This window comes from Lentimicrobiaceae bacterium (assembly GCA_020636745.1).
Lineage (GTDB): Bacteria > Bacteroidota > Bacteroidia > Bacteroidales > Lentimicrobiaceae > Lentimicrobium.
Genome location: JACJXH010000009.1, coordinates 1 through 57,671, shown reverse-complemented (window position 1 = coordinate 57,671; position 57,671 = coordinate 1). Strand labels below are relative to the sequence as shown.

The 57,671-nt window shown below is 39.1% G+C and carries 42 protein-coding genes, 4 tRNA genes and 3 rRNA genes (1 of these 49 running past the window's edge); 29 read left to right on the top strand and 20 right to left on the bottom strand.

All coding sequences use genetic code 11. The features are described from left to right. A protein-coding gene (locus H6541_12925; protein ID MCB9016685.1) for a VOC family protein crosses the window boundary here: on the bottom strand, positions 1–422 show its 5' end (the start). The gene continues 643 nt to the left of window position 1, outside the view; the window shows 422 of its 1,065 coding nt (coding positions 1–422); the start codon lies at positions 420–422; the stop codon falls past the left edge of the window. 56 nt (positions 423–478) lie between these two features. Continuing rightward, a complete protein-coding gene (locus H6541_12920) occupies positions 479–1,273 on the bottom strand; it encodes an SDR family NAD(P)-dependent oxidoreductase (protein MCB9016684.1) in 795 nt (264 codons plus the stop codon). 290 nt (positions 1,274–1,563) lie between these two features. On the opposite strand from H6541_12920, the gene H6541_12915 reads away from it, so the two are divergent. Next, positions 1,564–3,756, top strand: coding sequence for a carboxypeptidase regulatory-like domain-containing protein (locus H6541_12915; protein ID MCB9016683.1), 2,193 nt, complete (start codon positions 1,564–1,566; stop codon positions 3,754–3,756). A 136-nt stretch (positions 3,757–3,892) separates the two neighbouring features. Then, complete coding sequence (locus H6541_12910) at positions 3,893–4,627, top strand: SH3-like domain-containing protein (protein MCB9016682.1); 735 nt, start codon at positions 3,893–3,895, stop codon at positions 4,625–4,627. A gap of 72 nt (positions 4,628–4,699) precedes the next feature. On the opposite strand, the gene H6541_12905 is transcribed toward H6541_12910, so the two are convergent. The 3 genes from H6541_12905 to H6541_12895 all read right to left on the bottom strand — a co-directional run bounded on the left by H6541_12905 (position 4,700) and on the right by H6541_12895 (position 8,954). Then, the gene (locus H6541_12905; GenBank protein MCB9016681.1) at positions 4,700–5,905 is read right to left on the bottom strand and encodes a TIGR03862 family flavoprotein; all 1,206 of its coding nucleotides are present in this window, start codon (positions 5,903–5,905) and stop codon (positions 4,700–4,702) included. Beyond that, on the bottom strand, positions 5,902–6,126 hold the full coding sequence (locus H6541_12900) for a DUF2132 domain-containing protein (GenBank protein ID MCB9016680.1): 225 nt from the start codon (positions 6,124–6,126) through the stop codon (positions 5,902–5,904). Before H6541_12900 ends, H6541_12905 begins: the two co-directional genes overlap by 4 nt. 119 nt (positions 6,127–6,245) lie before the next feature. Next, positions 6,246–8,954, bottom strand: coding sequence for a carboxypeptidase-like regulatory domain-containing protein (locus H6541_12895; protein ID MCB9016679.1), 2,709 nt, complete (start codon positions 8,952–8,954; stop codon positions 6,246–6,248). A gap of 129 nt (positions 8,955–9,083) precedes the next feature. Between H6541_12895 and H6541_12890 the strand changes: the two genes are divergently transcribed. The 3 genes from H6541_12890 (at position 9,084) to H6541_12880 (ending at position 11,783) form a co-directional block, all read left to right on the top strand. Beyond that, positions 9,084–9,725 carry a VWA domain-containing protein gene (locus tag H6541_12890; GenBank protein ID MCB9016678.1) on the top strand — a complete coding sequence of 214 codons (642 nt, stop codon included), beginning with the start codon at positions 9,084–9,086 and terminating at the stop codon, positions 9,723–9,725. A gap of 157 nt (positions 9,726–9,882) precedes the next feature. Then, entirely contained in the window at positions 9,883–10,593 is a 711-nt protein-coding gene (locus tag H6541_12885; protein ID MCB9016677.1) for a hypothetical protein, read from the top strand. 74 nt (positions 10,594–10,667) lie between these two features. Continuing rightward, the gene (locus H6541_12880) at positions 10,668–11,783 is read left to right on the top strand and encodes a beta-lactamase family protein (GenBank protein ID MCB9016676.1); all 1,116 of its coding nucleotides are present in this window, start codon (positions 10,668–10,670) and stop codon (positions 11,781–11,783) included. Positions 11,784–11,947: 164 nt separating this feature from the next. On the opposite strand, the gene H6541_12875 is transcribed toward H6541_12880, so the two are convergent. Both H6541_12875 and H6541_12870 read right to left on the bottom strand, forming a co-directional pair. Further along, a complete protein-coding gene (locus H6541_12875) occupies positions 11,948–12,148 on the bottom strand; it encodes a hypothetical protein (GenBank protein MCB9016675.1) in 201 nt (66 codons plus the stop codon). 157 nt (positions 12,149–12,305) lie between these two features. Beyond that, a complete protein-coding gene (locus tag H6541_12870; GenBank protein MCB9016674.1) occupies positions 12,306–12,893 on the bottom strand; it encodes a sigma-70 family RNA polymerase sigma factor in 588 nt (195 codons plus the stop codon). A gap of 209 nt (positions 12,894–13,102) precedes the next feature. On the opposite strand from H6541_12870, the gene uvrA reads away from it, so the two are divergent. The 3 genes from uvrA (at position 13,103) to H6541_12855 (ending at position 18,734) form a co-directional block, all read left to right on the top strand. Continuing rightward, positions 13,103–15,931 carry an excinuclease ABC subunit UvrA gene (uvrA, locus tag H6541_12865; GenBank protein MCB9016673.1) on the top strand — a complete coding sequence of 943 codons (2,829 nt, stop codon included), beginning with the start codon at positions 13,103–13,105 and terminating at the stop codon, positions 15,929–15,931. A gap of 89 nt (positions 15,932–16,020) precedes the next feature. Beyond that, positions 16,021–16,713 carry a gamma-glutamyl-gamma-aminobutyrate hydrolase family protein gene (locus tag H6541_12860; protein ID MCB9016672.1) on the top strand — a complete coding sequence of 231 codons (693 nt, stop codon included), beginning with the start codon at positions 16,021–16,023 and terminating at the stop codon, positions 16,711–16,713. 311 nt (positions 16,714–17,024) lie between these two features. Further along, entirely contained in the window at positions 17,025–18,734 is a 1,710-nt protein-coding gene (locus tag H6541_12855; protein ID MCB9016671.1) for a response regulator, read from the top strand. Between the two features lie 126 nt (positions 18,735–18,860). On the opposite strand, the gene H6541_12850 is transcribed toward H6541_12855, so the two are convergent. Further along, entirely contained in the window at positions 18,861–20,132 is a 1,272-nt protein-coding gene (locus H6541_12850) for a cation:proton antiporter (GenBank protein MCB9016670.1), read from the bottom strand. A gap of 111 nt (positions 20,133–20,243) precedes the next feature. On the opposite strand from H6541_12850, the gene H6541_12845 reads away from it, so the two are divergent. Next, positions 20,244–25,349, top strand: coding sequence for an amino acid permease (locus H6541_12845; GenBank protein MCB9016669.1), 5,106 nt, complete (start codon positions 20,244–20,246; stop codon positions 25,347–25,349). Between the two features lie 32 nt (positions 25,350–25,381). Beyond that, positions 25,382–26,104 carry a mechanosensitive ion channel gene (locus H6541_12840; GenBank protein MCB9016668.1) on the top strand — a complete coding sequence of 241 codons (723 nt, stop codon included), beginning with the start codon at positions 25,382–25,384 and terminating at the stop codon, positions 26,102–26,104. 40 nt (positions 26,105–26,144) lie between these two features. On the opposite strand, the gene H6541_12835 is transcribed toward H6541_12840, so the two are convergent. From H6541_12835 to H6541_12815, 5 genes are all read right to left on the bottom strand, one after another. Next, complete coding sequence (locus tag H6541_12835; protein ID MCB9016667.1) at positions 26,145–27,782, bottom strand: M28 family peptidase; 1,638 nt, start codon at positions 27,780–27,782, stop codon at positions 26,145–26,147. A 191-nt stretch (positions 27,783–27,973) separates the two neighbouring features. Further along, on the bottom strand, positions 27,974–28,279 hold the full coding sequence (locus tag H6541_12830) for a GIY-YIG nuclease family protein (protein MCB9016666.1): 306 nt from the start codon (positions 28,277–28,279) through the stop codon (positions 27,974–27,976). 211 nt (positions 28,280–28,490) lie between these two features. Next, positions 28,491–28,796: a GIY-YIG nuclease family protein gene (locus H6541_12825; protein MCB9016665.1), complete on the bottom strand. Its 306-nt coding sequence runs from the start codon at positions 28,794–28,796 to the stop codon at positions 28,491–28,493. A 211-nt stretch (positions 28,797–29,007) separates the two neighbouring features. Then, positions 29,008–29,313 (bottom strand): GIY-YIG nuclease family protein, encoded by a 306-nt coding sequence (locus H6541_12820; GenBank protein ID MCB9016664.1) that lies wholly within the window; start codon positions 29,311–29,313, stop codon positions 29,008–29,010. 179 nt (positions 29,314–29,492) lie between these two features. Then, a tRNA-Met gene (locus H6541_12815) sits at positions 29,493–29,566 on the bottom strand. 326 nt (positions 29,567–29,892) lie between these two features. On the opposite strand from H6541_12815, the gene H6541_12810 reads away from it, so the two are divergent. After that, positions 29,893–31,035: a DEAD/DEAH box helicase gene (locus H6541_12810; protein MCB9016663.1), complete on the top strand. Its 1,143-nt coding sequence runs from the start codon at positions 29,893–29,895 to the stop codon at positions 31,033–31,035. 64 nt (positions 31,036–31,099) lie between these two features. On the opposite strand, the gene H6541_12805 is transcribed toward H6541_12810, so the two are convergent. From H6541_12805 to H6541_12795, 3 genes are all read right to left on the bottom strand, one after another. Further along, complete coding sequence (locus H6541_12805) at positions 31,100–32,239, bottom strand: saccharopine dehydrogenase NADP-binding domain-containing protein (GenBank protein MCB9016662.1); 1,140 nt, start codon at positions 32,237–32,239, stop codon at positions 31,100–31,102. 144 nt (positions 32,240–32,383) lie between these two features. Beyond that, the gene (locus tag H6541_12800; protein ID MCB9016661.1) at positions 32,384–33,319 is read right to left on the bottom strand and encodes a DMT family transporter; all 936 of its coding nucleotides are present in this window, start codon (positions 33,317–33,319) and stop codon (positions 32,384–32,386) included. A 56-nt stretch (positions 33,320–33,375) separates the two neighbouring features. After that, entirely contained in the window at positions 33,376–33,591 is a 216-nt protein-coding gene (locus H6541_12795; protein MCB9016660.1) for a hypothetical protein, read from the bottom strand. 143 nt (positions 33,592–33,734) lie between these two features. On the opposite strand from H6541_12795, the gene H6541_12790 reads away from it, so the two are divergent. From H6541_12790 to H6541_12775, 4 genes are read left to right on the top strand one after another with little or no spacing between them, the layout of a single operon-like run. Continuing rightward, positions 33,735–34,304, top strand: coding sequence for a sigma-70 family RNA polymerase sigma factor (locus H6541_12790; GenBank protein ID MCB9016659.1), 570 nt, complete (start codon positions 33,735–33,737; stop codon positions 34,302–34,304). A 1-nt stretch (position 34,305) separates the two neighbouring features. Beyond that, complete coding sequence (locus H6541_12785) at positions 34,306–34,920, top strand: hypothetical protein (GenBank protein MCB9016658.1); 615 nt, start codon at positions 34,306–34,308, stop codon at positions 34,918–34,920. Continuing rightward, entirely contained in the window at positions 34,901–35,953 is a 1,053-nt protein-coding gene (locus tag H6541_12780; GenBank protein ID MCB9016657.1) for a hypothetical protein, read from the top strand. Before H6541_12785 ends, H6541_12780 begins: the two co-directional genes overlap by 20 nt. 45 nt (positions 35,954–35,998) lie before the next feature. Then, positions 35,999–36,709 (top strand): DUF2807 domain-containing protein, encoded by a 711-nt coding sequence (locus tag H6541_12775; protein MCB9016656.1) that lies wholly within the window; start codon positions 35,999–36,001, stop codon positions 36,707–36,709. A 137-nt stretch (positions 36,710–36,846) separates the two neighbouring features. Here the strand turns inward: H6541_12775 and ligA are convergent, their stop codons facing one another. From ligA to H6541_12760, 3 genes are all read right to left on the bottom strand, one after another. After that, positions 36,847–38,910, bottom strand: coding sequence for an NAD-dependent DNA ligase LigA (gene ligA / locus H6541_12770; protein ID MCB9016655.1), 2,064 nt, complete (start codon positions 38,908–38,910; stop codon positions 36,847–36,849). A 36-nt stretch (positions 38,911–38,946) separates the two neighbouring features. Continuing rightward, positions 38,947–39,519 (bottom strand): HD domain-containing protein, encoded by a 573-nt coding sequence (locus H6541_12765; protein MCB9016654.1) that lies wholly within the window; start codon positions 39,517–39,519, stop codon positions 38,947–38,949. A 141-nt stretch (positions 39,520–39,660) separates the two neighbouring features. Continuing rightward, entirely contained in the window at positions 39,661–40,503 is an 843-nt protein-coding gene (locus tag H6541_12760; protein ID MCB9016653.1) for a universal stress protein, read from the bottom strand. Positions 40,504–41,066: 563 nt separating this feature from the next. On the opposite strand from H6541_12760, the gene H6541_12755 reads away from it, so the two are divergent. The 12 genes from H6541_12755 to H6541_12700 all read left to right on the top strand — a co-directional run bounded on the left by H6541_12755 (position 41,067) and on the right by H6541_12700 (position 56,215). Continuing rightward, positions 41,067–42,650 (top strand): T9SS type A sorting domain-containing protein, encoded by a 1,584-nt coding sequence (locus tag H6541_12755; protein ID MCB9016652.1) that lies wholly within the window; start codon positions 41,067–41,069, stop codon positions 42,648–42,650. Positions 42,651–42,662: 12 nt separating this feature from the next. Further along, positions 42,663–43,106 (top strand): hypothetical protein, encoded by a 444-nt coding sequence (locus H6541_12750; GenBank protein ID MCB9016651.1) that lies wholly within the window; start codon positions 42,663–42,665, stop codon positions 43,104–43,106. Positions 43,107–43,128: 22 nt separating this feature from the next. Further along, on the top strand, positions 43,129–44,016 hold the full coding sequence (locus H6541_12745) for a T9SS type A sorting domain-containing protein (GenBank protein ID MCB9016650.1): 888 nt from the start codon (positions 43,129–43,131) through the stop codon (positions 44,014–44,016). Positions 44,017–44,625: 609 nt separating this feature from the next. Beyond that, on the top strand, positions 44,626–47,445 hold the full coding sequence (locus H6541_12740) for a T9SS type A sorting domain-containing protein (GenBank protein MCB9016649.1): 2,820 nt from the start codon (positions 44,626–44,628) through the stop codon (positions 47,443–47,445). 575 nt (positions 47,446–48,020) lie between these two features. After that, positions 48,021–49,550, top strand: a 16S ribosomal RNA gene (locus tag H6541_12735). Between the two features lie 142 nt (positions 49,551–49,692). Further along, a tRNA-Ile gene (locus H6541_12730) sits at positions 49,693–49,766 on the top strand. 25 nt (positions 49,767–49,791) lie between these two features. Then, a tRNA-Ala gene (locus H6541_12725) sits at positions 49,792–49,868 on the top strand. A gap of 204 nt (positions 49,869–50,072) precedes the next feature. Next, positions 50,073–50,146: transfer RNA gene (locus H6541_12720), tRNA-Ser, on the top strand. 152 nt (positions 50,147–50,298) lie between these two features. Then, a 23S ribosomal RNA gene (locus H6541_12715) occupies positions 50,299–53,199 on the top strand. 103 nt (positions 53,200–53,302) lie between these two features. Beyond that, positions 53,303–53,414, top strand: a 5S ribosomal RNA gene (gene rrf, locus H6541_12710). The 16S, 23S and 5S rRNA genes sit together here with 3 tRNA genes alongside, the layout of an rRNA operon. A gap of 384 nt (positions 53,415–53,798) precedes the next feature. Next, the gene (locus tag H6541_12705; protein MCB9016648.1) at positions 53,799–54,656 is read left to right on the top strand and encodes a hypothetical protein; all 858 of its coding nucleotides are present in this window, start codon (positions 53,799–53,801) and stop codon (positions 54,654–54,656) included. Positions 54,657–54,661: 5 nt separating this feature from the next. Then, entirely contained in the window at positions 54,662–56,215 is a 1,554-nt protein-coding gene (locus H6541_12700; protein ID MCB9016647.1) for a serine hydrolase, read from the top strand. Here the strand turns inward: H6541_12700 and msrB are convergent. Next, complete coding sequence (gene msrB / locus H6541_12695) at positions 56,187–56,663, bottom strand: peptide-methionine (R)-S-oxide reductase MsrB (GenBank protein MCB9016646.1); 477 nt, start codon at positions 56,661–56,663, stop codon at positions 56,187–56,189. The genes H6541_12700 and msrB overlap by 29 nt on opposite strands. Positions 56,664–56,940: 277 nt before the next feature. Between msrB and H6541_12690 the strand changes: the two genes are divergently transcribed. Beyond that, the gene (locus tag H6541_12690) at positions 56,941–57,408 is read left to right on the top strand and encodes a hypothetical protein (GenBank protein MCB9016645.1); all 468 of its coding nucleotides are present in this window, start codon (positions 56,941–56,943) and stop codon (positions 57,406–57,408) included. A gap of 5 nt (positions 57,409–57,413) precedes the next feature. Beyond that, positions 57,414–57,671, top strand: a 258-nt coding sequence (locus H6541_12685; GenBank protein ID MCB9016644.1) for a DUF456 domain-containing protein, incomplete at its 3' end; no start/stop codon positions are given.

Genomic DNA, 57,671 nt, shown 5'->3' with positions numbered 1-57,671 from the left:
ATATTATCGTATAAATCCTTGAGATAAAAATGTTTATTACCAGATGGATCGGATACAATTTTGGTTAATATTTGCAGTCCCCAGGCTTTAAACCGGGCATAGGTTTGTTCAATATCTGAAGACTTGAGTTTCCCGATAAAAATACCCAAATCGCCCAATTGTGCATCAAACAAAGGTTTTTCCGGTTTTTTACCGGTGTGTTGCCATATTTCAAAACCGCCACCACCTTGCAGGTTTAATGCCAAAATAGCATGTCTTTCCTGCGGTTGACCATTGGTATGAGGCAACATTAACTCGGCCATCGCAGCTTCCTCAAACATCTTGATATCCATTCCGAAATATTTTCGATACCAGCTGAATGCTTCCTTTATATCCGTAACGCCAACTCCTAATTGCTGAATGCCGTTGATTTGTTTTGCCATTGAGTCCTTAAAATTATATACTTAAATCAGTTAATTGCGAAGAGTAACACTCCCATTTATACTGGCTTTATTTTCGTGGCCAGTTTGTAATAAACCGAAGGGAAAAATCGGCGGATTTGCAGCATCAATAATTCATTTCCTCCAACTTTCACCTCTTTCCGGTTTCTTTGCAAACCACGTTTAATCTGCCGTGCCGCTTTTTCAGCCGTAATACCATTGGCCTGCCCAGGATCCATTTTACCATATTCATTGCCATGACTATCCAGTGCAAATTTTGAAATATTGGTTTGAATCCTTCCAGGAATCAGAATGCTGACTTTAATGTTATGTTTACTATTTTCAGCCAATAAGCTCTCAAAAAAACCATGAAGGGCATGTTTTGAGGCTGAATAAGCTGAGCGATAAGGAAATCCGAACTTACCCACCAGGCTTGAAGTAACTGCCAGCTGCCCACCTCCATTTTCAATCATTGAAGGCAGCAGTGCTTTTGTAAGTGCCACTACTCCAAAAAAATTGATTTCCATAATTTTACGATCAATGTCAAGTGAAGTTTCAGCAACCAGCGAACGCTGACTTATGCCGGCAAACTGGTATAAACCATCTATCTTTATCCCTTCCGACAAAATATCTCTGGCTGTATTTGCAATGGCATTCATATCAGCCATATCAAGTACAACAGCCCTGACATTGGTACCCAGTTGGCTTACTTCAAATGCTGTTTTATCGAGGCCTGTTTTATCCCTGTCAGAAATGATAAGGGCTGAAGCATCACCGGCCAAAGCAAGTGCCAGCGCTTTTCCCATGCCCGATGCGGCTCCCGTTATCCAAAAAGTTTTGCCTGAAAAATTCATTCTTCTCTCAACTTGAAAGTGCGAATATAGCGAAATAATCAGCGACAGGCACTTTTGAATCCGATACATTTTACCATAGAACAAAATGCAGGCCTGATTAAAAAAAATAGTTAAAAAGCTATATACATAACAACACTATAATTCTAAATTGCGTATCTTGTACCATGTTTTCGGTTATCAACAACTACCATTGCGAACATCACTCTTCCCAACTCAATTGATTGCATTTTCTTGCTTTTCAAGCCGGGAAACAGGCTTTTTACACTATTCTCCAACAAATTTGTAACAAAATGAAAAGACTCTTTACCTTATTTGTGTTGTTGACAATTGGTATAGTCAACACTTTTGCCCAGTGGAGTAACAATGCTGCCATCAACAATGCCATTTGCACAATAGCGGGCGAACAGGCAATCCCTAAAATTGCCACTTGTCCGAATGGCGATACATATATCGGATATTTCTCTAATGAATCGGGCAACTACAGCATCAGACTTCAAAGGCTTGACAGCCAAGGAAATGAATTATGGACGAATAATGGAATTCTGATAAGCAATAACCCTTCAATGACATGGTTAACAGACTGGGATATGACAGCTGACGTTCATAATCACTGTATAATGACCTGGCAGGACATTAGAAATGGCAACAACAACACCTATGCGTATCGTATTTCACCAGATGGAGATTTTGTATGGGGAGCCAATGGCATTGCATTGTCCAATAACTCAGCTTTTAATGCCGCTCCGAAAGTTATCAGTACTGCGGCAGGCAACGCTGTTTTTGCCTGGATGTCAGACAATGTTATTATTATGCAAAAAATCAGCCCTGAAGGCGTAAGGCAGTGGGGACTAAACGGCATCACGTTAAGTTCTTCCAACACTTTTAGCTGGCCTCAGCTCATGCCGGTCGGTGACGATGATTTTATTATGAAATTTTTTGAAGATAGCGGACCACCCAATGCACCTACCCGCCATGTATTTGCTCAGCGATACAATAATGCAGGAAGTCCGGTATGGGCTTCACCGGTGGTTATTTCAAACGCCGGCGGAATTTCTGCATGGACACAAATTCTCCCTTTGATTAACGACGGATACGACGGGTTTTATATTGCCTGGCATGATGATCGCGACTTTAACCAAATGGCATCTGTTTGGGTTCAGCATGTCAATTCATCCGGCGAAATCAAATATGCAGTAAATGGAGTTGAGGCATCATCCAATGCTTCATACAATCATTTCTATCCGCAATTGGCCAGCCCAGCTGGTTCCGACAACTTGTTTGTTTACTGGAACGAAATGAATGATTTGCAAACCCTGAGAGGTATTTACGGACAAAAGTTCTCGCCAACAGGAACCCGGATGTGGGAAAACAGCGGCAAAATTTTTATTCCAATATCATCAACAGATGTTTTACCTCTGGCTGCCAGGTCTACTCCAACTGACATGGTGTTATTCTACGAACAATATATCAATGCCATAAGCGGCCATTTAAAAGCCATGCGGATTGCAACAGATGGCAGCTATGTTTGGCCTCAAGAAACTGTAACTATCAGCTCAGTTTCCTCTTCAAAAGTACATACTGATATCAATGAATTACAAAACAACCAGTGGATTCTCAGTTGGGAGGACAATCGCTCAGGCAGCTCTGACATCTATGCCCAGAATATTTTACTTGACGGCACACTTGGTATCTGGAACCCTCAGTTTGGAAGCATTTCCGGGCAGGTAACCCTTACAGGGGAAAATGCAGATGTAACCCTTGCCACAGTAACTGCAGGCACAGTGTCAGTTCATCCTGATAATGAAGGACTTTATGTAATTGATGAGATTGAAGCAGGTGTTTACAATGTTTCTGCTTCACACCCATACACCGACACCCAAACAATTGAAAATGTTACCGTTACGACTGGTGAAACCACTACTGATATTAACTTTGAACTGAATGTTAACCGTGCAGACCTGATTTGTAAAGCCGTTGATCAATATAACAATCCGGTTTATGATGTCGAAATTATTGTAAATGGGCCCGAAGGAAATTACACCGGCACAATTTCTGGTGATTCGCTCATATTTGCAAATGTTCCTTATGGATTTTATGAAGGTACCGCTACATTATCCGGTTCAGAACCAGTACTCTCCGACACCACTATAAACGCTGATAATCACTACCTTAATTTTGAATTCATTATAGGTAACACGCTAAACCCGCAAACACGAAACAACTTTTCGATTTCACCTAACCCTGTTACAAAGGAGAGCTTTGCCAGGCTGATTTGCGAAAATACTGATGAATATAGTTTCTCAATAATTAACCCGAATGGCATTAATATTTCACAATTCAACACCGGAGTTTTATCAAAAGGAGCTCATGAATGGCCTGTTCAGAAATTATTTGGCCATAACTGGCCAGCTCAGGGAATTTACCTGGTGAAAATTGAAAACAAACACTTCATCCAGACAAGTAAAATCATTGTTCTGGAATGATTCAGGTTGAATTTAACACTTTAAAATAAACAGTGTTAATAAAATGTAAAGCCACATCAATGAAACCCATCTATCTATCAGGATAAATGAATACCTTTGACGGGTAAAACAATTAATAACTACAATTTTCTCTGAAATGAAAAATATTGTGACGAGCCTGAAGGCTTTTTTACTGTTATCAGTACTTGTATTTAGTATATCTGCCTGTAACCGGGGCAAAAACAATGCTATTGCAGAAGACTTACCTCCCGGAACTCATGCTGTTAGTGTAGTTGATGTTATTCAAACATCTAATTACAGTTATCTTCAGGTGATGGAGAATGATGAAAAATTCTGGATAGCAGTAGCAAAGCGCGAAGCAAAATCAGGAGACATTCTTTACTATACCGATGCTATGGAAATGACTGACTTTAAGAGTAAAGAATTAAACCGCACGTTTTCTTCCATCTTTTTTGTGAATGACCCCAGTGAAACACCCGTTAAAGCAGAATTAAGGCCATCGGGCAAAGTACCAGCCCAAAAAATGGGTGGCATTACGGTTGAAACAGCTGAAGGAGGAATTAACCTTGCAACTCTTTTTAAAAATAAGGCTTTGTATGCCGGTAAAACTGTAAAAATCAGCGGAGTTGTTGTAAAATCAAACCAGAATATTATGAAAAAGAACTGGGCTCACATCCAGGATGGTTCAGAGTTTGAAGGAAATTTCGACCTGACGGTTACAACCCTTGATACAGTTGAAGAAGGCAGTGTAGTAACTTTTGAGGGAGTCATCAATCTTGACAAAGATTTTGGAGCCGGCTATGCTTATGACATCATCATGGAAGATGCCAAAGCTGTTCATATCAAAAATGCAGCTGATGCTCATTTATAATCAGCCGGACCACATCTATTTAAAGAGGCGCTTGGCGCCTCTTTTTTTTAATATTAAAATCTCAGTCTTTTATCAGCTCGTTTCCCCCAGATTTTCCAAAATCTTTTGCCCGGCATAATATGCCATTGAAAAGCAAGCCTGCAGTAAGAATCCACCTGTTGGCGCATCCCAGTCAAGCATTTCGCCAATGGCAAATATTCGGGGAAATTTCTTAAGTGAGAAATCAGGATTCATTTCATTTAATGGCACACCTCCAACTGACGAAATAGCTTCTTCAACAGGCCGGAGTGAATGCACTAAAATTTTCAATGATTTTATTTCGCTGATAAAATCAAAAGGTTGCATATAAGCTTCGCGGCTTGTATAAGCCTTGATGAGTGCCATGGCGGCTGTATCGAGCTTTAAAACATCGCCATAATTAAACCGACGGGCATCTTTGCCAGCAAATTTCAAGGCCAATTGCGCCTTTGTATTGGCTGGCTTAAAGTCAATACAAATATGGGACAACAAACCTTGTGACAATGTTTTTCTGATTTCAGGAATCAGCGGATAAACAGCATTCCCTTCAAGACCATATTCAGTTATTAGCGCCTCTCCCCTGCTAACAGCATTATTTGCGCTTATTGCGATGTTTTTTAACGGCTTTCCCGTATGAAATTGCGTTACTGTGTCAGGCCATGCAATATTTAGCCCGCAGTTTGATGGCTGAAACGGAATTGTATTTACGCCTTGCTTTTGCATCAGATCAAGCCATTTTCCGTCTGAGCCGGTGGATGGCCATGAGGCACCACCTAAAGCCAAAATAGCAACATCAGCCTTCCATGTTATTTCAGCACCAGAAGATTCAAAAACAAAATCCATTTGTTGATTGAATGATATCAATCGGTGTTTCATTAAAAAGAACACACCCTTCGTTTTGAGAGAAGAAGTAATTTTTGCAAGAACCTGTGCGGGTTTTATCCCTTTTTCAGGAAAAACCCTGCCACTGCTTCCTTCAAATGTTGGGATGCCAAGATCTAACAGCCATTGCCTGAACGCCTTACTGTCAAATGCGTTCAAAGGTTCATCAAGGTAGCCGGCAGGAGAATATCTGGCAGATAATTCTTTTCCGGTTTTTTTATTGGTCAGGTTAAACCCTCCTTTTCCTGCAAGCAGAAATTTCTGACCAGGCATTTTTTCTTTATCGAAAAGATATACTTCAAACTTATCGGCAAGCATCCAGGCTGCCATTAGTCCCGAAGGCCCTCCTCCAATCACCAAAGCTTTTTTTCGTTTCATTTCTTTGAAGCCAAAACCCTGATGTACAAATCCTCTACCTGCTTTCTGGCCCAGGGCGTTTTTCGCAAGAACTTAAGGCTTGATTGAATGCTCGGATTCTCATTAAAACAACGAATTTGAATATTATACCCCAGTTGTTCCCATCCATAAAATGCAACAAGCTCGTTTAATATAGTTTCAAGAGATTTACCATGTAATGGGTTGTTGGGCTGAACTTCCATAAAATATAATTTAGGTCATCAAAAACTGGAAAAGAAAACAAAATTAGTGCTTTTTAAAATAAGCCCGATTTTATCATAAACGCTCACAGGATGATAAAATGAAACACCTGAATCACAAGCTACATCCCAATCGTAACTTCCTGCTTCCCAAACATTGACAGGGATATTCTAAGCCCTGCAATGCGATATTTACCTCTTTCAAATCCGGCAAAAACGCCGATACTATAAAATGAATTTCCAACACCATAGCCTAATTCAACACAATTTTTGTATTCAGGCACATAAATGTAATTAAGCGTAAAATTCTCCGTCCACATCCGGTTACGGATTAAAGGCAAACGGGTAAGTAAAAAGAATGGGGTCCGGTAAATAAAGTGGGCTTCAGCAAAATAAGTATCGGTGCTATAACGGTAATAATCGCCCATTTGCAGTACAGGAAAAAAATCTCTCACCCCAATAACCAAAGGTTGTAATGCAAAATGCCTGAAATCATCAAAATAAACTACCTTGTTGCTAATAAAGTAACCAGCTTCAAACAGATACTCAATATTAGATTGTTTCCCAGTAGCATACTTTTGTGCAATACCCATTGTAAGCAAATCAAAGTCTGAATCAAATCCTTTGGCCGGAATGGCTTTTCTGTAACCCAAAGAAAATTCAGGAGTTTGGTTCATCCCTTTGCGGGGAATTTTTATTCCGTTTTGAATTGTATAATAGGGAATTGGCTTGTAAGAAAGCTGGAAATTTATCATCAGATCCTGATGTGCCTGCATTCTGAAATTCATATTCTCAGGTATATTAGGCATATAATCCCTGCTTTTATTGAAGAAAAAAGAAAAATCACTATAATTCCTGAGCAGCGTATTATCCGAAATGTAGGCTCCGGATTTCAGATTTAGCCCCTTTGCGAGTAAAATCTCATGATTCAATTCGATATAATCTTTGTTATAAAGTCGTTTCAGGTTTCGCCTGAAAAATAATGATGCCAATGTATTTTCAATTAATGCTGCGCCTTTATCAATATTGTAATCGAAACTTCCTGACCCGGCATGCAGGGCAAATGCATTTTTATGTCTTCCGTCACTCTTGACAGCCACAACAGCATCCCAGATAAAAGCCTTACGGCTGAATGCATATCCGGGTTTAAATCCTAAAGATAAAGTCTTGCCCCCTTTCAGCTTATCTTCATATCGCAAACCTGTTTTATAAACAAAACCGTCAACAGTATTAAAACTCACACCCATCAGATTGATTAAACCATCTGTTTGAAAAAAGCATGAAGTATCAATGTCATGCCTGCCACCAAAAATCAGTTTTGAATAAAATCTGCCTTTCTTTGACTTTTCAGGATTCGTGGTATCATTCAACGCCAGATTTCTGATATTCTGAATGGAATCAAATGACTTTACACTGGAAAGTTCGTTCAGCGCCAAAGGAATAGGCCTGACCCTGTTCCAATAGATGGAATCGTATTTTCTGGCATTACTGTCAAAAACTGCTTTATATGCCTCTACATATTCATGGTTTCTTCTCAATGAATCCTTAAGCTTTAATTCAGCATTTTTGCTGATAATCTTTGCCAGTTTATTCGCTTCACTGGTAGTTGGGAGCTCAATTGCCATAAGCTCTTTGGCTTTTTCATTCAGTTTTTCGCTTCTGTGTTGTTTCCTTTTTGCTGAAAAGCCATCACTGGCTCCCTTTTTGGGGACCGAAGGCTTTAAATATGGAGGATTCACAACCAGATTGTTATATCTGATAGAAGTGTTATAAAGAAAACCGCCCTGGTTGCCCATTAAATCCATATCCATTTTCAAACGGTTGGTTACAGGTAGCCACGCACCTTCACGCACTTCTCCGAATAATTGATGAAGCTGCAGTGTTAATCCAAGTTGTTCATCAATACTGACATCAACTGCATAAATACACCACAAACCTTCTATTACATACAAATATCCTCTGAGATATTGTGGCCCGTCACCTTTTGGAATCACTTTAATTCTGTCAACATTCACCTCCCCTATGGTACTGACACCTTCATATTGAAATCTGTAAAACTTAAATGCGCCCGGAGCCAAGGGCGACCATGCATTACCAAAAGCATCCGGTTTATAAATATTACCTGAAATAAAACCCATAGCACCTGAGGAGCGGCCTTCATTTCCTCCTGGAAAAGTACTATGAATAGATTTAACACGCTGGCGGGTAAGATTGGGAGCTGCAAAGTCAATTTCATTCACTGATTCTTCCAAAAATGTATCCCCTTCTTTGATATCAGATTCTTTTAAATCGTCACGTGCCATCCATTTTACCATTGCTGAAATTTTTCGGATAGTCAAACTTCCTCTAATATAAACTTCTGCATTAAATGATTTTACCATCTGAGCATAAAGCGGTGCTTTTCGGATAACTTTTCTCATTATCCTGTAGGCAGGATCTTCGCCGCCATCATTTACCTCAACCTCCTGCAGTGAATAAACCATACCCTGAAGTACAATTCTTAATGCAGGATTACTTCTTTCGATGGGAACTACTCTTGTAACAGACTCATATCCCATACTTTGAAAAGTACAGGTATAATTTCCTTCTTTGAGTTTTAACTCAAACAAACCTTCCTCGTTTGCAGCTGTACCAAGAGAAACTTCCTTTACATACACGGTTGAATAAGGGATTGGCTTGTTATGAATATCAACTATAACCCCGCTTAAAACCTGCGAATAAGCTGCTACAGAGGCCAATATAAAGAAAAGTAAAACTGCAAAAAACCTATTGAGCATAGTAACGATTTGTGGCACAAAGGTACACGGACCTGAGTTAATATTCGCTTTCATCAGGGACATTTAACGATTTTTAACCGCAGCTATTTTAAATCATCAAAAAATTAAAAAACACTTGACAAATGACATTTCAGGTTTATATTAATCCAAATAGAATTTTACATTTAACCATAATCCTTTTATATGAAACCTCAACATAAGGTATTTAACCTGATTATTCTGGATGAAAGCGGATCCATGCAATCCATAAAGCATGATATTATTCAGGGGTTTAATGAAGTAGTTCAAACCATCAAAGGTGTTGAAAAACAGTATCCGGAACAGCAGCACATTATTTCTCTGCTCACATTTAATGGATTAGGCAGAAAATATTTACTCGAAAACATGCCCGTAAGCGAGCTGTCTGAAATCAATGAAAACCAGTTTATGCCTGATGCTTCAACACCCTTATATGACGCAATCGGATTCAGCATAGGTAAACTACGGGCTTATTTGGCAAATGAGTCAGATTACAATGTTTTGGTTACCATACTTACCGATGGAGAAGAAAACAGTTCAAAAGAATATAAAGGCCGTGATATTAAGCAACTGGTTGAAGAACTTGAATTACAAAACTGGACATTTACCTACATTGGAGCCGATCATGATGTCAAAAAATTTGCATTATCCATCTCCATTACCAACTCAATTATCTTTGAAAAAGAACCAGAAAAGATGAATCAAATGTTTCATCAGGAGAAGGAAGCCAGGTTACGATTCAGTCAAAAGATTAGAAATCATGAAAAACTAACGGATAATTTTTATGATAATGATGAAAACACATAAACCTTCTTGTATTCAAACACCTGTTTCTTCAAAAACCACCTTATTGATAAGCTTTTTTTGATGATTCCTTTAAGTATCTGACTGCAACTTTTATGTATCTTTCAGGCCTGAAATTAACGCATAGGCTCATGTTGGACGAACTAAAGCAGAATAAACGATGAAGAAAGTAGCGGTTTGTTTTTTAATGATGCTGCCCTTTATTGCTTATGCGCAGCCTTGGAAATCAAAGCCCTTCTCAGTTAGTATTTTCAACAATGCCACTTTATTGCCTCCAGCTTCACTTACAGCGGTTTTCAATCAGCCTATTCATCCCGGTCTGGCATTTTCTTATGAATTTGGATGGAAAGAAACCATTAAAAGCCCTATCTTCAGAAAAATCAACACGTTTGACTTGGGCGGACGAAAAGTTTTTACCGGGAAGTGGTTTCAAAACATTGGGCTTAGCTACTTTTACCACCGTTATGTCAATCATGCCGCCCTGCTCACAACACAGGCAGGTTACCGTAGATATATTAAGAAGTTTTCTGCCGAAGCTTCACTACATGCCGGTTACATGCATGCCTTTTTATTAACCGGGCAATTTGTTAAAATGGCTGATGGCTCATGGAGCAAATCCAAAGGAGCCGGCCGTTCGCAATTGATAGCAGGAGCTGGTGTTGGTATCGGATATGATGCAGGCTATCATTATAATATCCGGCGTATTTTCATCAACTATGACTTCAGGCTGCAAATGCCCTTTGTTCGCCATTATGTGCCACTTCTGCCCAACGGATTATTATCTGTTGGTTTACAGTTCAGCCTATTTAAAAACTCAGGTAATCAAAAAATGCCTGTTCAAGACAGACTTGAATGTCCAGATCCTTATTAATTTTTTGTATCTGCATAGTCCATGCATTTCTTTTTCAATCATGTAAAAATGATGAGATTCACAAGCCCGCGTCCATGGATTGCGCGCTTGAAAATGCTGATATTTACCAAACAAATCCCAAAAGCACCCAATATCAATCACTTATAGACACTTACGTTACCAAAGGACTGCCAGGCGTGTCACTTCTGGTGAAAGACAACAGCGGGATTTATATAGGTTCATCCGGAATGGCTGACATAGCCAACCATATACCCATGCAGGCATGCCATGTTTCAAAAATTGCAAGTATCACAAAAATGATGCTTGGTGTAACCATCATGCGCATGCAGGAACGGGGAATTCTTTCAATTGACGACCCCATAAGCAAATACATTCCTGATGATAAGCTTAGAAAGATAAGTAATGGTAACAAGCCTGTTACAATTAAAAACCTGCTTAACCATACATCTGGCTTTTACGAAGTAATTGAAGACAAAAAGTTTTACCTTCAGGTACTCAACAATCCCTCAAAACATTGGACAGCTGATGATTTACTGGCATTTGTCTATAACAAACCTCCCATGTTTTCATTCGGCCAAACCGATACTGCTGCGTATTGCAATACCAATTATTTGCTTCTGAGCATGATTATTGAATCGGCAACAGGTTTGCCCCATGCAGTTGTATTGCGAAATGAGATTATGGACAACCTTTCACTTAATGACACCTATTATTATTGGCATGAGCCATTACCTGAGCAGGGTATCGCGCAGGGATATTTTGATTTATATAACAATGGCAATCTGGAAAATTTAACACAATGGAATACTGGCAGTGGAAATGGGTATGGAGGTGTTTACTCTACGGTATGGGATATGTACAAATTTGCTGACGCGCTTTTTGAACAAAAAACACTGATATCTCAAGCCTCCCTTGATCAGATGCTCGTTTTTCATCATGTTATTGAATCGCGCAAGCTACTTGGCGTCGCTTGCTTTAAAGATTTTATTGATATAGGCAATCAAGAAACTGACTTTGCCTGGGGACATCGCGGGCGGGATTTGGCGTATAGTGCCGATCTTTTTTATTTCCCATATCATCATGCCACCATGGCTCTGATAGTCAATTACGGCACCGATGGCGACAGCCGGCTCCGTCCTGTTTTTAATGAAATGAGGGATAAAATTGCCGAAATAATCGTGAGTGAATAAGATACATTTAATCAAAATGCAACCTTAAATAACCTGAAACACTTACGTCCCTGAATTGTGTAATACTTTTTATTTAGCAGAGCAAAAACATTCAAAATCAGCTACAAAAAAAACTGCTCCATGACCATTGGAGCAGTTTTTCAATTAACCAACTAAAAAAAATACTAATTAAGCAGTATTAAGGTAAAATTACCCGTCAGCCTGTCAGGGATGGCAGATAAGGCTTTTGAATAATTGAGCAAATTCCTGATGGTTGCCTCACTTGGCGAAACATTTACCGGACTTGTCCTTATCTTTTTCAGGTTATATCCGGTTGATTTTGTTTGAATTTGCATTGAGTCTTTTTGCGTAAAGTTTTTGGCCATAGGCTTGTTTAATCTGTGAATAAATCCCGATTTTAGGAATAAACGTTAGCGGAGCCTGATTATTATATCTACTTAAAAAAAAATCAGAAATGCAAGAAAACAAAAACTGCGGAAAGTACACAGACTTTCCGCAGCAAACATGAAAACAGAAATAAAGTTATACGCTTAATGAAATATCTTTTTGCTCAATTAGCTTACGAAGATTGATAAGAGCATAGCGCATACGGCCCAAAGCTGTATTGATGCTGACATCTGTCTGTTCAGCAATATCTTTAAAGCTCATATCTGAATAATGTCTCATAATCAGCACTTCGCGCTGCTCATCAGGCAGAAAGTTGATTAAAGTTCTGACGTCCTGGTGAATCTGTTCACTTATAATGCGATCTTCCGCAGACTCATCATAAATTCTCAGATTATCAAAAATATTGAACGAATCATTCGGGCTTTCAACCGAAGGAAATCTTCTGGATTTTCTGAAATGGTCAATCACCAGATTATGCGCAATGCGCATTACCCATTGAATAAACTTCCCTTCTTCCTTATAAGTACCTGATCTCAGGGTGTGAATTACCTTAATAAAGGTATCCTGAAAAATATCATCAGCTTGCTGCTTATCCTTTACAACCATAAGGATGTAAGAGAATACTTTGTTCTTGTGGCGATGGATCAACTGTTCCAGGCTAACTTCGTTACCGGCTAAATACCTGTTGATTAGCTCCTGATCGCTAACTGGCTGGGCATGCATATTGCCTCCTTTTTGTTAGTAATTAAAAGCGTAGATATTTATCCGATAAGTGCCTCCTATGGGTTGGTTAAAAAAAATATGAACAGTTTCATTGAAAATAAAGGGTTTTAAACCTTCATAAGGGACAAATATACGTTAATAAAACTTACAAAAGCAAGTGCTGCCGGAAAAAAAATTAATTTTGCCGCTTGCGAATAGCATTATCATTTATGGACTACACTGAAAAAGCAGCATTGGATCCCGCTAAATACATCCTTATTAAGGGCGCACGGGTACACAATCTTAAAAATATATCATTGGCCATACCGCGAAACCAGTTCGTGGTTATCACAGGTCTTTCCGGGTCCGGAAAATCGTCACTGGCATTCGACACCCTTTATGCCGAAGGGCAAAGAAGGTATGTTGAAAGTCTGAGCGCCTATGCACGACAGTTTTTAGGCAGAATGAGTAAACCCGAAGTAGAATACATCAAGGGAATTTCGCCCGCTATTGCCATTGAACAAAAGGTTAATACACGAAATCCCCGCTCAACTGTTGGCACTTCAACTGAAATATACGAGTATATAAAGCTGCTCTTTGCAAGAATTGGCAAGACTTACTCACCGGTATCAAACAGTATTGTGAAGCGCGATTCAGTTTCAGATGTTTGCGATTTTCTGCTCAAGCTTCAACCTGACACGAAAGCGATAATACTCTGCCGGCTTTTATTAAAACATCACCGCAATTTAGAAACCCAACTCTCCATTCTGATGCAGCAAGGATTTAGCCGTATTATGAAAAACGGGAACATCCTGCGCATTGATGAACTGCTCAAACAACCTGTTGATGAAACAGCAGACTATATGCTTGTCATTGACAGGGTTTCTATAAGACCTGATGACGAAGATTTACATTCGCGATTGGCCGATTCAGTGCAAACAGCATTTTATGAAGGCGAGGGCGAATGCATTTGCGATATTGAGTCCGATACATTAACCAAGCGGCATTTTTTCTCTAATCGTTTTGAAGCTGATGGCATTGCTTTTGAAGAACCTTCTGTCAACCTTTTTAGCTTCAATAATCCTTTTGGCGCCTGCAAAACATGCGAGGGCTTTGGCAGCATCATTGGAATTGATGAAGATTTGGTTATTCCTAACAAAAGCCTGTCAGTTTACGAGGATGCCATCGCCTGTTGGAAAGGTGAAAAATTAAGTGAATGGAGAGATGAACTGATAAATAGTGCCTACAAATTTGGATTCCCGGTACACAAACCATGGTACGAACTTAGTGATGAGCAGCGGCAACTTGTCTGGAGCGGAAACAAGTATTTCGGAGGGCTAAATGCCTTTTTCAAATTTGTCGAAGAACAAACTTACAAAATTCAATACAGAGTAATGCTATCGCGATACAGAGGTAAAACCATTTGCCCTGACTGTAAAGGCACCCGATTGCGAAATGATGCAAACTATGTGAAAATTGACGGTTATTCAATCAGTGAATTAGTTTTAATGCCTGTGAGCGATTCTCTTGATTTTTTCAAAAACCTGAAACTCAGCGATCATGATCAGGCTGTTGCCAAAAGGCTTTTGGTTGAAATCACCAACCGCCTTGGATTCTTGTGTGATGTCGGGCTAGGCTACTTGACACTCAACCGGCTTTCATCCTCATTGTCGGGTGGAGAATCTCAGCGTATAAACCTGGCTACTTCTCTCGGCAGCAGTCTGGTGGGTTCAATGTATATTCTGGATGAACCAAGTATTGGATTACACCCCCGCGACACACACCGGTTGATTAAAGTACTGGAAAAGTTAAAAAAACTTGGAAACTCAGTTATTGTAGTAGAGCATGACGAAGAAATAATGCATGCAGCTGACCATCTTATAGATATAGGCCCGCTTGCCGGTGAAAATGGCGGAGAAATCATGTTTGAAGGCCATTTCGACGAATTAAAAGACGAGCAAAATAGCCTGACGGCACAGTATCTTACAAACAGGATGCAAATCAACACGCCTCTTAAAAGACGAAAATGGAGAGACTACATTGAACTTTCGGGAGTGAGAGAAAATAATCTCCGGGGAATTGATGTAAAATTCCCCCTGAATGTACTTGTGGCAGTTACAGGAGTAAGTGGCTCGGGTAAAACATCTCTGGTCAAAAGAGTTCTTTACCCAACGCTCAAGAAAATTTATGGTGGATATGGTGAACGTACAGGCAAATATGACAAACTATCAGGAGACTACATCAGACTTTCTGATGTCGAGATGGTTGATCAAAATCCAATTGGACGCTCCACCCGATCAAACCCTGCTACTTACGTGAAAGCGTATGATGAAATAAGAGGATTATTTGCCGACCAGGCGCTTTCAAAAACCAGAGGATATAAACCCGGCTATTTTTCCTTCAATATTGAAGGAGGACGTTGTGAGGAATGCGAAGGCGAAGGGGTTGTTCAAATTGGCATGCAATTTATGGCCGATATTCATCTAACTTGCGAAAGCTGCAAAGGCAAACGTTTCAAGGAAGAGGTTCTTGATGTAACCTATAACAACAAAAACATTTCTGACATCCTTGCACTTACCATTGATCAGGCCATCAAATTTTTCAGCGAGAATGCCAAATCAAACAACGCCGAAAGCCGGATTGTAGCCAGATTGCAGCCTTTGGCCGATACTGGGCTCGGATACCTGCGCATGGGGCAATCATCCGACACGCTGAGCGGCGGAGAAGCCCAACGCATTAAGCTTGCCAGCTTTCTTGTAAAAGGCGGAGCTGAGAAACCAACCCTTTTTATTTTTGACGAACCAACAACTGGGCTTCATTTTCACGACATCAACAAGTTGCTTGCATCATTTAACGCCCTTATCTCTAAAGGCCATAGCATTATTGTTATTGAACACAATATGGATGTGATTAAGTGTGCCGATTGGATTATTGACCTTGGCCCGGAAGGAGGCAATGAGGGTGGAAAACTTATTTTTGAAGGAACACCTGAAGATTTAATCGCGGTGGAATCATCTTTTACCGGAAAATATTTAAAAGAGAAACTGCCTCCCAAATAAATTCATGAGTCCTTTTTGAGCCGGTTACATTGCTGAAATTTTCAGAAAAACTGAGAATTAACCATTGTAAAAATCAATCAATTATTTGTATGAATATCCTTATCTTCAAGCATATAACAGACGAACCTGCAGGTTTCGCCGAGCAATGGGCAATTGAAAAAGGCCATCAAGTTACTCACCATTATTGGAGCAGCGACAATATCCTAAGTATGATGCCCGACTTTGATCTCTTAATTATTATGGGAGGAATGATGGGCGCTTATGAAGAGGAAACATATCCGTGGCTGATTCAGGAAAAAAAAATAATCAGGGAAGCAGTTAAATCAAATCGTAAAGTACTGGGCATATGCCTGGGAGCTCAGCTTATTGCTTCGGCGATGGGGGCTCATGTATACAAAAATGTTCATAGTGAAATCGGGTTTCACTCCATTCAACCAACTACTCATCAACTTAGCCGGGAATGGTTTTCAGGAATATCCCAGGGAGCTGAAATGTTTCAATGGCACGGCGACACATTCGACTTACCTGAAAATGCTCACCTTCTGGCATCTTCTGAGCACGTAAAACACCAGGCCTTTGTTATTGGCAACAATACCATAGCGCTGCAATTCCATCCTGAAATGAATGAACACATTGTGGAAGGCTTGATTCACAGCGCTTATAATCAGGAAAGCCCATCGCCGTGGAAGCAAAGCACTGAAATAATCAAACAAAAAATGCAATGTGTACAGTTTGGCAAACAGTTTCTGTATCAGCTACTTGACAAGCTAACTGAGCTATAAATCCCTTCCAATCCCTACACCTTAACATACCGGTTTTAATTCACAACCAAAACAGTGTACTTCGTTAATAATCATGCTTTTAACAAATTACACCAACATGCCACAAAAGGCAAGTTCCAATGAACGTAAAATTATTTTCACCTTTGATAATTACATTTTCTAAAAACGGCTATTAACATCTGATACAACACTATTTTCAACTCTTACAAAGAAAATTTTGCCGTATAAAAATAAAAATTACTATTTTAGTACTTTCCCAAACAGCTTAACTCCGGCTTAGCAGTTAAAAAGGAACTTCACATTATACACCTATGGAAAACAAGGCGTTACACAACGAATCTGGAAAATCAGTTGAGCAACTTATCCAGGAAAATCAGAAACTTCAGGACATTGTTAAACGGCTTGAATACCTGAAACAACAGGAAGAAGATCTGATTAGTGCCAAAGAGGAAGCTGAAAGGGAAAATAAGATGAAATCTGATTTTTTGGCCATGATGAGCCATGAAATCAGAACACCAATGAATGGGGTAATCGGAATGACCAGCCTATTGCTGGACACCAGCCTCACTGTTGAACAAAAAAACTACGTTGAAACCCTCAGAATAAGTGCTGATAATCTGATGACTATCATCAATGACATCCTTGACTTCTCAAAAATTGAGTCAGGAAAAATGACATTGGAAGAGGCTCCATTTGAACTGAGGAATTGCGTTGAGGATGCCCTTGACATATTCGCCCAAAAAGCCATTGAAAAAGGTTTGGATTTGCTATACCTGATTCAACCCGATGTATCCCCTTTCCTGGTTGGTGATATTACCCGTTTAAGGCAGGTTCTTATCAACCTGATTAACAATGCCATCAAATTTACCGAAGAGGGAGAAGTCTTTATCTCTATTGAAAAAGTCAAAGAAACCGACAGTTATCAGGAACTCAAATTTTCTATCAGAGACAGTGGTATTGGAATAGCCAAAGAGAAAATTGAAATGCTCTTTGAAGCATTTACTCAGGCTGACTCATCTACCACTCGCCGCTATGGTGGCACCGGATTAGGCCTTGCCATAGCCAAGCATCTGGTAAATCTTATGGGTGGTCGCATATGGGTTGAAAGCGAGATAGGAAAAGGCTCTACCTTCTTTTTCACCATCCAATTGCGCACTTCAGGAATTGGCAAAACAAAGCTTTATGTACGTGGCCAAATTCCTGAACTTAAAAGCAGCAGGGTTTTAATTGTTGATGACAATGAAACCAATCGCCATATCTTTACGCTTCAGTTTGAATCATGGGGAATGATTCCGGTAACTGCAAAATCAGGACCCGAAGCACTGGTTATCATTGAAGAAGACGATGAACCGTTCGATTTGGCTGTGATTGACATGCAAATGCCATCTATGGATGGACTCGAGTTGGGTAAAGCAATCAAAGCACTGCCTTTTAAAGGCGACATCCCTTTAATTATGCTTACTTCTCTCGGGAAAATAAGCAAACTGCCGGGTGAAGTATTTGATGCGCAACTTTCAAAGCCCATTAAACTGGCCGAATTATTTGAAGAAGTGCTGAGAGTTATTGCAGAAGCCAGAAATCGCAGAAGCAATCTTGCTGACCATAATATTGATAAAAATCTTTCGGCCAAATTACCTATGCGTATCTTACTTGCCGAAGATAATATCACAAATCAGGACCTTGTAATTACGCTTCTCAGCAAAATGGGATACAAAATTGACGCTGTTGAAAACGGGAAAAAGGTGCTTGAAATGATGGAGCGAAAAAAATACGATATCATTCTGATGGATATTCAAATGCCTGTGATGAATGGCATGGAAGCAACAAAAATTATTTGCGAAAAATATCCTGAAAACGAAAGGCCTAAAATTATTGCCATTACAGCCAATGCCATGCCCGGCGATCGTGAGCGGTATTTAAATGCAGGTATGGTCGACTATTTGCCCAAACCTATAAAATTTAAAGATGTTCAGTCGGTTCTGATTAAATGGGGCAAGAAGAAATCAGCAAATCCAGTTTAAAGAAAAAGTCCGGTAACCCGGACTTTTTCTTTTAAAACTGATGGCTGCACATTTTATTATATAAGCAACTGTTTTCTTAAAAGGACATGCAAAATTGCCGAACAGATTACTGATTGTGCAATCAAATTATGTCCCTTTCCCCTTGGTAAGTATGTCTATTTCTTTGTCCAGTTGCTCCCAATCACCAAAGTTTAGTCTTTCTGCGAATACCCTTTCCTTCCCTCTTACCATAAGCGCAACGGCCATAATTGCACTGCTTATCAAAATAACATACAAAAGAATTCCTTCGTTAAAATAGTGACTCTGCCATTTTTCAGGAATACTGAAAAACAGCAAAATCGTAATCAGGCCTCTGGGCGACACAAACAATTCGGGCCTAACACTTTTTACAGCAAATATTTTAAGGCTAAGTAACCGAATCAGATAAATACCTGCAATAATGATTATGCTTATAATAACCGTTGATTCATCAACCATATGATTTAGCTCGAGCGTCATTCCAAAAATCACAAAGAAAAAAGTCCTGACAATAAAGGCTGATTCCATGGTGAGGATATGAAAATACTCCTGAACTTTTTTCAGTGCTTCAGGATTGATTAACTTTTTCAGCTTTCCCTGAAAAAACAACTTATTGTTGTTCAGAATTACGCCAAAAACCAGAATCATAATCAAAGAAGAAAAGTGGAATAATTTTCCAACTGCATAAAGCAATACAAGCACCGCAATTAGCAAAAACAGTTTAACCTGCGATTGAAGTCTGTCAAGCAGCATAACCATCAAATAGCCAATTACAAATGAGAGAATAATTGTGATACCCACATTGAATGTGATTCCAAAAATTACATCTTTTACCGAAGGTTGATCTACGCTTCCCAGTAAATAGAAAAAAATCATAATACCCAGAATGTCAGAAAAAGTACTTTCGTAAATCAGAAACTCTTTTCGTTTTTTAAGAAGTCCGCCAACACTTGGAATCACTATTGCACTGCTTACAACCGACAATGCCACTGCATAAAGCATTGCCGAAAAAATACTTTCCATCAAGAAACTATGTAAAATCCATGTAATAAAAGCAATACATGCAGCTAAAGAAAACATTGCCAGAAAAAAAGACTTCAGAATCAAAGGGAGTTTTTCCCTCTTCAGTTCAAGCTCCAGCGCAGCCTCAAGCACAATCATAATGAGCCCGACAATACCAACAACTTCAAGAATATTCATCAACCTTGCCCCAGTGGCAATTCCCAATTCATTCAACCCATAATGAATTCCTATCCCCATAATTATGAGCAACAAAACACTTGGAATACTGAACAGCTTTGACACCCAGTTAAAAAAATGTGATAAAATAAGAATAAGGCACACTGCAATTACTTCGACATAAGGATTGAGTAAGTCCATGCTTTAAATTGTATTATTTTTGTTAAAAGTATAATATTTTTTATAATATTGTATAATGTCGGCAGGCTTTATCAGCATTTTCAACAGAATAGCGCCTTAAAACAATACAAAATGGCTAAATCGAAAAAGTTCGGAACTTTCGGAGGTGTTTTTACCCCTTCAATTCTTACAATACTCGGGGTGATTATGTACATGCGCCTGCCAATGATTGCTGGTGAAGCCGGGCTGTTTGGCACCCTGGGAATTATATTTATAGCCCATTTAATCTCTATAACTACAGGATTAAGTGTTTCATCAATAGCAACCGATAAAAAGGTTAAAGAAGGTGGAACCTATTACATTATTTCGCGAAGTTTAGGACTGCCCATAGGCGGAACACTGGGACTTGCCCTTTTTGTTGGATTATCGTTCAGTGTCAGTCTTTATTTAATAGGATTTTCCGAAAGTTTTCTCGGATACCTGAATCTCCCGATGGATATTTACCACATAAGAATCACTGGAACTATCATACTGGTGGTTGTCACCATAATTACATTTATAAGCACATCGCTGGCTATAAAAGCGCAATACCTGATAATGGCGGCCATTGCCCTCTCTTTATTATCCATTCTATTCGGGAATCATGATATGGCGCCTGCAACGCCTAATTTGTTCGGCAACGGCAGCGGGGTGCCCCTCATGGTTCTGTTTGGTATCTTTTTTCCGGCAGTTACAGGTTTTGAAGCGGGTGTTTCAATGTCAGGCGATTTAAAGGATGCCAAAAAATCAATTCCATTGGGAACCATTTCTGCCATTGCCATTGGGTTGGTTGTATATATTATCCTGGCTTTCTTCTTTGCTTATACTGTTGATGGGAATATGCTGGCTACTGACAGCAAAGCTTTATTCAAAATTGCACTTATTCCTGAGTTAGTCATTGCTGGAATATGGGGCGCAACCTTAAGTTCTGCATTGGGAAGTATTTTAGCCGCTCCCCGCATACTGCAATCAACAGCCATTGATAAAATCACACCACGCATTTTTTCAATTGGCACCGGCGCTGCCAAAGAACCCCGCAATGCATTGCTCCTCACTTTTGCTATCGCAGAAATGGGCATTCTAATAGGCGAATTGAATGTTATTGCCCGGATAGTATCCATATTTTTTATAACAACTTATGGATTTTTGAACCTGAGCGCGGCTTTTGAATCTATTACCAGTGCCGATTTCAGACCATCCTTTAAAACACCCGCCTGGGTTAGTATCATTGGGTCACTCGCCTGTATACTGGTCATGATTCAACTCGATTTCCCGGCTATGATAGGAGCCGTTGTTATATTAAGCCTTTTGTTTTTAACCATTAAAAGACGACAACTTGTACTTGAAACAGGTGACACCTGGAGCAGTGTTTGGCTTACGGTTGTTAAAGCCGGCATATTACGGCTCAATAAATCATCCATTCATCATCGAAACTGGAGACCCAATATTATCCTGTTCAGCGGCGCCGAAGAAAACAGACCATATCTTTTAGAACTTGTGAAAGCTTTTAGTGGCCGTTTGGGGATGTTTACCGCCTTTGAAATGATTAAAACGGACAAAGACAATCTTAGAAAAGATGTTCGCCTGCTATCCAGTGCAAATCATCAGGATGGATTTCAGATTCATCAGCACACGTGCCTTGACATTTATGATGGAATGAATGAAATCTCAAGAATGTACGGATTTTCAGGCATTGAACCCAACACCATTCTTATGGGATGGAGCAAAGACCTTAAAAACAAATCAAATTTTCTGCAGCTTATCAACAATTATAGAAAAAGCAACTTCAACACCATTTATTTAAACTACAACCATTTAAAAAAAACAGGCAATAAAAAGACTATCGATGTTTGGTGGAATGGAAAAGGAAGCAACCTCACTTTTACCATTTTCCTGCTCAGACATTTCACCTCAAGCGGAGAATGGAAAGACGCTCATATTCGTCTTTTAATTATTAACAATCAGCACATTACAACCGAATACATTTACAAAAACATCCAGGAAATACTAAATAAATACCGGATTAGTGCCGAAATTAAAGTCATTAACAACAGCATTGATACTTTGCCCGACAATGAAATTATTTGCCGCGAATCAATCAGCACTGATATCACTTTTATTTCTCTTTCTGAAGACCAATACCTGCATATAAACCAGACTTACGATGATGTAAATCTGATAGCTCAAACGTTGGGGACCTTCTTTCTGATTCACAGTTCGGATAGTTTTGAAGAATTTGATATTTACCGCGAAGCCACAATAATTCCCGGTGAAAATAATATTCAAACATATAAAACCGACAAAGAACTTCCGAATCTGATTCCGTCGAAATATAGCATCATCAATGAAAACATTGAAAAAACAGACATAAACGGCCAGAAAGTACTCACTCTTTTTTATGAAAAAACCTTTGCGCCCGTTTATGCAGAAATTTTGAAGCTGGCAGAAGAACTACAATCAGCCTCATTAACTGTATTTGCACAGCTGAACAAACCAGCTTTAACTGAAAACTCCTACAAAAAAAACAAAACAATAATCAGGCTTAAAAACGACTATTTCTATAAAACCAACAGAATAATTACTGAATTGGCCTCTATAAGGCTTGACATTCTTCAACAAAAACTCGGGCAAGGTATTGAATGGTACATCGATCGCCTTGAACATGACATTCAAAAATACCCGCTTTACCTGGAAATCCCTTACAACAAACAGGAACTAAAAATTAAAACAAACGATTCCGTCAGGATGAGATGGTTTAAATTAAGAAAACGCATTATGCACCCGTTTTCTGGTAAAACCATTCCCGGAAACATCAGATATTATGAAATAGCAAATTACTATTTAAGAAACAACCGCCATTATTTCCTTTCGGCTTTTCTCGACAAGTTTAAGAAAGATTTGTTTACTCAGCTTTCTGCCGGAAAGACATACATTATTACAATTGACCATATGCTTGAATCTCTTCTAGCCAAACCTTTTTCAACTGAAGAAATTGCAAACATCATAAAAACAAGTGAAAAAGAAAATGCACTTAAAGCAGAACAATTGAAATCGGCCATTATGGAACGCGGTGAATTAACACGAAACCGACTGATGTTCGAATTTCGTAAGAATCTCCAGCTTATGTGCAACGACATGAGTAAAGCTGACATCAATTACAGAATTAGAAGAAAACATAGAAACAGAAAATATTATGAAAAACTAAAAATCGGAAATGCTCAATTTGCCTCCGAATGGCACACAGATACACTTCATCAGCTTAACAGGATTTACATGGATATTCTGCTTCAATCACTTAAAAGCAGAATCAAGGACAAACTCAATGATTTAAGCCTGAACATAAGTCTGCAGCTCGACAACAACCTCAGAAATGACTTACAAACAATCAGGCTCAATCTTGAGAAATCAGGTTCAAACCCTGAATTAGTTCCACCATTATCTCTTGGTATTTCATCTTTCGATGAAAATGTAACATTTATGGTTGACTTTGACAGGCTGGGTGAAGAAATTGTGAAACTATCAGAATCGTTGCCCGAAAATCTTACAATTCCGTATTATGACCATTTACAGGAAACCAAAAACAGTGAACTAAACACCATAGATGTACCATTGCGGAAAATATCGCGCTTTTATATTGAATCAAGATTCATCGGCAATACGCACGATCGGTTGGAAAAAGAAGCCACCAAATTAAAAAGCGCCATTTTTGTTATTCAGGATCTGCTAAACCTGACCCGTTTCAATCTGGATAATATTCAAATTGACAGCGAAGACAGGGCCAGCCTGATGGCTCCTGTTATTTCTGACGCCATAAAAAACATTCAAAAAGAGGAGCAGGCTATTATTCAAATAAAAAACTCGATATCTGAAATCATTCACCATTCACTGGATGAAGTTTTTGAGCACCTTTCCGTTTATAAAATGCCGGTGACCGTTTCGGAATATTCCCGGTTTATCAGGGCTCATCAAAGCAAAATTGTGAGAAAAACTTTCAGTAACTACCTGCATTTTATGGGCAAATCGATGACGCATCTTATTGCCTGGGGTTTTTATTCAAGAAGCGAAGGTATATTGCTCACAAAGAAAATCATTGAAAACGAAAATGTAAGTTCAGTCAATCAAAAAATCCTGGCATTTGTTGAAAATGTCAGCCCTGAACAAAAAATACTCAACAAGCTTCCTCAGTATTACCGTAATTTATTCAGTTGCCAGTCAAGTATCAATGAAGATTTCTGGATTAAACGCGAAAAAGATGAAGCACTTTTTAAAACCGCACTAAGACGATATCAAACCGGTAATTATGGCGGAATTATCATCATTGGAGAACAAAACTCAGGAAAAACTGCTTTCTGCAGAAACATAACCGGCAAATTATTCAGAAAAGAAAAAGCATTCCATCTGTTTCCGCTTCAGGAAGGGTCAAGCATAATCAACGATTTCCTGAATGAACTGCAAAAAGTGACTAATATACAGGGTAGTTTATCAGAAATTATAGAAAACCTGCCGGCTGAAAGCACTATAATCATTCACGACCTCGAGCTCTGGTGGAATCGGTCAGAGTCAGGTTGGGAAACAGTTGAATTTATTGCAAAAACAATTAACCAATACAGCAGCAAAGTTCTGTTTGTTGTGAATACGAACCCGCACGCATTCAACCTGATGAATAAAGTTATCAATCTGCAGAATGAATTTATTCAGGTAATTCCTCTCATGCCGTTTGACTCAAGAGATCTACAGGAAATGATTATGCGCCGGCACCGATCAAGCGGACTAAGATTCAAAATTGGCAGCCATGAAGAAGAACAACTATCAGAAATAAGGGCTGCCCGCTTGTTTAATAAATACTTCGACTATTCAGAAGGAAATCCGGGTACTGCTTTATTGGGCTGGATGAGTAACATTCAAAAAATCAACGATCAGACTATTCTGATTCAACAACCTCATATCCCTGAAATACGGGTACTTTCAGAAATGAACGATGATTGGAAGACACTTCTTGTTCAAATTATTATACATAAAAGATTAACCAGAAACAGAATTGCTGGTATCTTTCATTCTGATGAAGCAAAGTCAGATGAAATAATCAATTCATTATGGCGAACCGGACTGATTGAGCAAAGACAAAAGGATATTTTTGTCATTAATCATTATATTGAGCCACACCTTTTAAAGGTATTCAAAGCTGAGCATTTATTGTAATTGCCTCTGTAATAACCCAAAAATCATTATTTATGAAAATTTTAATCGCTTTTGCAGTTGCAGTTATCATACTTTTGTTCCTGAAAGCTTTTCAGTGGGGGCTTAAACGTTTGTCAAATTATTATTCAGGTTGGTATTTCAAGCTCAATTATTTCACAGCTATCGAATTCATAACCTGGATTATTTTCATTTTCTGGTCAGCAGGCTTTCTTTTTGAACAAAAATCATATTATCCGGCATTGACCTATGTATTTGTTTTTCTGATAACCGGTTTCCTTTCCTGGTATTTGCTCAATGATATTTTTGCCGGAGTAATATTCAAAATAAAGCACAACCTTAAAGAGGGAAATCATATTAAAGCCGGAGATTATCAGGGCACAATCCATTCTTTACATACGACCTTTATTAAAATCAGAACAGAGAATGGTCAACTTTTACGAATTCCGTACTCAAAAATAAGCCATGTTGTCATTACAGAAATTTCGAAAAGTGAATCAGCTGTCAAACCTATATTTAAATTAAGCATTCCTGCCAGTACAAGCAAATCTGACGCAGAAAATCTGATCAGAACTTGCATTCTCAGCAGCCCGTGGAGCAATGTTAATGAAGAGCCTGCTATCCGGTTTTTAAGCCAAAATGATCAAAACTACATGTATGAGGTTGTATTGTTTTCGCTCAACAGAAATCACCTTAAGTATATAGAAACTTCGCTTGAGAGTAATCCTGATATAAAAATTGTATCATCAGGCCAATAAATTACAGTTTGCACAAAATTATAAGAGTACTAATCTGAAATTATCGTTGCACATTCCTGAATTCCGAACCCACCTTCCAGCCGGGAAATGACTGCTCATTAGCCAGTTTCAGACCAACCCTGAAAAGCAGTTTGGCATCCTCTTCCACGCCCGAAAGATCCCAGCTCGTATTGTATTCATCTGTTGGTTTATGATAATTATTTGCCAGCCACTCCTTTTCCTTTAAATACATCCATTCCTTGCCATGCTTGCGACTATCACAATTTCCCCTTGCATATAATCCGGGAACACCAACTTTAGCAAAGCTAAACTGATCACCCCTGAAATACATCCCTGTCTCAGGATTTGGATCTGGCAGAATATATCTGTCCTGTTCCTTTGCAAACTCAATAAGGTATTCATCAAGTTCTGACTGCCCGTAACCAGTTATCATCACATCCTTCATCTGCCCATAAAAGAGCATTAAATCATTGTTAATATTAGCCACGGTTTTTGCCAATGCAAACGAGGGATGTTGAACATACCAGGCAGAGCCAAGTAAACCTTGCTCTTCGCAGGTGGGTGCAAAAAAGGCAATGCTGCGTTCAGGCTTTTGTTCTAAACGTGAAAATGCTTCAGCTATTTCCAGCATCCATGCCATTGTTGTTCCATTGTCAACGGCTCCGTTATATATTGAATCGCCATTATGCGCAGTGCCAATTCCCAAATGATCCCAATGCCCTGAATAAATGACACACTCATCCGGGCGTTTACTCCCGGGAAGAACAGCCATGATATTGTGAGAAATTTTATTTACAAAATCAGATTTCATAGAAACATTTATACGGGCATTCATTTCAAAAGCTTTGAAACCTCTTTTCATCGCCGCGCTCAAGAGTGTGTCCAGGTTCAGATTTTCACTTTGAAAGAGTCTGGCAGCGGCATCCTGCGTCATCCAACCTTCAATTTCGCAACAATCCTCATTTCCATTCAGCGATTGAAGATAAAACTTTGAAGTAGTTGCTCCGCTTACCACAACCGACCAGGGATAACCTGCTTTAGGTGTTTCATGAATTATAAGGACACCCTTTGCACCTTGTCGGGCTGCTTCTTCATATTTGTAGGTCCATCTGCCATAATAGGTCATAACATTGCCTTTAAAGAAGGACGAATCGCCACTATTAAACCCGGGATCGTTGACCAAAACAACCACTACTTTGTTTTTTACGTCTATTCCTGCGTAATCATTCCAAGTATATTCCGGTGCATTGATTCCGTAGCCTGCAAATACTAAAGGTATTTCGTTCAACTCTGTTTTTTCCTTAATACGCTTTGAAAACACCACAAAATCGTTGATGTATTTCATATTTACGCATTGATTACCAATATTAAAAGTCATTTGGTCAGAGGGCGTACACCTGACTTCAACCAAAGGCACCTCCTGAAAGTAGCTGTTACCAAAGCCAGGCTTCAACCCCAATCGCAAAAACTCTCGTTCGAAGTATTGCATTGTCTTGGCCTCTCCTTCAGTACAAGGTTTTCTGCCGGCAAATTCGTCAGAACCAAGCGATTTAACATGCCTTACAAGGTCTGCCTGGTTAATACTGTCTTCTGCCTTTTTAATATCATTATCAGCGCATCCGGCAAAAATGATAAGCAGGATGAAAAAACAAAAAATTACCGGTGAATGCTTCATCATAAAGGAAAATAATAACAAATGAAAATAACAGCTTATCACACACTTAAGGTGCGAGTAAGTGATTGTATGATTCTGAACAGGGAACGAAAATACTGAGATTTCAGGCAGGAATCACCAGGCAAAAAAAATCCTCACATTTCTGTAAGGATTTTCTGGCTGTAGCGGGGACGAGAATTGAACTCGTGTCCGCCTCAGGCGGATATGAATCCGACTTCAGGATAAATATTATGAATCTTTTGAATGATGTCTTTTCTGGCTTTCGCCCCTTTGAGATCATGCTCCCTTTTCAGGGCTGATTGTTTGTCAGCAAACACTTCAACATAAACAACTTTCCAAGGGCGAAATCTGGTAGTCCAACCTTTTATTCCCTTAAAATTATGAGATTTATACCGTTCAATAAGGTTAGAAGTGTATCCAATATAGAATTTATTATATCTACTTGAATACAAGATATATACAACATACTCTGTATGTTTATGGCCGCTTAATGAAACCATTTACTGATGTTACACCAATAGGTTGGGTTGGGGTTAATTGATAAACGTAAAAATAATAATAATAAAGATTTCCTTGATTTAACAACCCGATTTCCGTTAGAATGAAAAATAAGCTCGTGTCTTATCCGGAGTTAAGCACAAAGAAAAAGGTTGCCATATTATGACAACCTTTGATATTGTAGCGGGGACGAGAATTGAACTCGTGTCCGCCTCAGGCGGATATGAATCCGACTTCAGGATAAATATTATGAATCTTTTGAATGATGTCTTTTCTGGCTTTCGCCCCTTTGAGATCATGCTCCCTTTTCAGGGCTGATTGTTTGTCAGCAAACACTTCAACATAAACAACTTTCCAAGGGCGAAATCTGGTAGTCCAACCTTTTATTCCCTTAAAATTATGAGATTTATACCGTTCAATAAGGTTAGAAGTGTATCCAATATAGAATTTATTATATCTACTTGAATACAAGATATATACAACATACTCTGTATGTTTATGGCCGCTTAATGAAACCATTTACTGATGTTACACCAATAGGTTGGGTTGGGGTTAATTGATAAACGTAAAAATAATAATAATAAAGATTTCCTTGATTTAACAACCCGATTTCCGTTAGAATGAAAAATAAGCTCGTGTCTTATCCGGAGTTAAGCACAAAGAAAAAGGTTGCCATATTATGACAACCTTTGATATTGTAGCGGGGACGAGAATTGAACTCGTGTCCGCCTCAGGCGGATATGAATCCGACTTCAGGATAAATATTATGAATCTTTTGAATGATGTCTTTTCTGGCTTTCGCCCCTTTGAGATCATGCTCCCTTTTCAGGGCTGATTGTTTGTCAGCAAACACTTCAACATAAACAACTTTCCAAGGGCGAAATCTGGTAGTCCAACCTTTTATTCCCTTAAAATTATGAGATTTATACCGTTCAATAAGGTTAGAAGTGTATCCAATATAGAATTTATTATATCTACTTGAATACAAGATATATACAACATACTCTGTATGTTTATGGCCGCTTAATGAAACCATTTACTGATGTTACACCAATAGGTTGGGTTGGGGTTAATTGATAAACGTAAAAATAATAATAATAAAGATTTCCTTGATTTAACAACCCGATTTCCGTTAGAATGAAAAATAAGCTCGTGTCTTATCCGGAGTTAAGCACAAAGAAAAAGGTTGCCATATTATGACAACCTTTGATATTGTAGCGGGGACGAGAATTGAACTCGTGACCTCCGGGTTATGAATCCGACGCTCTAACCAACTGAGCTACCCCGCCATTGTTTAAGGAGTGCAAAAATAGGAAAGTTTTTAATTTTAACAATGTATTGCGCCATTTTAGATCAAAAATATGCATTTTTTTTTCTTACTTTTCTCTTTAAAAGGGAATAACTGTTTGAAAGATAGCACAATCAACAAAACGAAGAAAAGTAAAAAAAATCAGCATTTCTTTCAATTATTGGATTAAATCAGATTTCAGGCCATAATCCAGGGTATACTGACAAGAATTCAGCATGAAGGATAGAAGGTTAAACGAGCCTCACAGATTATTTCCGTTATCTTTGTCAATTATTTACACACTTTCAAATTTCAAATTATTCTAACATGCCATTTACGTCGCTTGGCTTATCTCCCGCATTATCAGAAGCCTTACTTGCACAAAATTACACGCAGCCTTATCCTATACAAAAAGAGGTTATACCTGCTGTTATGGACAAAAAAGACGTACTTGGAATTGCACAAACCGGTTCGGGCAAGACAGCAGGTTATGTTTTGCCAATTCTGATGAATTTGATGTCCCAACCTCTTTCAGTAAACAGACATGCTCATATTCTGGTGGTGGTTCCAACAAGGGAATTGGCCATTCAGGTGAGAGATGTTTTTCAGATTTTTAGCAAAGTATTGCCCCAAAAGGTTAAAACATTGGCTGTGTATGGAGGCGTTTCAGCTAACCCGCAAATGATGGCCTTGCAGGGAGTTCATATTTTGATTGCCACACCCGGCAGGCTGCTGGAACTGATAGATTTGAATGCTGTTCATCTTTCATCTGTTGAAACGCTGGTACTTGATGAAGCTGACAAACTTCTCAACCCTGCATTCCGCGAGGAAATGACACGGATATTTTCTCTTTTGCCCAAAAAACGTCAAAACTTATTATTCTCCGCCACATTAAGTGAAGATGTCAGCAATATCAAACAAATATTATTACGCAACCCGGTAGTGATAAAAATTGAACCCGAAGGCGAAAATATTGACCTGATAACGCAAACCGCCTATCTGGTTTCTGAAGAAAAAAAAGGGCCATTACTCCGGTATCTCATTTACAAAAGCAATTATCAGCAAATCCTGGTTTTCACATCATCTGTTTACATGGCCGAAAGTGTTGTTGATAAACTTCGAAAACACGGGATATTATCTACAGCCATTCACAGCAAAAAAAGTCAGGAAGCCCGGACAAATGCGTTGGAGAAATTCAAATCGGGCAAAATCCAGGTTTTAGTCGCTACCGATTTGATATCAAGAGGGATTGATATTAAATTCCTGCCATTTGTCATTAATTATGAGTTACCCCGTTCGCCCAAAGATTACATTCACCGCATAGGAAGAACCGGCCGCGCTGAATCACCCGGAGAAGCGATCTCTTTTATTTCACCTGCCGATGAGCATCATTTCAGGATCATTCAAAAAAAAATGGGCAAGTGGGTGACAATGGTTGATAGTCGAAACATTGATTTCAGAGGTTATTAATTTCACATCTCATCAAGCCCTGCCCGGGTTTTTCAGAAAGCCTTTAAACAAAACGACAGTTAGATTATTTCAGCATAACATGTTGCTCTTTGTAAATAACTCCCCTGCGGCGAAGGCCTTCGAGTAAAAAACTGACAATTTCCGGATTGCGACCCAGAAATTCAGGAGCTGAAACTCCTTTAACATTGTATAAGCCATTGGCCAAAAGCCTTAAAGTCATTGTAGCGGTATAACCAGTAGTTCTGGCCATTGAATGAATGCCTGTTTCTCTATCATAGCGATCAAATAAATCCCACGTATATCGTTGTCTTACACCATCTTTCATGCCTTCGGTAATTACACGCATGATAGTAATATCCTCCTCCCCTTCTTCGAGCTTCCATTTGGGAAACAACAATTTAGAAGTAAACTCAAGTGGACTTACCATGGCTCCGTTAATCATAACCGGCTCTTTTTGAAAAAATCCGGTATCGCGCAAAACAGCCATTTTTTCAATATGACCTTTGTATCTAAGCGTTTTTTCAATCAAATAATCACCCTTAATCGTAGAAGCCAGTGTTCTCAATCCATCGCTGTTAAAAGCTTCAAGAGTGCCAATACCAGGGAAATCAATCAATTCCGCATCTGAAAGGGCCTCTTTTACCACCAATCGGCCATTATCAATATATCTGGCTGGCCGTGTGTACTCTTCAATCACATCAATGGGCGAAAAAACTGCCTTATATTCAAAAGGCCATGTCCTTACAACCGGCAATCCACCAACATAGGTTATTCCTTTTTCTAGTGTATCAAGTTGAGAAGCCCCATACCCAATCAGCACATTACTCATTCCCGGAGCAACACCAATATCTGAAATTACAGTTACACCCATCTTACGCGCTTTTTCATCAAGGTCAAACATATCCTCCGGAAAAAATGCAATATCAACTACATTTTTCCCGCATTCGATAATGCGCTCAACAGTACGGAACCCCATAAAACCGGGAACAGCATTAAGCACCATATCATGCTGCAAAACCAAAGACTTAAGTACACTTTCATTATCCAGATCGGCCTGAATTGTTTGAATACCTTTTACATCCTTAAGCCGCTGAAGAGCCTCTTCATTGATATCAGCTGATGTAACTTCAAACTCACCATCTTTTGCAAGGTCAATAGCCATTGGAGCGCCAACCAGCCCGGCTCCCAGAATGAGAATTTTCATAGAACTGACAGTTTTGTTATGGGAATATATCAAAAGCTTGAGCTATTATGAACTAAATAGCTGCCTTACACAAAGATGCATGAAAAAACTGAAATCCTGATGATTATTTCTCAGGAAAAATGACATGCACAATTAGAAAAATTTTCAATGATTTTTGAGGACAGATTTTCGCTTATTATGCTCGCGATTCAACAATTGCAGAATCTCCTTTGTTTGTGAAACTACAATTCCCATCACTACCAGAATAATACCTGTAACCTTTTGAACATTAAATACTTCAGCCAAAACAAAATAGGCAAAAACCGCCGTAAAAACGGGAATAAGGTTCGTAAAAATATTGGCTTTTACCATGCCCAGCTGAGCTACAGCAATAATAAAAAAGAGATAAGCCAGGCAAGAACCAAAAACTGCTAATTGCAGCATGGCAAGTATCAAACTTGTATCAGGTTTTACAGAAATAAAGGAATCGAAGTCAAAAAATATAAATAATGGAAGAAAATAAAGAGCTCCAATCAGATTTTGCCTTGAAATGATGGTCAATGCACTGTATTTATGGGTAAGTTTCTTAACTATTACCGAATAAATGACTGCTGACAAAACTGCCATAAACAAAAGGGCTATTCCTTTAGGTTCAGCATTCAGGCTTAAATCACGATTAACAAGCATGAGTAATATACCTGCAAATGAAACAATAATTCCTGCCCAGGTGTAAACATTGGTTTTTTCGCGGGTAAACCAAACAGCTGCCAGGGGACTGAATAATGGTATGGTGGCTATGATGGCTGAAGAAATGGTTGATGAAACATATTTAAGCCCAAAACTCTCGCCCAGAAAATAAAAAAATGGTTGAGTAAACGCCAGTAAATAAAACCACTTCAGGTCGGCTCGCTCAATTTTTTCATACTTTCCGGTGATCCATGCAAACATTAACAAAATGGCAGATGAGAGTACGAGTCTGATAAAAATAATAGTAATAGGCTCATAATAAGCTACAGCTATTTTAAACCATACAAATGTCAGGCCCCAAAACAGCATGGAAAGCACAGCATAAGAGTAGTATTTAAGTACGTTATTTTTCAAGAAACCAAGGTTTAATTAATTAAAGACTGCCAGTTCAACATTTTGGGCGGGCAAATTTAGTTGAATAAAACTTCTGTTGGATGAAGGATTGAAAATAAATCAGATACCTTCATTATCCAGCCGGCTTCCATTAAAGCTAACGGATAAAAGAAGTAATTACAGAAGTGCCTGATGATGGTCACAAATACACAAAGACACAAAGACACATATCCATAACTGACAGTTGCCGCACCCCCAAGTGTAACAATAACCTGTCTTTGCAGTCTTTTCATAAGTACAGCAATATTTTAAGGCTGAAAATTTTCGCTGCAATTTCATAATCAGGGTAAAATCAAACAATTAATTTAGATAAATCTCACCCTGAAGTGTAACAAAAGTAAAATCCGTTGGTCTTTATAATAGAACAACTGACAATATGAATCAGGACAACAAGCTTGTTGAAGGCTGCAAAAGCGGTGACCCAAATGCGCAGATTGAAGTCTACCGGAAATATTACCGGCCGATATTTAATACTTGCCTGCGTATCATCTGCAATCATGCTGATGCTGAGGATCTCATGCAAAACTCGTTTATTGATGCATTTGGAAAAATAAAAACTTACAAAGGCCATGGCAACTTTGAAGGTTGGTTAAAAAAAATTGCAGTGAATAATTGTCTTGACTTTCTAAACAAAAAAAAACAGATTGAAAAACCAACTGAAACATTGCCTGATATTCCTGAGCCGAACGGCAATCAGGAAGATGAATTCATTGAATTTCAGGTTGAAATGATTAAAAATGCAATGACAAAGCTGCACATCGATTATAGAATTGTGCTCTCTTTATATCTTTTCGAAGGATATGACCATGAAGAAATCGGGCAAATTCTGAAGATTAATCAGCAAAATGTGCGAACAAGAATTTCCAGAGCCAAACATTCGCTGCTTGGTATTATCAAAATGCAAATGACAGGGACAAAGAGCACCGTTAACTTGGAAAGGAATTAAGATGAAAAATATTGAAGATTTTATCAAAGACAACAAGAGACTGTTTGATGATGAAACTCCCGGATGGGGTCATGAAGAAAAGTTCATGCAATTACTGAATGAACAATCGAGGCAAAAATCAGCCAATCAGTTTTCCAGAATAAATACATGGTTACAGGTGGCCGCTGCCATTCTTATAGTTGCAGGATTTACCCTGGGCATTATTTCAGCTTTAAGCAAATCAGGTAATCAAACTCAGCAAGCTGAATCACAGTTACCTAAAGAGGTCATTGAAATGGAAAATTATTATGCATCGCTCACCGAAAAAAAACTAAATCAGATTGAAACACTTGCCGGTTCCGGACCGGAAGCCGTTAAAGTTACAAACCAGCTTAAAACTGAAATTAAAAACATAAATCAAAACTCCAATGCCCTCAAAGCTGAATACAAAAAAGGCACACACGACGAAAGACTTGTAAATGCTATAAAAAACAATTATAGGATACTTTCTGGATTGCTTGACAAGGTGGTAGAGCAGCTTGGCCGCTCAAATGAAGACTCAAACAGCTCTAACCATCAAAATGAAACTTCTGATTTTAACGCTAAAATGAATAACCATGAAAACATCATTTCTTAAATTAAAGTTTTTAATTGCGCTTCTGATATTTCCAATGGCCATGCTAATGGCTCAAAACGGCGATATCTCCAAATCCTTCAAAAAGGAATTTACAGTAGGGAAAGATGTCAGATTAAATGTTGCTTCGAGCTTTGGTAAAGTTCATTGCAATGTGTGGGATAAAAATTTGCTGACAGTGGATGTCCAGATAAAGGTATCTGCCCGTAATGACAAGGAAGCCCAGCGAATCATGAACCAGATTGATTCACAAATAACCGGTAATAGTTCAGCAATAAGCATAACAACCAAGGTCGGGAGCATCAATACATCTGGAAAATCAAACAGTTTCAGCATTGATTACATTATTAACATGCCTCGCACTACTACACTTGACATTCGCAACCGTTTTGGAGATGTATTTATTGACGAAACGACATCTCAGGCTACTTTAGAAGTCGAGTATGGAAACCTTTCGGTTAACAGGCTTTTAAATTCTGCTTCAACCGTCACACTTAAGTTCAGCAATGGAAACATTGCCAAATCAGAAAAAATAAATTATGCATTGGAATATAGCACCTTAAACATAAAAGAAGCTACAGATATTGATGCCAGAACCAAGTTTTCGACCATTAATATTGAAGGTGCAAATGCGTGTAAAATCAATTCAGAATATGACACTTATAAAATTGAAAAAGCCAAATCGCTGGTAGGCACGTCCAAATTTACCACAATAAATGCAGATGAATTACTTCAAACAATTGACCTCAATGTCGAATATGGCAGTCTTGATGTTGATAAAATTAATCCATCTTTTACACTCATCAACCTTACAGCTTCATTCAACAATATCAGTATTGGCATTCCGGCATCGGCATCATATGCACTTACGGCCAATATGAGTTTTGGCGATTGCAAATACCCCAAAGCATCCACAGTTAAAGTAACTGAAAAGTCGTTTACATCCAAATCCTATTCCGGACATGTTGGTCAATCGTCAAATTCTTCATCAAAAGTGACGATTAAAGGGAATAACAGTGATGTCAAACTTTTCTAATTGTCACCCAAATGCATGATAATTTTAACCTTTAATCACAAACTTATGAAAACAACAACTTTAAAAAACATTCTTTTCCCTGTAATTATAGCCATTGTGCTGGCAGTTGCATTTTCTTTGAATGCCTTTGCTACTGAACAAAACAGGGTTGTAAAAAATTTCACAAAAGTTGAAATCAGCGGAGGGTTTGATGTAACCCTGACTCAAGGCAATGCTGAGAAACTCATTGTTGAAGCTGAGGACGAAATACTTCCAAAAATTATAACGGAAGTAAAAGGGAGTACCTTGGTTATCTCACTCGAAAAGAACACGAGTATTCAAAATAAAACTAATTTAAAAATCAATTTAACTTTCGTAAATCTTGATATGATTGACCTGAGCGGAGCTGTAAAAATCACAGGAACCAATGCCATGAAATTTTCAAATCTTGAAATAGAAGGAAGCGGTGCAACTGAAATTAATTTAAATCTTTCAGCAACCCGTCTTGATTGTGACATGAGCGGCGCCTCAAAAATTACACTCACCGGAAATTCGCCTGAATTTGACATTGATCTGAGCGGTGCCAGCAATTTAGATGCTGAAGAATTTAAAACAAAAAGCTGCAAAATAGAAAGCAGTGGAGCTTCAAAAGCCCGCATATTTGCTACTGACTCATTTGAAGTTAGCGGAAGCGGCGCTTCATCAATTTACTACGCCGGAAATCCTGCATCAGTAAAATCAGATTTGAGCGGAGCAAGTAAACTCAGAAAAATATAATCTCATGCAGCAATAGAAATCAATAAAAAATAAAAAAGGCTGTTTAACTGAACAGCCTTTTTTATTTTTTAATATATCAGCCAATAAACCGATTCATCTGCCTGAAGCTATAAATAAATTATGGCACCATGACAATTCTATTTTGCACCTTCCCCTTTATTCTCAAGCATTTGAATAAAATCCTGTTCCGAGATAACGGGAATGCCTAAATCCTCAGCCTTTCTGCGCTTCTCCGGACCCATATTTTCGCCTGCCACTACAAAATCGGTTTTTGATGAAACAGCACTGCTCACTTTTCCTCCATTTGTCTCAATAGTCGTTTTAAGACTATCGCGTGAAAACGAAGTGAATACGCCACTTACAACAAATGTTTTTCCTTTAAGGATATTACCCGTTGGCTTAAAAAAATCGCCCAGTTCAAATTGCAATCCTTTCTCTTTCAGCCGTTCAATCAACAACATATTTCGTTTATCGGCAAAATATTTCAAAACACTTCCGGCAATCTTTTCTCCAATTTCATCAACAAGAACCAAATCCATAAGACTGGCAGAGCGCAGTTTATCGATGCTCTTATAATGTGCTGCAAGTTTCTTAGCCACTGTTTCACCCACAAACCGAATTCCAAGTGCAAACAATACCTTCTCAAAACTGACGTTCTTCGACTGTTGAATCCCTGCAAGAATATTATTCACCGTTTTTTCTCTGAAACTGATTTTTTTCTCCTTTTTATCTTCAGCAGAAATCACCTTTTCAAGTCCAATAAGTTTTTCGTAGGTCAAATCATATAAATCTGCCAAATCAGCAACAAGCCCGTTATCGTAAAGCATTTCAATTTTTCCTTCACCCAGACTATCAATATTCATGGCCTTCCGGCTGATAAAATGGATAAGCTTTCCCTTAATCTGAGGAGGGCATCCATATTCATTTGGGCAATACCACGCCGATTCGCCTTCAGTTCTTACCAGCCTGGTACCACACTCCGGACACATCTCAATAAATCTGGTCATTTCCAGCTCGGCTGGTCTTTCAGACAAATCAACAGCCGTAATTTTCGGAATAATTTCTCCGCCTTTTTCAACAAAAACGGTATCACCTATTCTAATATCAAGGCCGGCCATTACATCCGCGTTGTGAAGGCTGGCCCTTTTTACAGTTGTTCCGGCCAGAAATACGGGTTCAAGATTAGCCACCGGAGTAACAGCTCCTGTTCTTCCTACCTGATAATCAATTGAAAGCAATCGTGTTTTTGCCTCTTCGGCCTTATATTTATATGCAATGGCCCATCTGGGTGATTTGGCAGTAAAACCAAGCTTTTGCTGCTGTGAAATAGAATTTACTTTAATTACAACCCCATCAATATCATAGGCAAGTTGATTCCTCTCCCGGCCAATTTCTTCAATAAAGCCCAGCACTTCCTGAATATTCTTACATCTGGCTTTGATATCACAAACTTTAAAGCCCCATTCCTTGAGTAAGCCTAATCGCTCGAAATGTGAATTCCCTTCAATTTCTTCACCTAAAAGATAATACACAAAAGAATCAAGTGGTCGTTTGGCTACCTGAGCAGAATCCTGCATTTTAAGTGTGCCTGCAGTTGCATTTCTTGGATTGGCAAAAGGCAACTCTGCTTCGTTTACACGCTGGCGGTTCATGCGCTCAAATCCTGCTCTGGGCATAAAAATCTCACCACGCACCTCAAAATTATCAGGATAATTACCGGGCAAGAGTTTCACTGGAATAGAACCAATAGTTTTTACATTTAGTGTAACATCATCACCCTGAACACCATCGCCGCGTGTAACTGCTTTAACCAGTTGTCCGTTTTCATAAATCAGGCTAATCGAAACACCATCAATTTTCAATTCACACACATATTCATATGGCTCCAGCAATGTACGGCTTACTCTGGAATCAAAATCACGCAATTCGGCTTCTGAGTAAGTATTTTCAAGCGAGAGCATTGAGTAGCGATGTTTAACAGCTACAAATTCGCGGGTTACTCCGCCTCCAACTCTTTGCGTGGGGCTGTTAGGACTCAGAAATTCAGGATAATCTTTTTCAAGGGATTCAAGTTCTTTGAGCAAAATGTCAAATTCATAATCACTTACTGCAGGCATCGCCAATTGGTAATACCTATAATTGTGCTCAGAAATAACGGCGCTCAGGTGTTCAATCCTGGCTTTGGCCTCTTCCCTGGTCATAAGAATAAAATATTTGGAAGTAAATAACCGGCAGTTCTATTTTTGCCGTAAACCACGGTTTTCGCAGTGATAGGTGCACAATTGCTGAATTTCTTCAAGATTTTGCAACTTACGTTCATTGCGAAGCTCCATAGCTGAATTGGTAAAATAATTATGATTGCGAAGGAAGTTCATTTGAATAACATACCAGTCACATAAACTCACTTTATTCCCGATTAATTCCCATTCAAGTCTGAGTTTCTGGCCAATAATAAAGAAATCATTCCGTCCCAGATAATCCAGGTCTGCATCACACAAAATCTTCTCTTCAATAGTTTGGGCTTCCTGAGGAAGCTTGGTACTCAAAATCATCTGCTGAACTCGGCTAACCTCATCGGGTAAGAATCCGAATGAAGGAAGATATTTACCTGCAATTTCGGCCGATAAATCTTCATGATCCAGAAAAGCTATTGTAATTCCCGAATCATGAAGCAATGCGGCAGCACTCACCAGCCGGGTTGACGCTTCATCAAGTCCTTCAAGTTTTGCTAAACGAACAGCCGCATCATACACATCCAGTGTATGATCAACACTATGGTAAACAATGTAAGGGGGTAATTCCCTTTTCATTTTATCTATGATAAACTCCGCAAGGTTATAAAGGCTCATCGAGGCAAACGTCAGTTCTGTAGATTAAATCAGTTTAGCATTACAGCCAGATTAAAAAAAAGCCCCGGACAGAGCCGGAGCCTGTTTTTGATAGCTTACGTATTATAAACCCAACACTTCATAATTGAATTTCCGTGGGTTGATGCACATAACAGGTATTTGAGACGTATTAAAAATAATATCCTCATCATAACTACCCAATAAAAATGATCCGAAACCCTTCTCAGGATTGGTCATAATCATCATTAAATCAGCATTGATAGCAGTTGAATAATCAACAACCTGTTTTGCAAAGTTACTACTCTTTTCTGAAGTTTTTTCAGTATAACTTACATCATTCTTGGCAAGGTACCCGGCTATCTGCCTGGCAGCATCGTATACTGCATCACTTGCGTCATTAATAAGATAAATGTGAATAGTTGCATTAAATTTCTTTGCAATGTAAACAGCCCATCTGGTTTTTTCGAGTGGCCCGGCTTCACTGGTAATAGGCAATACTATATGTTTATAGCCTTCCGCAAAATGACGCTTCTGTACAACAACTGTTGGAGCATTTGACGATGTTATTACTTTAAGCGCATAGCTTCCGGTAAGATGCTGTAACCCTACTTTTCCATGTGTTCCAAGATACACAAGGCTTACTCCTAAATCTTTAACTACTTCTCCAATTTCAGTAAAAATACTGCCTTCCTTTGTCAGATATTCAACTTTTACCTGATACTTTGCAGATAGCTGGTCTGACAATTCTTTGAGCTTTTCATCAATGGAATCAGGAGCTAAGTTTTCATTCTTCAGAAAAGCCTTCGTATCACTGTTGATAACATGCAACAGTATCACCTTGTGATTAAGCATTTTAGCAGCTTCTGCAGCCTGACTTGCGGCATTTGCACAGACTTCCGAAAAGTCAGTGGGAACCAGAATAATGTCATTCATTTTTGTATCCATAATGGGTTCAGCGGTTTATTGTTGTTAGCCAATGATTCAATTTATTAATTCCGTTTGACAAAGTTAAGAATTTTCATCGTATTCTCTCACAAAACGCAAATATTTCCTAAACATAAAAATTATATAATAAACGGGTGTACTAATAATTTGTTAAGCACAACAATCATGAGGGATACCTGACCATTTTAAAAATGGAAATCAGCCTGGCTTTTTTTCTAAATTTAAACCATTTAACTGACTACCATTTTTTTTCAAGGACTCCCGCTTAAAATTCCAATTCTTTAAACTAATGAGGCATTCCAACTATAATTTTCCTTTTATTTATCAAATAGTATTGACTTCCCTTTTTACTCGTTGTATTTTTATACAAAATTATATTTTGTTTTAAATAATTAACAAGAAATAATTTCACTGCGACATACCTAATATTTAAAAAAGTGTATTTATTATATTTACTGATCAACCGGAAAAGCTTGGCATTATTCTATTTTTTATTTAACAAAGATTGCTCCCAACTACTTATTGAACAACTAACTATTTGGCATTCTGAGAGTATGAAAATTATGTTAATTTTTACCCTACCAAATATTCGCATAATTATTGATAAACTAAGCTCAATTATATCTAAGAACGCAAAATACTATAAGACATTTCCAATTCTTTATTTATTAATATCCATTTTAATCCTTAGAAAAGATAAGCCATACGAAGATTTCCCTAATGAAGCCGCTAAGACCATAATCTATAAACTTGATTCAAACGGAGATACGTTATGGTCAAAGTTACTAATTAGCCAGTATGATAATCAAATACAATCAATCTGCTCAACTTCAGATGGTGGCATTGCAGGTTCAGGGTTTATTTATCCAGAAGATATTGTTGGTGAATCAAAACCATTTGTATTTAAGCTAAATGCTTGCGCAGAACTGGAATGGTGCAGTATTTTTGAAACAGACAGGTTTTTATCCTGGGCACAAAATATACTTCAAACGGATGATGGGGAATATTTGGTAACGCTCAATAGTTTTGGCGATTATGACTATGAAAACACTTTTCTTGCCAAACTTGATGCAACGGGTGAAACCGTTTGGTGTAAACCTGTCATTAACCATAATGTATATTCTGATGCATATAATCCTTATAGCGATCGAATGATACGCACAATTAACGGAGATTTCCTGATCACCGGGAAAGTCTTTTGGAAGAATCCTTTTAACGATGTGATCCCTCTCAGACCTTTTTATGCGTTATATAAATCGAACGGACAGGAACTATGGGTAAGTCCTTTCGGTTTGTCCGATACCCTTATAGGACGGGCTTATGATTGCCTTGAATATGAAAACGGGAATTTTCTTTGTGCGGCGAGACAGTTTACTAACGGCCTCCAAATGGGCTTAATTATTGAACTGGATAGTAACGGATCAATACTTCAATTCAGAAGTGTGAGTCCGGATGAGATTTCAGATGATTGTTATAGTTTGTTTTTTACTGATATCGAACAGGTCAAAGACACCATTACCATCGAAATGCAATATCTGATATCTTCAAGCGAATATTACCCAAGCGTTATAAGCTTTGGCGCTGACATTTTTAATGAAGAGTTACCTGTAAACAGCATGCGGATGTATTATGATAAATTGGACGATCATCGAATATCCAAAACCTCTGATGACAAAATAATTTTAGGCAACCGCCAAAGCGTAAGCAATTACGATACAGACATTTTCATTACCAAGCTGAGTGGCATGCTTATTACTGATAGCATTGTACAGAATAACCGTAAATACGACAGTTTATGTCCTCATACTATTACTTCAGGTGAGATTTTCATTGGCAACTGCAAGCTTGTTACCAACATCATTGCTCTGGAATATCCAGGGAGTTCAGGAAGTAGCTTTAATCCCGAATTTACTGTTTACCCCAACCCATGCGGCAATAATGTACAAATAATCATTAACGAAAAGACAGTTAACGACAGGGTTGACATTAATGTTTATACTATTCACGGCACGCTGTTCACAAATTATGCATGTAAAGACCGCGCTCAATTAAACATAGATGTTTCGGGCTGGCCTTATGGCATTTATCCTGTACAGGTTTATCGTAATGGGATATTTATCGGCACACAGAAATTGATAAAACTATAAACTGTGCATAAAATGAAAAAAATATTTTCATTTTTTCTGTTATTACCTCTTATGGCGCTCTGCCAAACAAGAGAAGATCGTCTTACCAATCAGTGCGATGTTATTTTCCAACAGGGAAAGATTATTTATGTGATTCCTTTTGATTCATTTGAGCGACTCGGGCCATTATATCGGCCTACAACCTTTCAGGTTGCTTACAATTTATCTAATGTACCATATAAGACCAGTTTTGCTGACAAAGCAGCTCTGGTAAAATACTTACAGAATATGAAATTGGACAGAATTGTAAGAGAGGATTCGATATTATTTCTCAGGGCAGCTGCTCTTTATAAAATCTGGCAAAATATAGGGTTGATTACTGAAGTAGTTGATGTGGATAAGCAACTTACGGAATTAACCAGGCTGCCTGATGAAAGTATTGTTAAGAAAGCCGGAATGGTATTACTAATTCAATGATAACATTAATATTGAAAGCGTTATGAAAACAAAATTGTTTTTTTTATTAGCGATGGCATTTATTCCCGGAACGTATGCACAAATCAGCAGCACCTATGCTTTTGCTGAAGGAACAACTGATAGCGTTATAATACGCTGGGATGCATTCCCGGATGAAGTGGAAATAATTGGCTGTCTTATTTATAAAAGGCCTCAAATTGAAGACCTGCCATTTCTGTTAACAGAAGAAATGGTAGTCTCTGAAGACTCAGACTTTACTTTTACCGATTTTGGTGAACTTAATTATCACATACCCCCTAAGTATTTTATTAAAGCTGTTACAGTTTCAGATACAATAGAGTTCACTTCATGCTGGCCTTTTGCTTCAATTAATATTGAAGCATTAGACACAGAAACATTGAATATGGAGTTAACCGTGTGGAACACTGACACTTGTTGTATGGATGTTTCCTTTTATGTGAACGATATCTTTAATACTAAATTACAATACTCAAATCCATACATGACTACAATTAATCTGGCCCTTATGTCTCCAGGCGATGAAATTTCCTTCGTTTTTTCATACTTTTGGGCTGAATATGAACGTATCACCTTGTCTTATGAATACCTGCTTGAACAGACTGAAACAATTTCAGTAAATAGTTTTCATAAAGCTGACTTACTGCATCAAAATTTTCCGAATCCATTTACAACTGAAACACAAATCTGTTTCGAACTCCCTGAGCAGTCCTTTGTTTCGCTTGATGTTTTTGATTGTGACGGACGATTACTCAAAAATTTGGTTAATAGTTTACTTTTTCCGGGTATGCACGAAGTATCGTTCTATTCCACTGGCCTTTCAAAGGGAATTTATATTTATAAACTAAGTACCAATAAAGGTGTGAGTGTCAGGAAAATGATAATAAAGTAGATTGACTATTAATATTGTTAACTCCTGGCCTGAAAGTTCTAAAGTTAAGCATACCGTTATAAACATCGACGGGCAACTGTTAGAGTTTTGCTGAATAAAACCAGAAATTGAATTCCACATCAGTGGGGACTTTGGAAATAAAGCCCATTGCGTTATTATTTTTGAGTAAAACAAAAATTTATCAGACTAATGCAAAATAGGGCTAATTGGCGCAAAATGAATTAATAACCGGAGTTTCTCCCTTATGAAATTATTATATGAGTAGTGAACGAACAGAAATTACTTATTTTGATTCCTGCTTACATCGTCCAACCATTTTAGAAACTCTCTGAATTATTTACTGATTAAAAATCGTGAATTTTAATTATTTTTGTACTTTAAATATATTCTGCTGAATTGGTTCAGATTTTAACCTGATTAAAATAGCCATTAAGTCTCAGGCGATTATATTTTTAATAATTCCGGAATTTGTGATATCAAATGGTGTATCATCATTTTTTGTAACAATCATTTCTGAATTTTAAGAAAATGACTTTCCTCGATTTCCGGAAACATTGTATTGAATTTTAACATGTTGTTTTTCAAATAATTATCTATACACTTTTCACAATGAAAACAAATCTTTCTTTATTGGCTTTTATTCTGTTTGGATTACTTTCCGGGGTGGCAAACGCTCAGCTCGTTGTAACTAATCCAACATTTCCAGCAGACAACGACCCTGTTGAGATTATTTTCAATGCTGCGCTTGGAAATGGCGGCCTTGCTGGTTATACAGGTGATGTATATGCACATACAGGGGTTATTACAAACCTAAGTACAGGCCCGTCTGATTGGAAATATGTTAAAACAAACTGGGGACAAAATACAGCAGCAACCAAACTGGAACGCATAGGCACAGATCTATACAAACTTGTTATCAGTCCGGACGTTCGCCAATATTACAATGTACCTGCTGCTGAACAAATTTTGAAAATGGCCTTTGTTTTTCGAAGCGGCGTTCAGGTCGGCGGACAATGGTTAGAAGGAAAAACAGAAACCGGTGGCGATATTTTCGTTGACATATATCCTGAAGGGCTTTTTACCAGAATAAGTTTACCTGCTGAAGATGCTTTATTGGTTGAACAAGGTGAACAAATCACCATAAATGCCATCTCCAATTCTGCTGATTCCATGTTTCTGTTTATCAACAACGAGCTTTTCGAATCTGTGTCAGGTAATAATCTCTCATATAGTGCACAGGCTGATAACTTTGGGAAATATAGGGTAAAAGTCATTGCTAAAAACAGCGAAGAACAAGCGACAGACTCTCTGTATTATTTTGTACTTCAACCCGTTACAGTAGCAGCTCTTCCCGAAAATATCACTTACGGCATTAACTATTTGAACAGCAACAGCATAACCCTATGTTTATATGCTCCTGAAAAAAGCAATGTTTTTGTACTTGGTGACTTTAACAATTGGGAATATGATGAAAGTGGATACATGTTCAGGACACCTGACAGCAAAAGTTACTGGATTACACTGGAAAACCTGGAAGAAGGAAGAGAATACGTATTCCAATACGTTGTTGATGGTAGTATCAGAATTGGCGATCCTTACGCTGAAAAAGTTTCCGATCCATGGAATGATCAATACATTAATGAATCTACCTACCCTGGATTAATCCCCTACCCCGTGGGCAAAGCACAGGGAGTAGCAACTGTTTTTCAGACCTCTCAACCTGAATATGAATGGGAAATTGAAAATTTTCAATCTCCTGCTAAACAAGACCTCGTTATTTACGAACTACTAGTGCGCGATTTTATTGCCAAACATAATTATCAAACACTCATTGACACCCTGTCATATCTTAAAAGACTTGGAATCAATGCCATTGAGCTAATGCCTCCCAGTGAATTTGAAGGAAACCTAAGTTGGGGATATAATCCTAACTACTACTTTGCACCCGATAAATATTACGGCCCTAAAAACGACATGAAGCGTTTTATTGATGAATGTCATAAACAGGGCATTGCTGTTATTATTGATATGGTACTTAATCATTCGTTTGGCACTTCCCCGATGGTTATGTTATATTGGGATGCTGCCAATAACAGACCTGCAGCAAACAATCCATGGTTCAACCCGATTGCCAAACATGAATATAACGTTGGCTTTGATTTCAATCACGAAAGCCCTGACACTAAATACTTGGTTAGTCGAGTAGTTAAGCATTGGATAGAAGATTATAAAATTGACGGCTATCGGTTTGATTTATCTAAAGGTTTTACCCAAAAAAATACGCTTGGAAATGTTACTGCATGGGGACAGTACGATGCAACGCGAATTGCCATCTGGAAACAAATTTCTGACACCATTTGGTCTGTTAAGCCCAATGCATACGTTATTCTCGAACATTTTGCTGATAATAGTGAAGAAAAGGAACTATCCTCATATGGAATGATGCTTTGGGGCAATAGCAACACTAATTTTGCAGAAGCGGCTAAGGGCTCCTCTTCCAACACCAATTTTTCATGGGCTTCCTATAAAACAAGAGGATGGTCAGAGCCAAATCTAATTTCTTATATGGAAAGTCATGATGAAGAACGCATTATGTACCGTATATTAAAAGAAGGAAATTTCTCTAATCCATATTATAACCTCAGAGACACAACTAATGCACTGGAAAGAATGCAATTGGCAAGTGTTTTTCTATTGAGCATTCCTGGCCCTAAAATGATATGGCAATTTGGTGAACTGGGGTATGATTACAGCATTGATTTCAACGGCCGAACAGGAGAAAAACCAATAAGGTGGGATTATCAGAATGATTATCGTAGAAACACCTTATATAATATAGTATCCGAAATGCTAAAATTGCGAAAAGAGCACAATGCATTCAGAACGAATAATTTTACACTTGACGTCAGCGGATATATGAAAAAAATTATCCTGAATCACTCCGACATGTCTGCTGTTTTGCTTGGAAACTTTAATGTTAGTGAAGGAAATATTGTGCCAGGTTTCCCCGAAAACGGTAAATGGTATGAATACTTTACCGGTGATTCAATCACAGTTACAGCCGGAACAGACCCGATTACCCTGCAGGCCGGCGAATACCGTTTATACACGAATTCCAGGTTAACAAAACCCGAAACAGGGCTAGGAATAGAAGAAAACAAAGCTGCTGAAAATGAAATATTGGGAAGAGCATATCCTAATCCATCCGGGTCAACTTTCACCATTCCGGTTAATGTTCATCATCAAATGAACACGTCACTATTGATATATGATATAACCGGCAGACATATATCAACATTATATAATGGTAATCTGATGCCCGGATTGCATGAATTTACATGGAGTTCATCCACAAATAAGCCAGGGATCTATATCTTAAAAATGATTTCGGATAAAAAAACAGAATCTGAGATACTCATCTGCAGGTAAACTTTGGCCATTCTGTATCACATAAGGACAATCTTTAACTAAGGATTGTCCTTATGTGCTTTTTTGCAAGATTATGCCAATCTGCTGAATCTTTGCCTCTTAGCTATTTTAGCAAATCAGAGCTGTCCTAGCACATTATGTTCAGTATAAAAAAAACTAATTTTCTTTCTTCTTCTAAGTAATTGACGCTGAATAACTATTAAGAAATCATTAAGAATTATTTATTTTTTTATAAAGAAACACTTGCGCAAGTAAAAAAAGGTCGTAATTTTGCAATCCCAATCACGGTAAAAACTTAAATAATTTTTCCGGAACAGGGTACGTTATTTGAGAAAAAAAGGTTTGAAAAATAAGTTTAAAAATATTTTTCAAAAAAGTTGCAGGGTTCAAAAATGTTTGTAATTTTGCAGCCCCGAAAGAGAGAAAACGGAAACGTCTTCGAACTTAAGGTCAAAAACGAAAAAAGAAATTGAAGTTCTTTGAACTATTGAAGCAAAACGAAAATAAGCAGCAATGCGATTTATTATGTGAATAATAAATTGGAATTAAATCTTGAGAACATTTAACTTTTCTATTACAATGGAGAGTTTGATCCTGGCTCAGGATGAACGCTAGCGGCAGGCTTAATACATGCAAGTCGAACGGGATTCGAGGTAGCAATACTTTGATGAGAGTGGCGCACGGGTGCGTAACGCGTATGCAACCTACCTTTAACAGGGAGATAGCCCCGAGAAATCGGGATTAATATTCCATAACATTGCAGTGTGGCATCACACAGCAATTAAAGCTCCGGCGGTTAAAGATGGGCATGCGTGACATTAGCTAGTTGGTGAGGTAACGGCTCACCAAGGCAACGATGTCTAGGGGTCCTGAGAGGGTTATCCCCCACACTGGTACTGAGACACGGACCAGACTCCTACGGGAGGCAGCAGTAAGGAATATTGGTCAATGGGCGCAAGCCTGAACCAGCCATGCCGCGTGCAGGAAGACGGCCCTATGGGTTGTAAACTGCTTTTGTCAGGGAATAAACCTATCTACGTGTAGATAGCTGAAGGTACCTGAAGAATAAGCATCGGCTAACTCCGTGCCAGCAGCCGCGGTAATACGGAGGATGCAAGCGTTATCCGGATTCATTGGGTTTAAAGGGTGCGCAGGCTGATTATTAAGTCAGGGGTGAAATCTCTCGGCTCAACCGAGAAACTGCCTTTGATACTGATAGTCTAGAGTATAGTTGAAGTTGGCGGAATGTGTCATGTAGCGGTGAAATGCTTAGATATGACACAGAACACCGATCGCGAAGGCAGCTAGCTAAGCTATAACTGACGCTCATGCACGAAAGCGTGGGGATCAAACAGGATTAGATACCCTGGTAGTCCACGCTGTAAACGATGATTACTCGATGTTGGCGATACACAGTCAGCGTCTAAGCGAAAGCAATAAGTAATCCACCTGGGGAGTACGATCGCAAGATTGAAACTCAAAGGAATTGACGGGGGCCCGCACAAGCGGAGGAGCATGTGGTTTAATTCGATGATACGCGAGGAACCTTACCTGGGCTAGAACGTAGAGAGACTATAGGAGAAATCTTATATCCCTTCGGGGCTGTCTACGAGGTGCTGCATGGTTGTCGTCAGCTCGTGCCGTGAGGTGTCGGGTTAAGTCCCATAACGAGCGCAACCCCTATCTTTAGTTGCCAACAGGTCAAGCTGGGGACTCTAAAGAAACTGCCTACGCAAGTAGTGAGGAAGGCGGGGATGACGTCAAATCAGCACGGCCCTTACGTCCAGGGCTACACACGTGCTACAATGGCCGATACAGAGGGCAGCTACCTGGTGACAGGATGCAAATCTCCAAAGTCGGTCTCAGTTCGGATCGGAGTCTGCAACCCGACTCCGTGAAGTTGGATTCGCTAGTAATCGCGCATCAGCCATGGCGCGGTGAATACGTTCCCGGGCCTTGTACACACCGCCCGTCAAGCCATGGAAGTTGGGGGGACCTAAAGTCGATAACCGCAAGGAGTCGCCTAGGGTAAAACCAATGACTGGGGCTAAGTCGTAACAAGGTAGCCGTACCGGAAGGTGTGGCTGGAATACCTCCTTTCTAGAGTAGATTTAATCACTTCGGTTAACCGGAGTCATTGCTTGCTTATTTGTTTGCTTCATAACTTACAGGATATATACCTTGAAGGATTACGCGTGAGGGCTCTATCCCTTAACACACTGAGGAATAGGACACTATGCAATACATAGTCCCGTAGCTCAGTTGGTTAGAGCACTACACTGATAATGTAGGGGTCCGCAGTTCAAATCTGCGCGGGACTACATCACAAAAGAAGAATCACTTCGAGGGGAATTAGCTCAGCTGGCTAGAGCACCTGCCTTGCACGCAGGGGGTCATCGGTTCGAATCCGTTATTCTCCACCATAATTTTTGGTTTTGCTAAAGAATCAGAGATTAGACAAGTTCTTAAAATATTGAATAGTTGAAATAGCTCACAAGATGTGGTTTCGACAAAAAAAGGAGTATCATCGGTTCGTCCCGATAGCTATCGGGACCGTTATTCTCCACCATAATTTTTGGTTTTGCTAAAGAATCAGAGATTATACAAGTTCTTAAAAATAAAGAATAGTTAAATTAGCTCAGAGGCAGAGCGGTTTCCTGGAATAGGGAACAGGGACAAGGTTCGATACCTGTATTTGGCGCAAAAGTTCTTAATCGGGCAACTGCATTAAGACAAAAAGTTCTTTGACATGTTGGAAGAAGAGAAACTATTATGGAGATGAGCCGATGTAAAAACGTCGGGAGTAATCTTCAGGTAGAAGAGTACAATCGAGTACAAATTTGAATAAAATAATTAAGAAAGTTAATAAGGGCGCAGGGTGGATGCCTTGGCTCTCAGAGGCGAAGAAGGACGTGATAAGCTGCGAAAAGCTTCGGGGAGGTGCAAATAACCTTTGATCCGGAGATATCCGAATGGGGCAACCCGGTACGTTGAAGACGTATCATCCCGATTAATCGGGAAGCAAACGCGGTGAACTGAAACATCTAAGTAACCGCAGGAGAAGAAAACAAAAGTGATTCCCTAAGTAGTGGCGAGCGAACGGGGAACAGCCCAAACCTAAGATGTTACGGCATATTAGGGGTTGTAGGACTGCAATAGTTGACGAATAATTTGTAGCAGAATCGCACTGGAAAGTGCAACCATAGGGGGTGATAGTCCCGTAGGCGAAACGAATTATTTACACGAGCAGTATCCTGAGTACCGCGGGACCGGAGAAATCCTGTGGGAATCTGGCAGCACCATCTGCCAAGGCTAAATACTCCTGAGAGACCGATAGCGAACCAGTACTGTGAAGGAAAGGTGAAAAGAACCGCGAACAGCGGAGTGAAATAGAACCTGAAACCGTGCGCCTACAAACGGTCAGAGTCCCGAATTTTCGGGATGATGGCGTGCCTTTTGCATAATGAGCCTACGAGTTACTCCTCTCTGGCAAGGTTAAATGCGTTGACGCATGGAGCCGCAGCGAAAGCGAGTCTGAATAGGGCGCGAAGTCAGAGGGGGTAGACGCGAAACTTTGTGATCTACCCATGATCAGGTTGAAGGTCCGGTAACACGGACTGAAGGACCGAACCAGTTGACGTTGAAAAGTCTTTGGATGAATTGTGGGTAGGGGTGAAAGGCTAATCAAACTGAGAGATAGCTCGTACTCCCCGAAATGCCTTTAGGGGCAGCCTCGAGGTTGAGTATCATAGAGGTAGAGCTACTGATAGGATGCGGGGGCTTCATCGCCTACCAACTCCTGACAAACTCCGAATGCTATGATATATACTCGGGAGTGAGGCGTTGGGTGCTAAGGTCCAGCGCCGAGAGGGAAAGAACCCAGACCATCAGTTAAGGTCCCCAAATGTATGCTAAGTTGATCTAACGAGGTTCGATTGCATTGACAGCTAGGATGTTGGCTTGGAAGCAGCCATTCATTTAAAGAGTGCGTAACAGCTCACTAGTCGAGCGATCGGGCGTGGATGATAATCGGGCATAAAGTATACTACCGAAACTGTGGATTTACGCTAAAAGCGTATCTGGTAGGGGAGCATTCCAGTCTGCACAGAAGGTGTGTCGTAAGGCATGCTGGAGCGTCTGGAAAAGCAAATGTAGGCATAAGTAACGATAATGAGGGTGGGAAACCCTCACACCGAAAGACCAAGGTTTCCTGATCAACGCTAATCGGATCAGGGTTAGTCGGGACCTAAGGCGAAGCCGAATGGCGTAGTCGATGGACAACATGTTAATATTCATGTACCGGCAATAACTGCGATGGGGTGACGGAGTAGTGAAAGGCATGCGTACTGACGGAATAGTACGTTAAAGGGTGTAGATAAATGCACAGCAGGCAAATCCGCTGAGCATGTCGAACCTGATAGTACCGCGAGACTTCGGTCAAGCGGATAATTGCCCTAAACAGACTTCCAGGAAAAACCTCTAAGCATCAGGTTATTGGCGCCCGTACCGGAAACCGACACAGGTGGTCGAGGAGAGTATCCAAAGGTGCTCGAGTGAATCATAGTTAAGGAACTAGGCAAATTAGTCCTGTAACTTCGGGAGAAAGGACGCCTCAGCAATGAGGCCGCAGAGAAATGGCCCAGGCGACTGTTTATCAAAAACACATGGCTTTGCTAAATCGAAAGATGACGTATAAGGCCTGACACCTGCCCGGTGCTGGAAGGTTAAGAGGAGATGTCATTCGCAAGGAGAAGCATTGAATTGAAGCCCCAGTAAACGGCGGCCGTAACTATAACGGTCCTAAGGTAGCGAAATTCCTTGTCGGGTAAGTTCCGACCTGCACGAATGGTGTAACGATCTGGGCACTGTCTCAACTATGAGCTCGGTGAAATTGTAGTTCCGGTGAAGATGCCGGATACCCGCAACGGGACGGAAAGACCCCGTGAACCTTCACTATAGCTTAACATTGACATTGAATAAACGATGTGTAGGATAGGTGGGAGATTGTGAAGCGGCTTCGCCAGGAGTCGTGGAATCAACCTTGAAATACCACCCTTTGTTTATTCGATGCCTAATCCCGCGCATGCGGGAGACATTGTTTGGTGGGTAGTTTGACTGGGGTGGTCGCCTCCAAAAGAGTAACGGAGGCTTTCAAAGGTACCCTCAGCACGCTTGGTAACCGTGCGTAGAGTGCAATGGCATAAGGGTGCTTGACTGTGAGACCTACAAGTCGATCAGGTAGGAAACTAGGACATAGTGATCCGGTGGTTCCGTATGGAAGGGCCATCGCTCAAAGGATAAAAGGTACTCCGGGGATAACAGGCTGATCACTCCCAAGAGCTCACATCGACGGAGTGGTTTGGCACCTCGATGTCGGCTCGTCACATCCTGGGGCTGGAGAAGGTCCCAAGGGTTCGGCTGTTCGCCGATTAAAGTGGCACGTGAGCTGGGTTCAGAACGTCGCGAGACAGTTCGGTCCCTATCTGTTGTGGGCGTTAGAAGTTTGAGAGCACCTGACTCTAGTACGAGAGGACCGAGTCGGACATACCTCTTGTGTACCTGTTGTTGCGCCAGCTGCATCGCAGGGTAGCCACGTATGGACGAGATAAGCGCTGAAAGCATCTAAGTGCGAAACTCAGCTCAAGATGAGACTTCTTTTAAGGGTCGTTGTAGACTACAACGTTGATAGGTCACAGGTGTAAAGGCAGTAATGTCAAAGCCGAGTGATACTAATTACCCGTAGACTTTCTTAAGTACAAACGCTTTCACATTCGTTTGTTTTCATAATCGGATTTCTTCTTCCTTTAACATGTCGAATCATGGGCTTATACCCCTTGATTTAAAATACGCAAAGCATTAAGGTGACTTTAGCGGTGGTGTCCACCTCTTCCCATTCCGAACAGAGAAGTTAAGCCCACCAGCGCCGATGGTACTGCCATTCCAGGTGGGAGAGTAGGTCGTCGCCAAACTTTTACTTAAAGGCTATCCATTTTGGATAGCCTTTTTTGTTATCCGGTATTCTCTTAAACTTATTCTATAATACCCAACATAATATTTCTTTAATATCTATGTATTTAATTTGATATTAATCATACTTTTTCTATTTCAAAAACAAATAAAGATATTTTTATTGTAACATTTTTACCTCCCCCCTACTCTTTTTAAAATAATTTCTTATCTTTACACGCTTAATAGACAAATTATTCAAATATAAAACCTATTGAATACCCAAAATGGACGATTCTCAATGTGTTGTATTCATAAGTCCAATTTTGATAACTAGCATTTGATTGTCTATTATTCCTGTTCAAAGACAAATCTTTATTAAGAAAAAACCTTATAATTAAATTTTAATGATTAATGATTTAATACTTATTGCTGATAGTGGCTCTACTAAAACCGATTGGTGTCTTATTGAAAAAAATGGTGATACAAAAACCGTTCAAACAATCGGAATAAATCCATACCAAATGGATTATGCTTCCATAAAAGATGTCCTTGACAAAGAGCTCTACCCTTTTATTAACCCTGATGCCGTCAAAGAAATTTATTTCTATGGTTCTGGTTGTTCCACTGTTCGAAAATGCCAAACATTAGAAAATGTTCTTCATGAATTTTTCGGAAAGGCTAATTTAATTGAAGTTCATCATGATATGCTTGGAGCTGCAAGAGCTCTTTGCGGAAAAAGTGCTGGCATTGCCTGCATTTTAGGTACAGGCTCCAATTCATGTTATTATGATGGAAATGACATTGTTGAAAATGTTGAGTCGCTTGGTTATTTCTTTGGAGATGAAGGAAGTGGAGCCCATCTTGGGAAAAAATTACTTATGGACTATTTCCATAAAAAAATTCCTGCAGAGATTCTTGATAGCTTTTGTAATCGTTTTAATCCCTCTGTAGAATCAATTCTTGACGCCGTATATAACAAACCCAGACCTAGCCGTTTTTTAGCTTCGTTCAGCCCTTTCCTTTTGGAAAATATTTCCCATCCTTATGTCAAAAATTTAATAAGTAGCAGCTTTGATGAGTTTTTTGCTAAAACAGTTAGTCAATATAGTAATTTTAAGCAACTCAAAGTTAGCTTTATCGGTTCTGTAGCTTATTACTTTAATGATATTTTAAAGGAATCCGCTGCCAAGGCGGGTATAACGACTGATAAGTTTTACAGGTCAGCAATTGAAGGACTTATTGATTTTCATTATAATTCATAAGATTTATGAAAACAGCAGCTGGATACATTTTTTCTTTTCTCCTCATTTTCATCCCGACTTGGGGTCTGAAAGCACAAAATAGCATTCAAGCCCAAAATCTGGATATTTATTTTACTAAATCAATAGAAAAGTGGCAAGTACCTGGAATGGCCGTGGCTATTCTAAAAAATGACACTCTTCAATTACTTAAGGGGTATGGAGTAAAGGAAATAGGAAAACCAGGCAAAATAGACGAAAATACCCTCTTTGCTGTCGCTTCAAATACCAAATCATTTACAGCAACAGCAATGGCCATGCTGGTTGACGAAGGGAAACTAAGCTGGGACGACAAAGTTGTAAAATTCTTACCCTGGTTCAGATTATATGACCCTTATGTTTCATTAAATATGACTATCCGGGATCTTTTATCTCATCGTTCAGGATTACAAACTTTTAGCGGAGATTTAATTTGGTATGGTAGTACGTATTCGAGAGATGAAATAATCGAAAGAGCATCCAAACTAAAACCAGTTTATGGTTTCAGAACAAATTACGGCTACTCAAATATCATGTATCTTACTGCTGGTCAAATCATTGCTAAAGTAAGCGGAATGTCTTGGGATGAATTTATAAAAGAACGTATTTTGATACCACTGGGTATGAAAAATACCAATACCAGTGTTACAGAGTTAAATCTGAAAGGCAACACTTCCATTCCGCATAATGATGTTAATGATAGCATTATTGCCATTAAATATCTTAATTGGGACAATATCGGACCTGCAGGATCAATAAACAGCTCTGCATCTGATATGATTAAATGGCTTCAGTTTCAATTACATAAAGGAAAGCTTGAAAGTAAAGAACTTGTGAGTGAAAAATCACTGCGCGAACTATGGACACCTCAAACCATTCAGAAAGTTTCACCATTTTCGGAAAAATTATGGCCTACAACGCATTTTAAGAGTTATGGCATGGGCTGGGGATTGATGGATTATCATGGAAAAAAAATTATTTCTCATTCAGGAGGTTATGATGGCATGATTTCATTCTCTGCTTTTGTTCCTGAAGCCAATCTGGCATTTGTTATTTTGACAAATAAAAATTCAAGTCTCTATTATCCCCTTTCATATAAAATTCTGGACACTTATCTGTCCAGTGATACAACTGATTGGAGCACCATCATTTTTGACATGATGGAGAAAAACAAAGCTACTGAACTTGAAGCTGCTAAAGCAGAAAACCTGCAACGACTAAAAAATACCAGCCCGACTCTTCCATTGGATAGTTACACCGGTTCGTATGTGAGTGAAATTTATGGTGAAGTTAAAGTCGAACTTCGGGATTCAGAACTGTTTATGAGTTTTACTCCCACTCCTATGTTCCATAGCTCAATGGAACACTGGCAATACAACACTTTCAGTATAAAATTTCCAGAGGTGCCTTCTCTTCCGGAAGGTAAAGCCACCTTTATACTCGGTCCTGAATCAGAAGTTGAAAAGTTGTTTATCGACGTCCCAAACCCTGATTTTGATTTCACAGAATTAGATTTTATTCGTCAGAAACCTGGCCTGAAATAGAATCTGATTTACTTTTCTCACTCTCCAGTTGCTCTGTACTTTTAAATACGAGTGAAGCCGAATTAATACAATACCTGAGCCCTGTTGGTGGAGGTCCATCATTGAAAACATGGCCCAAATGCCCACCACATCTGGAACATACCACTTCCGTCCTTACCATACCAAAACTTCTATCGCTATTTTCCTGAATATGTGCATTTTCGGCAGGTGAACTAAAGCTTGGCCAACCACAACCAGCATCAAATTTCGACCCCGATTCAAACAATTCAAGACCACAGGCAGCGCAAAAGTAACTCCCCTTTACAAAAAACTGATCATAAATGCCCGTATGTGGTCGTTCTGTCCCCTTTTGTCGCAAAATGTTGTACTGCTGCGGAGTAAGAAGTTTCCGCCATTCTTCATCACTTTTAAATACCTTTTCAGTTACCTTATTTCTGTTGTTTTCCATACCATTATTTTTTAAAGTTGACTGGGCACATGATTGAAAAGTAACTACTCCCAATGCCAAAATCAAATTTAGAGGCAGTAATTGTAAAGCTATCTTGAATTTCATGCCGGTACAATTGTGTTTTGAGTTATAACATCACAACTGGAAAATTTGTTTATCTCAAAGCGAAACATAAACTCTATTTGCATTTTGAGTAAAAAAATTGACCTTTTAAAAACTCAGTTCCTGGGCTTTTTTGTACCTTTACATTCAGCAAAAGTTGATTAATCAAAATAAGATGGATAAAAGAATTTTAATTGTACTGGCTTTAATTCCTATCACATTTGCATTCAATAGTTGTTCTTTCCAAAAGAAACCTGAATATGACATTTCCGGATTCAATTGGCTTATTGGCTCACGCTTAGACACAATAAACGGTTTTTTTGAAAGCTGGAGTATACAAGGAGATTCTATCTTTACAGGTTTTGGGTATAGTGTGGCAACAAGCGACACCATTTTCAGAGAGCGCCTGGTTATTAGAAAAATACATAACAAATGGAATTATTGCGTAAATTTCAGGAACGAATTATCCAACTTTGTTCTGATTAACAGCCCGGGCGATAGTTTAGTATTTGACAATCCGGGGAACGACTTTCCTAAAAGAATTACATATATCAGGGAATTGAACGGAAAAATTGCCGCGAGCGTAGAAAACCCTGGTGAGCCAGATAAAACAATAAATTATTACTTTATTCCCCCAAATTAATACAGATGGAATGGGTATGGATTACGTTAGGGGTTTTGCTAACAATCAGCGGGATTGTTGGGTGCATTCTGCCTTTCATCCCGGGTCCGCCCTTGAGTTATGCAGCATTATTGGTTTTATTGTTAGTTGACAAAGATATTTTTGGGTCTTCATTTCTTTTAATCTGGTTAATTGTTACCATTGCAGTTACATTACTTGATTATTATGTGCCTGTTTGGGGAACCAAAAAATTTGGTGGAAGCAGTAAAGGGGTATGGGGAGCA

Coding starts and splice junctions, on each gene's coding strand:
- msrB (MCB9016646.1), bottom strand. CDS start 56,663: ATGGAAAACAACAGAAATAAGGTAACTGAAAAGGTATTTAAAAGTGAT.
- H6541_12870 (MCB9016674.1), bottom strand. CDS start 12,893: ATGCATGCCCAGCCAGTTAGCGATCAGGAGCTAATCAACAGGTATTTA.
- H6541_12890 (MCB9016678.1), top strand. CDS start 9,084: ATGAAACCTCAACATAAGGTATTTAACCTGATTATTCTGGATGAAAGC.
- H6541_12690 (MCB9016645.1), top strand. CDS start 56,941: ATGGATAAAAGAATTTTAATTGTACTGGCTTTAATTCCTATCACATTT.
- H6541_12900 (MCB9016680.1), bottom strand. CDS start 6,126: ATGGAAGTTCAGCCCAACAACCCATTACATGGTAAATCTCTTGAAACT.
- H6541_12915 (MCB9016683.1), top strand. CDS start 1,564: ATGAAAAGACTCTTTACCTTATTTGTGTTGTTGACAATTGGTATAGTC.
- H6541_12845 (MCB9016669.1), top strand. CDS start 20,244: ATGGCTAAATCGAAAAAGTTCGGAACTTTCGGAGGTGTTTTTACCCCT.
- H6541_12805 (MCB9016662.1), bottom strand. CDS start 32,239: ATGAAAATTCTCATTCTGGGAGCCGGGCTGGTTGGCGCTCCAATGGCT.
- H6541_12795 (MCB9016660.1), bottom strand. CDS start 33,591: ATGAAAAGACTGCAAAGACAGGTTATTGTTACACTTGGGGGTGCGGCA.
- H6541_12780 (MCB9016657.1), top strand. CDS start 34,901: ATGAAAACATCATTTCTTAAATTAAAGTTTTTAATTGCGCTTCTGATA.
- H6541_12875 (MCB9016675.1), bottom strand. CDS start 12,148: ATGGCCAAAAACTTTACGCAAAAAGACTCAATGCAAATTCAAACAAAA.
- H6541_12775 (MCB9016656.1), top strand. CDS start 35,999: ATGAAAACAACAACTTTAAAAAACATTCTTTTCCCTGTAATTATAGCC.
- H6541_12885 (MCB9016677.1), top strand. CDS start 9,883: ATGAAGAAAGTAGCGGTTTGTTTTTTAATGATGCTGCCCTTTATTGCT.
- H6541_12810 (MCB9016663.1), top strand. CDS start 29,893: ATGCCATTTACGTCGCTTGGCTTATCTCCCGCATTATCAGAAGCCTTA.
- H6541_12825 (MCB9016665.1), bottom strand. CDS start 28,796: ATGGTTTCATTAAGCGGCCATAAACATACAGAGTATGTTGTATATATC.
- H6541_12745 (MCB9016650.1), top strand. CDS start 43,129: ATGAAAACAAAATTGTTTTTTTTATTAGCGATGGCATTTATTCCCGGA.
- H6541_12880 (MCB9016676.1), top strand. CDS start 10,668: ATGGATTGCGCGCTTGAAAATGCTGATATTTACCAAACAAATCCCAAA.
- H6541_12895 (MCB9016679.1), bottom strand. CDS start 8,954: ATGAAAGCGAATATTAACTCAGGTCCGTGTACCTTTGTGCCACAAATC.
- H6541_12855 (MCB9016671.1), top strand. CDS start 17,025: ATGGAAAACAAGGCGTTACACAACGAATCTGGAAAATCAGTTGAGCAA.
- H6541_12765 (MCB9016654.1), bottom strand. CDS start 39,519: ATGAAAAGGGAATTACCCCCTTACATTGTTTACCATAGTGTTGATCAT.
- H6541_12835 (MCB9016667.1), bottom strand. CDS start 27,782: ATGATGAAGCATTCACCGGTAATTTTTTGTTTTTTCATCCTGCTTATC.
- H6541_12830 (MCB9016666.1), bottom strand. CDS start 28,279: ATGGTTTCATTAAGCGGCCATAAACATACAGAGTATGTTGTATATATC.
- H6541_12820 (MCB9016664.1), bottom strand. CDS start 29,313: ATGGTTTCATTAAGCGGCCATAAACATACAGAGTATGTTGTATATATC.
- H6541_12910 (MCB9016682.1), top strand. CDS start 3,893: ATGAAAAATATTGTGACGAGCCTGAAGGCTTTTTTACTGTTATCAGTA.
- ligA (MCB9016655.1), bottom strand. CDS start 38,910: ATGACCAGGGAAGAGGCCAAAGCCAGGATTGAACACCTGAGCGCCGTT.
- H6541_12785 (MCB9016658.1), top strand. CDS start 34,306: ATGAAAAATATTGAAGATTTTATCAAAGACAACAAGAGACTGTTTGAT.
- H6541_12840 (MCB9016668.1), top strand. CDS start 25,382: ATGAAAATTTTAATCGCTTTTGCAGTTGCAGTTATCATACTTTTGTTC.
- H6541_12700 (MCB9016647.1), top strand. CDS start 54,662: ATGAAAACAGCAGCTGGATACATTTTTTCTTTTCTCCTCATTTTCATC.
- H6541_12755 (MCB9016652.1), top strand. CDS start 41,067: ATGTTAATTTTTACCCTACCAAATATTCGCATAATTATTGATAAACTA.
- H6541_12760 (MCB9016653.1), bottom strand. CDS start 40,503: ATGGATACAAAAATGAATGACATTATTCTGGTTCCCACTGACTTTTCG.
- H6541_12905 (MCB9016681.1), bottom strand. CDS start 5,905: ATGAAACGAAAAAAAGCTTTGGTGATTGGAGGAGGGCCTTCGGGACTA.
- H6541_12920 (MCB9016684.1), bottom strand. CDS start 1,273: ATGAATTTTTCAGGCAAAACTTTTTGGATAACGGGAGCCGCATCGGGC.
- H6541_12705 (MCB9016648.1), top strand. CDS start 53,799: ATGATTAATGATTTAATACTTATTGCTGATAGTGGCTCTACTAAAACC.
- H6541_12750 (MCB9016651.1), top strand. CDS start 42,663: ATGAAAAAAATATTTTCATTTTTTCTGTTATTACCTCTTATGGCGCTC.
- uvrA (MCB9016673.1), top strand. CDS start 13,103: ATGGACTACACTGAAAAAGCAGCATTGGATCCCGCTAAATACATCCTT.
- H6541_12860 (MCB9016672.1), top strand. CDS start 16,021: ATGAATATCCTTATCTTCAAGCATATAACAGACGAACCTGCAGGTTTC.
- H6541_12740 (MCB9016649.1), top strand. CDS start 44,626: ATGAAAACAAATCTTTCTTTATTGGCTTTTATTCTGTTTGGATTACTT.
- H6541_12790 (MCB9016659.1), top strand. CDS start 33,735: ATGAATCAGGACAACAAGCTTGTTGAAGGCTGCAAAAGCGGTGACCCA.
- H6541_12850 (MCB9016670.1), bottom strand. CDS start 20,132: ATGGACTTACTCAATCCTTATGTCGAAGTAATTGCAGTGTGCCTTATT.